We start from the raw sequence: 56,520 nt of genomic DNA, 5'->3' as shown, positions 1-56,520 counted from the left end.
CGCGGATGCGGCGGGCGCGGGCTCCGCGACGCTGCTCGCGAGCGGTCGGGATTCCTTCTTCCACCGTGGCGAGAGGGGCGGGAGTGCCGATGGTGCTCATGCCTGGTTCTCCTTCAGCGCGCGCTGCGCCTGCTTGGCCTGCTGCTTCTGCTGCCGTTTGCTGAGCTCGCGCCTCAGCCCCTCGTCTCGGACAAGGGTCCGGGTGACCACGAGGTTCACCAGACCGATCAGCACGATGATGAGGAAGAGGATCCACGCCATGGCGGCGGCGCGGCCGAAGTTCCACTGCCCCCAGCCCACGTCGTAGAGGTAGAGCGTGATGGTCAGCCACTGCTGCGCCGAGCCGCCACGGCCCGCCTGGTCGAACACGCGCGGCTCATCGAAGATCTGCAGACCGCCGATCGTGGCGGTGATGATGACGAAGATGAGCGTGGGCTTGAGCGAAGGCAGCGTGATCGAGAAGAACTGGCGCACGGGGCCCGCGCCGTCGACAGTGGCGGCCTCGTAGAAGTCGCGGTTCACGGCCTGCATGGCCGCGAGCAGGATGAGGGTGTTGTAGCCCATCCAGCGGTAGTTCACCATCGTCGCGATCGCGACGTGGCTCCAGAACGGCTCGACGTGCCAGGGGACGGCTCCGATGCCGATCGACTGGAGGATGCCGTTGATGAAGCCCGACTGGTCGGCGAACATCGCGTTGAAGATGAGGCCGACGGCGATGGGCGCGACGACGTAGGGGACGAGCACCGCCATGCGCCAGAAGGTCTTGGCGCGGATGTTGCGGTCGAGCACGGCGGCGATGAAGATCGCGAGCACGAGCTGCGGAACGCTCGAGAGCAGGAAGATGCTGAAGGTGTTGCGCAGCGCCGTCCAGAAGTGGGGCTGCGACAGGATCCAGATGTACTGGTCGAATCCGATGAACTCACCCTCGCCGCGGATGAGATCCCAGTCCATGAACGAGATCACCGCGGTGTACGCGATGGGGAAGAGCCCCACGATCGCGAACATGATGAAGAAGGGTGAGATGTAGAGGTACGGCGAGAAGCGGATGTCCCACTTGCTGAGCTTCTGCGAGAACGAGATCACTCGCGGAGGACGACCGCCGTCGTCGTTTCGGGGGGCGCGCGTCGCCGGGCGCTGCTGAGTCGTGGTCACGATCGTCCTTCGGGTGCGAGGGGGGACGCCGGGGCGCACCGGCGATGCGGTGCGCCCCGGCAGGGCGGGTCAGAAGCTTCCGACCTCGTTCACCCAGGTCTTCCAGGAGGTCTCCTTGTCCTCGATGCCGTCGAAGACACGCGTGATCGCGTTGCCGAGGGCGTCGTGGAACTGGAAGTACTTCGGGCCCTTGAAGGTCGTCACGGTGATCGCATTGGCGCGGTCGATACCGATCTCACCCGTGGGCGCGTTGTTGAAGTACTCGCTGACGAACCCGGTCAGGTCGGGGCTCGACTGCGCCTCGGGCTGGCTCGGGAAGGTACCGGCGTTGTTGAAGGCCTTGATCTGCGTCTCGGGCGAGGTCAGCCAGTCGGCGAGCTTCTGCGCGTTGGTGAGGTTCTTGCCGTTCGCGGGAACGACGAGGTACGAACCGCCCCAGTTGCCGCCGCCCTCGGGGAACGCGTTGGCGATGTCCCAGCCGGCGATGTCGGGCGCTTCGCCCTCGATGATGCCGTGCATCCACGGCGGGCACAGCATCGCGGCGAACTTGCCGCTCGCCATGGCGGCGTACCAGTCGTCGGTCCACTGTCCCGGGTAGGCGGAGATCGGGATCGCCTTGTCGACGACGGTGTCGTAGGCCTCGCGGATGTCGGGGTTCTCGGTCGCGATGACCGTGCCGTCCGGCTCTTCGTAGGCGACCTCGAGCTGGTTCACGACGCCCTGGAGGACGGAGTTGGCCGAGTCGATGAAGGGCTGACCGGTCTTGGCGACGTAGTCGCTGCCGACCTGGAAGAACGCGTCCCACGTCGGGAACAGCTGGGCGACCTCTTCGCGGTCGGTGGGCAGGCCGGCGGCCTCGAACAGGTCGGCGCGGTAGCAGATGGCCTGCGGTCCGACATCGGTGCCGTACGCGACGAGGTTGCCCTCGGCATCCGTGGCGGCCTTCTCCTTCCAGTCGAGCCAGCGGCCCGCGAGCTCGTCGGGGACCGGCGCGACGAGGTCGGAGTACTGCATCATCTCGGGGAACCAGTCGACCTCGACGCCCTCGACGTCGGCGAGACCGGTCTTGCCGAGCTTCTGGAAGAAGTTCGTGCGGGCATCGTTCGAGGTCGCCGCCTTGGTGTGGACGACCTTGATGCCGGTCTCCTCGGTGAACTCCGCGAGCAGCTCGTCGGTGTATCCGAAGTCGTTGAACGTCGCGAGGGTGACGGTGTCGGAGTCGCCACCGGATGCGGCCTGGTCACCTCCGCCCGAACATCCGGCGAGGACGATGGCCGAGGTGGTTGCGACGCCGGCCACGAGGCCGATCCGCCGCAGTGCGCGTGAGTTCACGTGTCACTCCTTCGTGATTGCGGGTATCTGGTGCGCGGCGGTTCGCACCCGTCTATGGGAGCGCTCTCACCGATTGACCATGACCATACGGGAGCGCTCCCAGGATCACAAGAGAGCGCTCCCAAAGCCAATGGTCACGATCCGGTCACGAGACCGGCCGGATGCGGCGAACGAGGCGCGCATCCCACCCGTAGACTGGTCGCGCACCCATCCCGCGACCTCCGGAGCGAGCAATGCCCACCATCGTCGTCGACGTCATGCCCAAGGCCGAGCTGCTGGATCCGCAGGGCAAGGCCGTATCGGGCGCGCTGACCCGCCTCGGCGTCGCCGGGTTCTCCGACGTCCGCATCGGCAAGCGCTTCGAGCTCACCGTCGACCGCGCCGACGAGGCGACCCTCGAGACCGCTCGCCGCATCGCCGACGAGATCCTGTCGAACTCGGTCATCGAGGACGTCGTGAACATCGAGGTCGTGGAGTGACCGCGCGCATCGGAGTCATCACCTTCCCCGGCTCGCTCGACGACCGCGACGCTCAGCGCGCCGTCCGCCTCGCCGGTGCCAAGCCCGTCGCGCTCTGGCACGGCTCGCACGACCTCGACGGCGTCGACGCGCTCGTGCTGCCCGGCGGCTTCAGCTACGGCGACTACCTCCGCGCCGGCGCGATCGCCGCGCTCGCGCCGATCATGTCCGAGGTGAAGGATGCCGCAGACAAGGGCATGCCGATCCTCGGCATCTGCAACGGCTTCCAGATGCTCGTCGAGGCGCACCTGCTGCCCGGCGGTCTCATCCGCAACGCCCACCAGCAGTTCATCCGCCGCGACCAGCGGCTCGTGGTCGAGAACGCCGACACCGCCTGGACGAGCGGCTTCGAGGTCGGCCAGGAGATCGTCATCCCGCTGAAGAACGCCGACGGCGGCTTCACCTGCTCGGCCGAGACGCTCGAGCGGATCGAAGGCGAGGGCCTCGTCGCCTTCCGCTACCGCGGCGTCAACCCCAACGGCTCGCTCGACGACATCGCCGGCCTCACGAACGAGCGCGGGAACGTCGTGGGTCTGATGCCCCACCCCGAGCACGCCGTCGAGCCGGGCTTCGGTCCGAACACCACCGATGCGATGCGCTCCGGCACCGACGGGCTCACCTTCTTCACGTCGGCCGTCGCGGCGGTGCTCGCCCGCGTCTGAGCACCGGGTCGGTAGCGTGGGGGCATGAGCGAATCCCCCCGCAGTGTCGTCGTCAGCGTTCCCACCGATGAGCTGGCGGCCGACATCGGCGCCCTGCCCGACGGTGTCGAGCTGGTCGTCTGGGACCTCCGCTCTCCCGCGCCCCGCGATTCGTTCGACCTGGTGGTGCCGCCCTACATGTCGGGCAAGCGACTGCTCCGCGCTCTCGAGGGCGTCCGGGTCGGGCTCCTGCAGAGCCAGTCCATCGGTTACGAGGGGATGGGCGCATACCTGCCCGAGGGCGCCCGTCTCGCGAACGCGTCGAGCGTGCACGAGACCGCCACGGCCGAGATCGCCGTCGGCCTCACGATCGCCGCGCAGCGCGACCTGGCGGACTACGTCCGCAATCAGGAATCGGCCCGCTGGGCGCCGCAGTTCAGCCGCAGCGTCGCCGACCGCACGGTCCTCGTGCTCGGCTACGGCGGTGTGGGCAAAGCCGTGGCATCCCGACTGCTGCCGTTCGAGACGACGATCGTGCCGGTCGCATCCCGGGCCCGCGACAAGGACGGGGTCCACGTCCACGGCATCGACGAGCTCGACGACCTGCTGCCGCGCACCGACATCCTCATCATCACGCTGCCCGGCGGCGAGCCGACGAAGGGCCTCATCGGCGCACGCGAGCTCGCGCTCCTCCCCGACGGAGCGCTCGTCGTCAACGTCGGTCGCGGCACCGTGCTCGACACCGACGCGCTCGTGGCCGAGCTGCAGTCCGAGCGGCTGCGCGCCGCGCTCGACGTCGTCGACCCCGAGCCGCTGCCCGAGGACCACCCGCTGTGGCGTGCTCCCGGAGTGATCGTCGTGCCTCACGTGGGTGGCGCGGCCGACGCCATGCGTCCGCGGATCGCGAAGCTCGTCCGCACGCAGATCGAGCGCCTCGCCGCCGGCGAAGAGCCGGTCAACGTCGTCGACGGCTGACGACGCCCGGCGTCATCCGGCGGGTGCCCGGCCGTCATCCGCCCGTCCGGCATCCGGCACGTGGTCGACGTCGCGGCCGTGCCACAGATCGGAGCACTCCACGCCGACAGCACCGATGCGCCCGAGGTACGCACCCGCCCCCTCATCGCCGGAGACCGCGCGCGCGGCGGCGTCCCAGTGCGCCCGGCCGAGGACGACGGGATGGCCGGGACGTCCGCCGAAGACGGCGCGGTGACGCGCGCGAGCATCACCGGCGGCGGCGGTCAGCAGCCGGGCCACCGCGCGGGCGGGCAGGTCGGGGACGTCGACCGGCACGATGACCGCGACCGCGGCGTCGGTGCCGGACGCCGCCGCGAGCGCCGCGCGCACGGTCGCCGACAGGCCGTCGCGCCAGTCCTCGACCACGCACGCGCGTGCCTCCGCGGGGATAGGCGCCGCCGGCGCGGCACCGAGCATCACGAGGATCGGCTCGCACCCGGCCGCAGCGAGCGCCGCCACCACGCCGTCCAGCCAGGCGCGCCCCCCGGGCGCGACCGCCAGCGCCTTCGGCATGCCGTAGCGCGTGCCGGCTCCGGCAGCGAGAACGATCCCGACGGGCGGAGTGCGACGCCGCGCGACGTCGTCCGTCACGCGAGCAGGTGGTCGACGCGGCATCCCTCCGGCGCCGTGTCTCGATGGATCGGGCCCGATCCGACGCGCAGCGGCGCGCCCGTTCCGCCGCGCCGCGCGGCCACGACCTCGGCCAGGATCGAGAGCGCCACCTCGGCCGCGCTCGTACCGCCCAGGTCGAGCCCGATCGGCGAGCGCAGCCGGTCGACGAGCGCTGCCGGCACCCCGTCTTCGACGAGCCGACGGACGCGGTCCGCGCACGTCGCGCGGCTGCCCATCGCACCGACGTACGCGGCCGGCGACACGAGCGCGGCGGCGAGTGCGGGCACGTCAAACTTCGGGTCGTGGGTGAGCACGCAGACGGCGGTGTGCACGTCGAGGCCGGCGGCTGCGAGATAGCGACCGGGCTGGTCGACGACGACCTCCGCGCCCGGGAAGCGGTCGGGGCGAGCGAAGACGTCGCGCGGGTCGACGACGACGACGTGGAATCCCGTTGCCGTCCCGAGCGCGACCAAGGCCACCGCGACCTCGACGGCGCCCACCACGATGAGCCGCGGCGGTGCGCCGAACTGCAGGTCGACGCTCCCAGCGGGCGCGGGGGCGGGAGCCGTGCCCGCGTCGACGATCGACGCCGATCCGATCCCATCGCCGGCCGTCCGCAGCCGGAGCACGGTGGCGACCCCGCCGTGGTCGCGCGCCGCGAGAAGAGCGAGCGTGGCAGCCTCGGGCGACCCGGGCACGAGCGCGCGCACGAGCACCTCGATCGTGCCGCCGCACGAGAGTCCGACCGCGACGGCGTCGTCATCGGCGATGCCGAAGCGGTCGACCACCGCGTCGTCGCCGGCGAGCACCTCGACGCACCGCTCGTAGACGGCTCCGTCGACGCATCCGGCCGAGACGTTGCCGAACGCCCGCCCGTCGGCCGCGACCAGCATCGAGGCACCGATCTCGCGCGGCGAACTGCCGGAGGCCGCGACGACGGTCGCCACCGCGACGGGTCGGCCGGCGGCCAGCTCGTCGCGGGCGACAGCGAGGATCTCGCGCATCGGGCCTCCTCGGGGCGGGAACAGGACTCCTCCGCACGTTAGGCGTCACGTGTTGCCGGTTCGTTGCGGCTCGTTGCGGCGACGTGAAACACGGGCGAAATGCGGGGCTGATTCACTCATGCGACGTCCGAGCCGAGAGGAACCCCGATGGACATCACGACCGTCACCGGCTTCCGCGCCGCCCGGACGCGCGACGATCTCGTGCTGGCGCCGGGCGAGAGGTTCATCGCCGGAGGCACCTGGCTGATGTCGGAGCCGCAGCCGGAGACGACCGGCTTCGTCGACCTCACGACGATGGGCTGGCCCGAGCTCGAGGTCGATGAGAACGGCCTGCGCATCGCCGCGACGTGCACCATCGCGCGGCTCGTCGCCTTCGCAGCCGGGCGCCTCGAGATGACCGCGCCCGCCGACTGGACCGCGCTCGACCTCGTACCGGCCGCAGCGAACGCCCTCCTCGCGAGCTTCAAGATCTGGAACACCGCCACGGTCGGCGGAAACCTCTGCCGCGCCTTCGCCGCGGGGGCCATGATCAGCCTGTGCGCTGCGCTCGACGGCGTCGCGGTGATCTGGCACGCCGACGGCGGGGAGACGCGGATGCCGGTGGCCGAGCTCGTCGTCGACGATGGCGCGACCTGCCTCGCGCCGGGCGACCTGCTGCGGGCGATCGAGCTGCCCGCCGCGACGCTGCGCTCGCGCGCGGTGCTCCACAAGATCGCCCTCGCCGAGCTCGGCCGGTCGGGGGCCGTCGTCACCGGGCGCCTCGACGACGACGGGTCGGCCACGTTCACGATCACAGCCGCCGTCCGGCGCCCGGTCGTGCTGCGCTTCTCGGGGATCCCGTCCGACGCGGCGCTGGTCGCGGCCGCCGAGGCGGCACCCGGCTACTACAGCGACCCGCTCGGTGCCGCGGACTGGCGCCGCGCCGTCAGCTCCGTGCTCGCTCGTCGAGCCGCCGCCGACCTGCGGCGCGGGACCGACCGGAGGGAGTCCGCATGAGCGCCGACGCCGTCAGGTTCGAGGTCGACGGGGTGGCGGTCGAGGCCGCGCCCCGCGCCGGGCAGTGCCTGCGCACGATGCTCCGCGAGACGGGCCGCCTCGAGGTCAAGAAGGGCTGCGACGCGGGCGACTGCGGTGCCTGCTCGGTGCTGCTCGACGGCGAGCCGGTGCATTCCTGCCTCATCCCGGCGGCGCGGCTCGACGGTCGCAGCGTGACGACCGCGGCCGGTCTCGCGCCCGGCGACGACCTGCATCCGGTGCAGGAGGCCCTCGTCGAGCACTTCGGCTTCCAATGCGGGTTCTGCTCGCCGGGTCTGAGCGTGACCGCCTCGACGCTGTGCGCCGACGATCTCGACGACCTCGACCGGCGACTCAAGGGCAACTTGTGCCGGTGCACCGGCTACCGCCCGATCCGAGAGGCCGTCCGCGCCTCGGTGCTCGGCCCCGTGCGCGAGACCGGCGTGCCCGCCTCGGCCGAAGGCGCTTCCTCGGCCCCGCGCGGAGTCGGCCGTTCGGTCTCGCCCGAGGCCGCGCGACGCGTGGTGCAGGGCCGTGAGCCCTACACGTTCGACATCGCCGACACCCCGGCCGGTCCGCCGCTCGTGCTGCGCGTGGTCGGATCGCCGCACGCGCACGCCCGCATCCTCGCGATCGACACGGATGCGGCGCGGGCCGTGCCCGGCGTCGTCGCCGTCCTCACTCCGGCCGACGTCCCCCGCATCCGCTATTCGACGGGCCGGCACGAGCACCGCGAGGACGACCCCGACGACACCCTCATGCTCGACGAGGTCGTGCGCCACGTGGGACAGCGGGTCGTCGCGGTGGTCGCCGAGACCGCCGAGGCCGCCGACGCCGCCCGGCGTCTCGTACGTGTGGAGTACGAGGTGCTGCCGGCGGTCTTCGACCCCGACGAGGCACGGAGCGCCGGCGCCCCGCTGCTGCATCCCGACCGCACGCCCGCCGACCGCGTCGACGACGCCGGCCGCAACGTGATCGCGGGACTCCACCGCGAGACGGGCGACACCGCGGCCGCTCTGGCGGCGAGCGCCGCCGTCGTCAGCGGTACCTGGTCGACGCAACGCGTCTCGCACGCGCAGCTCGAGACGCACGGCTCCGTGGGATGGCTCGACGACGCGGGACGCCTCGTCATCCGCTCCTCCACCCAGGTGCCGTTCCTCGCCCGCGACGAGATCGCCCGGCTCTTCGACCTGCCCGCCGACCGGGTGCGGGTGTTCACGGCGCGCGTGGGCGGCGGCTTCGGGGGCAAGCAGGAGATCTTCACCGAGGACCTGGTCGCGCTGGCGGTACTGCGCACGGGCCGACCGGTGGCCTACGAGTTCTCGCGGACGGAGCAGTTCCAGCGCGCGTCACTGCGGCATCCGATGCGCGTGTCGGTGACCCTCGGCGCGGATGCCGACGGCCGACTGACCGCGATGACGGTGGATCTGCTGAGCGACACCGGAGCCTACGGGAACCATTCGCGCGGGGTCATGTTCCACTCGCTCGCCGAGTCGGTCGCGCTGTACCGCTGCGACGCCGTGCGCCTCGACGCCGAGGTCGTCTACACGAACAACGTCCCGTCGGGCGCCTTCCGCGGATACGGGCTCGGCCAGGTCATCCTCGGCGTCGAGTCGGCGATGGACATGCTCGCCGAGAAGCTCGGCATCGACCCGTTCGAGCTGCGCCGTCGCAATGCGGTCGGACCGGCGGATGCGACGCACGAGCACGACCTCGTCTGGGGCAGCTACGGCTTCGACCAGTGCCTCGACCTCGCCGAGGCCGCGCTGCGACGCGGCAACGGCTCCACCGCACCCGACGGCTGGCTCGTCGGCGAAGGCATGGCGGCGGCCATGATCGCGACGATGGCACCGTTCGGCCACATCGCCCACACGACCGCGACGCTGCGTCCCGACGGCTCGTACCTCCTGCGCACCGGCACGGTCGAGTTCGGCAACGGCACGAGCACGGTGCACCGGCAGATCGCGTCGTCGGTGCTGGGCAGCGAGCACCTCGAGGTGCGCAGCGCCGACACCGACGCCGTGCGTCACGACACGGGCGCCTTCGCCTCAGCCGGCATCACCGTCGCCGGGAAGGCCCTGCACGCCGCCTGCTTCACGCTGGCCGATCGGATGCGTCGGGCCGCGGCCGCGCTCACAGAGACCTCCCCGGCCGACGCGGTGCTGCAGCCCGACGGCTCGGTGCGCACCCCGGTGCGGCTCGTCGGCCCCGCTGAGCTGATCGCCGCCGCCGATCCGGCGCACCGCGACGAGCACGGGCTCACCGCCGACGGCAGCGAACTCGGCGAACAGCGATCGCTCGCGTTCAACGTCCACGCCGTCCGCGTCGCGGTCGACCCCGAGACCGGATCGGTGCGCATCCTCCAGTCCATCCAGTCGGCGGACGCGGGGGTCGTGCTCAACCCGGCCCAGTGCCGCGGACAGGTCGAGGGCGGAGTCGCGCAGGGCATCGGCAGCGCCCTGTACGAAGAGGTGATGATCGACGACGGCGGGCGCGTGATGAACCCCGTGTTCCGCACCTACCGCGTGCCGCAGTCGGCCGACATCCCCGACACGGAGGTGTTCTTCGCCGAGACCGACGACGCGCTCGGACCGTTCGGCGCGAAGTCGATGAGCGAGTCGCCCTACAACCCCGTCGCGCCCGCGATCGGCAACGCGATCGCCCGTGCCCTCGGCCGACGAGCCTACGAGCAGCCCTTCAGCCGCGATCGGATCTGGCGGCTGGCTCAGCGCGACGCCCGCTGAGCCGCGACGCATCGGAAGCCGTCACAGCATCGAAACACGAGCGCGACGGTGACCGAAATATTCAAGCAATAGCTTCAAGCCAGCACCTCCCCGCAGCGGCATCCGTGCACCCGCGCTGCGTTCCTGCACCCGCACACCCGAAGGAGAACCGATGCCCGCACCGCGCATCCGGAAACACCGCCTCGCCGCGACCCTGGCCACCGCCGCCGTCGCAGCCCTCGCCCTCTCGGCCTGCTCGTCGAGCTCCGCCGAGCCCGGCGCATCGGGCTCCGACGACTCCGCGTCGTTCGGCGAGATCAGCGTGCAGTACTCGTGGATCAAGAACGAGGAGTTCGCCGGCGAGTTCTACGCCTACGAGAACGGCTACTACGACGAGGCCGGCTTCGACGAGGTCATCGGCATCTCCGGGCCCGACACGGGCGTGGCGAAGCTGCTGTCGGGAACCGTGCAGGTCGCGCTCTCGGACGCCGCCTCGGTGGGCGCCGCCGTCGCCGAGGAGGATGCGCCGCTGAAGATCATCGGCGCGACCTTCCAGAAGAACCCGTTCACGATCCTCTCGCTCGCCGACGGCGGCAACATCGCGACCCCGCAGGACCTCATCGGCAAGACGATCGGCGTCCAGGACTCCAACGCCTCGGTGTTCGCCGCCCTGCTGAACGCCAACGACATCGACCCGAGCGAGGTCACCGTCGTTCCGGTCGACTTCGACCCGACCCCGCTCATGGACGGCCAGGTCGACGGCTTCATGGCCTACCTCACCAACGAGGCGCTGACCGTCGAGCTCGCGGGCTACGACATCACCAACCTCTCGTACGCCGAGAACGGCGTGCCCTACGTGGCCGAGACGTTCACCGTCACCGACCAGTACCTCGCCGAGAACAAGGAGCTGCTCAAGGAGTTCCTCATCGCTGAGATCAAGGGCTGGACCCAGGTGTTCCAGCAGCCCGTCGACGACACCGTCAGCCTGGTGCAGAAGTACTACAACCAGGCCGCCGAGGAGTCGGAGGACGGCCTCGAGGCCGTGTTCGGCGCTCTCGACCCCGCGAAGACGACCGCCGGCATCGCCGCCCAGAACCTGCTCATCTCGACCGAGGAGACCGAGGCCAACGGCCTCTTCACGATCTCGGACGACCTGAAGCAGCAGACGGTCGACTCGCTCGCCGCCGCAGGCTGGAAGGTCTCGGTCGACGACCTGTTCGACACCACCATCATCGACGAGATCTACGACGAGAACCCGGAGCTGCTGGACTACCTCCCGTAAGTTCGGACGCTTCCCGCCATCACATGACACACGACGACACCCGGGATGCCGGTGCCCCTCGCGGCACCGGCATCCTGATCGACGGCCTCAGCAAGACCTTCCACACCGGCCGCGGCCGGACAGTGACGGCCCTGCAGGACACCCACCTCCACACCGACAAGGGCTCGTTCCTCGCCCTGCTCGGCCCCTCGGGATGCGGCAAGTCCACCATCCTGCGCATCCTCGCCGACCTCGAGAACCCGACCGCGGGCGAGGTCCGCGTCGACGGCAAGACTCCCCATGAGCTGCGTCGCGACCACGAGCTGGGCATCGCCTTCCAGGACCACGCCCTGCTCCCCTGGCGCAGCGTGCTGGCCAACATCCGGCTGCCCTTCGAGATCGCGGGCCGCACGCCCGACAAGGCCTACATCGACGAGCTCATCGCGCTCGTCGGGCTCACTGGCTTCGAGAAGGCGAAGCCCGCGCAGCTGTCGGGCGGCATGCGGCAGCGCGTCTCGATCGCCCGCGCGCTGGCCCTGAAGCCCTCGGTGCTACTGCTCGACGAGCCGTTCGGCGCCCTCGACGACATGACGCGGCAGAACCTCAACCTCGAGCTCCTGCGCATCTGGACCGAGAAGCCCGCGACGACGCTGCTCGTCACCCACGGCATCTCCGAGGCGATCTTCCTCTCCGACCGTGTCGCGGTCATGTCGCCGCGGCCCGGACGCGTGGTCGAGATCATCGACGTCGACCTGCCGCGCCCGCGGACGCCCGAGATGATGCGGACCCCGGAGTTCCACGCGCTGGTCGACCGCGCGTCCGAGCTGCTCTTCGGCAGCGACGGTCGCGCCGACGCGGAGTCGTGATGCGCCGCGCCGGAATGCCGACCTGGCTCGCGGGCGTCATCGGCGCCGTCGTGCTGATCGCGGCATGGTGGCTGCTGTCGGTCACGGCGTTCTCGCCGCCCGAGGGCACGACCTTCACCCCCGTGCCATCCCCGTTCACCGTGTTCGAGACCATCGTCCGCGACGGCCTCGCGCCGTACTGGACGGTGTTCCAGGTCACGATCGGCGAAGCGATGATCGGCTACGTCTGGGGCAACGCGATCGCGCTCCTCCTCGCGTCGACGGTGCTGCTCCTCCCCCGCCTCGAAGTCGTCGTCACCCAGATCGCCGTCGTCAGCTACTGCCTGCCCGTCGTCGCCGTCGGCGGCATCGCGATCGTCGTGCTCGGCGGGGCCAAGCGCGCGGGCGACCCGAGCGCGACCGCGATCTTCCTCGCGGCGCTCGCGGTCTTCTTCACCACCGTCGTCGGCGCGCTGCTCGGGTTCAAGGCGGCCGACAAGGCGTCGCTCGACGTCGTGCGCGTCTACGGCGGGTCGCGGTGGACGCAGCTGCGCAAAGTGCGCCTGATCGCCGCCACCCCCGCCATCCTGAACGCGCTGCAGATCGCGGTGCCGAGCGCCTTCCTCGGCGCCATCCTCGGTGAGTACATGGGCGCCATCGACCGAGGCGTGGGCATCACCCTCATCAAGCTGCAGGGCGACCTCGACTCGCCCCGCGTATGGGCGGTGTTCCTGCTGTCGGCGATCGTCGCCCTCATCGGATACGCGGCCCTCGGCCTCGTCGCGCGTCTCGTCACGCCGTGGGTCTCGGGAAGGTCGGCCGCATGATCGTCGCCCTCCGCCGCTCCGTCGGCCGCTCGCTGATCAACGCCCTCGCGACCGTGATCATCGTGCTCGCGCTGTGGTGGGCCGTCGTCAACCTCACGGGCATCTCGACCTACGTCGCCAAGGGCCCCGCCGAAGTGTGGGAATTCCTGTTCACCGCCGACGACGCCGCCGAGAACCGCATGGACCTGTGGCCGCTCATCGGTCAGACGGTGCAGGATGCCGCCCTCGGGTTCGGCGTCGGCATGCTCGTCGCGCTCCTGCTCGCCGTGGCGTTCTCGCTGTCGAAGGCGATCGAGGCGGGCGTCATGCCGCTCGCGCTGCTGCTGCGCTCGGTGCCGCTCGTGGCCATCGCGCCGGTCATCATCCTGATCACGGGCCGCGGCACCGCGGCATCCGTCGCCGTCATCGGCTCGATCGTCGTGCTCTTCCCCGCCCTCGCATCGATCCTGTTCGGCCTGAGCCGCGCGACGAAGGAGAGCCTCGACCTCGTGCACGTGTACGGCGGCGGACGCCTCGCGCAGCTGCGCAAGGTCAGCGTGCCGGGCGCGCTGCCCTCGCTCTTCGCCGCCGCCCGCGTCTCGGTGCCGGGCGCCGTCACCGGCGCCCTCCTCGCCGAGTGGCTGTCGACGGGGCAGGGCATCGGCGGCATGATCGTGAAGTTCACCGCGACCGCGCGCTTCGACGACCTGTGGGCGTCAGTGGCGATCATCACCCTGCTGACCCTCGTGCTCTACAACCTCGTGCAGATCGCCGAGACCTTCGTCCTCACCCGCATGGGCATGACGACCTCCGTGGCCTGACGGGTCTGTCGACCCGAGCCGCGAGACGACATATGCAGCTGTCGTCTCGCGGCTCGGGGGCGGGCGGGCCGAGGGTCAGTGAGGGTGGGTGGGGCGGCGACGCGCGACCTCGGCGAGGCTCTCGTGCAGACGCGCAGACGCCTCGGCGGCCAGGGGGTTCGCCGACGTGCCGCGATCGTCGACCAGGACGCCGCCGACGTACACGCGCGTCAGGTTGCGGGGACTCATCGCGAGCACGTAGCTGCGCACCGGATGCCACAGCGGACCCACATCGGGACGCCGGGGGTCGACCACCACGAAGTCGGCCAGCTTGCCCACCTCGAGCGAACCGACCCGGTCGGCGACGCCCATGATCTCGGCCGCGCCGAGAGTGTGCAGCCGCAGCACCTGCTCGGGCATCATCGCGAGCGGATCCTGCAGACGCGCCCGCTGCTGATAGATACCCATGCGCATGTTCTGCCAGGGATCCGAGACATCCGTGCACGCCTGGTCATCGAGTCCGATGCCGACCTTCATCCCCTTCGCCAGCATCTCGGGAACCTGCGCGGTCCCCGACGCGAGCCGCCCGTTCGAGGCGGGCTGCCATGACATCGCGGCACCGCCCGCGACGGCTTCGTCGATGATCTCGGGGGTCGTCTGGATGAAGTGGCCGAAGACGAGACCGAGACCGAGCGCCCCGGCATCCCGATACTGCGCGAACTTCGACCGCTGGTGCTCCACCGCCTCGGGCGACTCCAGGAAGTGCGCCTGGTTGGTCACGCCGTATCGGCGCATCGCCTCGACCTCGAGCCACGCCGCTTCCTCGCGGGGCGACCACTGCACCTGGCCCATGATCGACGCGCCGAGCGCGAAATCGGGGTCCATCGTGCGGGTGTGCGCGACCGACGCGGCGAACCGCGCGAAGATCTCGTCGTCGGAACCGACGGTGACATCCATGCCGATCGAATCGACGAACCGGATGCCGGCGTCGCGCGTCGCGTCGGCCTGACGCGTGTGGTACTCGAGCTCGCGCATCCGGGCGTCGCCCACGCGCTTGCCGTCGACCATCGACTCCCAGGACTGCAGCGGGTCGGTGAAGTTGTAGGCGGTGGTCACGCCGTTCGAGAGGAAGTCCAGGGCGCCGTGGAGCGTCGACCAGTAGACGTCGTCGGCGGTCATGTGGGCGGTGGTCCCGAGCATCGCGTCGCACCAGCCGTAGAGCGTCTCGGCGACCCCGAGTCCGCGCAGACCCGAGGTGAACAGGTGCGAGTGGCTCGAGACGAACCCGGGAGCCACGAACGACCCTCCGGCGTCGAGGGTCTCGTCGGCGGTGGTGCCCGCGGGCGGATCCCCGGCGCCGATGGCGGCGATGCGCCCGTCGTCGCCGACGAGCATCCATCCCTCCTCGATGTAGCCGGGGTCGTCGGTGCCGGCGGGCACCGTGATGAGGCGGGCGTGGGTCACGAGCAGGCGCATACCCGCACGCTACCGAGCCCATGTTTCGCCCTCGGGTCAGGGGTATTGCGCCCGCGCGGTGAGGATCGGGCGGGTCGCAGGTGCGGCGACGCCGGCCATCCCCGATCGGGTCGCGGGTCATGTGCCGTCGACAGGATGAGCGCCCCGGATCCGGCCCCGACGGCCGCTCGAAGCACCCTCAGCCTGTTCGCGGGACCGCGCCGCCCCGCGCCGGTGAGGACGACGACCCGCACCGCCCCGCGCCGGGACCGAGCACCGTCCCGGGAGGGTCGGGCCGACCAGACCTGGCCGCCTACGTGCCGCGCACAGGATGAGGCCGCCGAAACCGCCGTGCCGGACCGGCCACGCGGCTCTCAGCCTGTGGACGGCACGGGGACAGACCGAAGGGCCCGGCACGGGACGACCCCGACGGCCGGGGACAGGGCCGGGCGGGTCAGGCGGCGGCGCGGCGGTCGGCGGCGAGGTGCAGGACGGATTCGGCGAGGGCGCGGATGCCGCGGGCGACATCGGCGGTGGAGACGTCCTCGTCGGGGTGATGGCTGATGCCGTCGGGGTTGCGCAGGAACAGCATCCCGATGTCGGTGAGACCGCCGAGAGCCATGCCGTCGTGCCCCGCCCGGCTGAAGATCGCGGGCGGCTCGTCGGTCACCTCGCCCGCCGTCGCACGGATGCCCTCGCGCACGACGTCCTGCAGGAGGGGCGCGCAGGCGACCGCCGCGGCATTGTGGATCTCGCGGTGCTGCCACCGCAGTCCCCGGCGTCCCATGATCTCGTCGAGCTCGGCCGCAAGATGGCGCCAGACCCGGTCGCGCTCACCGTCGAACTCGCCGCGCAGATCGAGGGAGAACTGCACCTCGCCGGGCACGATGTTCACGCCGCCCGGGAACGCCTCGAACTGGCCGACCGTGCCGATGATGTGGTGCTCGGCCCGGCAGATCCGCTCGACCGCGAGAGCCGCCTCGGACGCGCCGAGCAGTGCGTCGCGTCGCATGTCGTAGGGCGTGCCGCCGGCATGGCGCGCCTCGCCCTCGACCGACAGCAGGAAGCGTCGGGCCGAGGCGATCGACGAGACGACGGCGAGCGATTCGCCGCGCCGGTGCAGCTCCGGACCCTGTTCGATGTGCGCCTCGAGGTACCCGACGAGCTCGTCCGGGCGGCGCGCCGCCTCGCCGATCCGACCGGGGTCGAGCCCGAACTCGCGGAAGGCCTCCACGAGCGTCGTGCCCTCGGCGTCGGCGAGGTCCCACCAGGCGTCGTCCCAGACGCCGCCGACCGCCGACGATCCGAGCAGCGCCTTGCCGAAGCGCGTGCCCTCCTCGTCCCAGAACGCGGCGACCTCGAGGGCGAACGGCAGGGGCGACCGCCACGACGAGCCGTCGTCGTCGGCGGGCTCGCGCAGCATCCGCACGACCTCGATCCCCATGAGGACACCCACGATGCCGTCGTAGCGCCCGGCGTCGGCCACCGTGTCGAGATGCGAGCCGATCATGAGCGCGGGCTCGTCGCCGGCGGTGCCGAGCCGGCCGATCTGGTTGCCGGCGGCATCCTGGCGCGTGGTCATGCCGACCTCCCGCATCCACTCCGCGGCCAAGCGGTTGACGCGGGCGTGCTCGGGCGAGAGGTAGACGCGCTCGATGCGGTCGGGGGCGGCGCTGATGCGCGCGAGGTCGTCGCAACGCGACATCACCCGGCGTGCCGCGTCGGCGATGCGTTCGGGCGACACGGGGAGCAGAGCGGATGCCACGGCTCAACGCCCCCGATAGACGTCTGCCGCCGCCTCGACCCCGCCGGCGACCGGCACCGCGACGCCGTACCGCCGCAGCACCGCTTCGAGCGCGGCGAGCGTGGTGAGCACGGCGTCCTGCCGGGCGTTGTAGCCCATCGTGCCGATGCGCCACACCCGACCGTGGAGCGGGCCGAACGACGTGCCGATCTCGATGCCGAAGTCGGTGAGCAGTGCGGCGCGGGCTTCATCGCCGGGCACCCCGTCGGGGATCTCGACGGCCACGACGTTGTTCATCTTGTGCGCGACGTCGCCGAAGACCGTGAGCCCGAGGCCCTGCACGCCGGCGAGCATGGCGGCGCCGGCGAGGCGGTGGCGCGCGATGACCTCGTCGCGCCCTTCGAGCAGCAGCACGCGGGCGCATTCGCGCGCCCCGTAGAGCATCGACGTCGCCTCGGTGTGGTGGTTGAGCCGGCGCGGCCCCCAGTAGTCGAGGATCATGCCGAGGTCGAAGTAGTTCGACCGCACGAAGTCGCTCGCGTCCGGATCGCCGGGCTCGCGGATGCCGGCTTCGATGCGCGCCCGCGACCGCACGACCTCGACGGCGCGCTCGCTCAGGGTGATGGGCGCCGAGCCGCTGGGACCGCCCAGGCACTTCTGGAGCCCCGCGGTGGCGGCATCCAGGCCCCAGTCGTCGGCGTCGAACTCGTTGCCGCCGAGCGAGGCGGTCGCGTCGGAGTAGAACAGCACCCCGTGCTTCGCGCAGATCGCTCCGATCTCGTCGAGCGGCTGATTCATGGTCGTCGACGTGTCGCCCTGCACGAGCGCGAGCAGCGTGGGCTTGACCCGCACGACGGCCTCTTCGATCGCGGCGGGCGTGAAGACCTGTCCCCACTCGGTCTCGATCGTGTGCACCTCGGCGAGCGCGCGCTCCGCGATCTCGGCGAGAAGGTGCCCGAAGCGTCCGAAGATCGGCACGAGCACGCGGTCGCCGGGCCGGACGAGCGAGACGATCGCCGCCTCGATGCCGGCGCGGCTCGTGCCGTCGACGAGCATCGTGGCGTCGTTGCGCGTGTTCCAGACGGCGCGGTAGAGCTCCTGCGTCTCGGTCATCGTCCGCGTCATGAACGGGTCGTACTGGCCGACGAGTGCGGCCGACATCGCGGTGAGGACGCTGGGGTACGCCGAGATCGGGCCGGGGCCCATGAGCAGGCGGGCGGGCGGGTCGATGGGTCCGGGGATGTGAACGGTCGGGTTCGTCATGGCGTGTCCATCCGGGGGTCGAGGAGCGAGAAGAGGCGGCGGGCGAGCCGCACGAGGGCGAGGTCGGTGCCGGCCCGCGAGACGAGGCTGACGCCGACGGGCGCCGGTCCCAGCGGCGACGGCACAGTGAGCAGCGGCACCGAGATCGCGGGGAGCCCGGCCACGGCGGCCGGCGTCGTCATCCGCAGTGTGTCACGGCGCAGCAGGTCGAGCGCCTCGCCGCCGGCGGTGCGCGCGGGTGCGGCTCCCGGCACGGTCGGCAGCAGCAGCACCGCGTCCTCGACGACGGCACGCAGGCGGTCGGCGAGGGGCGCGAGCGCGGCGCGCGCCCGCTTCTCATCGTCGGGTGTCACGGCGGCGGCGGCGCGGAAGCGGTCGGCGACGGCGGCGCCCACCGCGCCGGGATGCTGCGTGAGCCAGTCGCCGTTGTTGCGCCAGGCCTCCGCGCCCTGCACGGTGCGGAAAGCGTCGAGGTAGGCGTCGAGGTCGCCGATCGACACGCGGCCCACCGAGACCGCGGCTCCCGTGGCCGTGACGCGGTCGAGCAGGTCGGCGAACGCGCGTCGGGTGTCGGGCTCGGCGGCGTCGAGGATCTCATCGGGCACGAGGAGGCGCGTCGGCAGCTCGTCGTCCGGCTCGCCGTGCGCGCTCTCGGTCGATTCCGACCCGGCGTAGCCGAGGCACCATTCGGCGACCCGCTCGAGCGTCGCGCCGTCGCGGGTCAGCCAGCCGACGGTGTCGAAGCTCTGCGCGAGGGGCAGCATGCCCTGCCGGGGCACGAGGTCGTGCGTGGTCCGCAAGCCCCAGAGCCCCTGGTACGAGGCGGGTACCCGCACCGATCCGGCGGTGTCGGTGGCGAGGCCGACGTCGGCGTGCCCGGCGGCGACGGCGGATGCCGGCCCGCTCGACGAGCCGCCGGGAAGCGCCCCGGGCAGCGCGGCGTTCGGCGGGGTGCCGTAGTGGGCGTTGTCTCCGGCGACGGAGTAGGCGAACTCGTCGGTCCGCGCGATCCCGCGCAGCGACGCTCCGCCGCGCAGCAGATCGCCGACCGCGGGCGCCGTGGTCGTCTCGGCGCGAGCGGAGTCGAGATAGGCCGGGTTGCCGGCCCCGATGCGGTAGCCGCGGATCGCGAAGAGGTCCTTGACCGCGACGGCCAGTCCGGCGAGCGGCCCCTCCCAGGCGCCCTGATAGAGCGGGTCGCCCACGGTGCGCCAGATCGACCGGTCGAACGCCTGCGGACGCGGGGTCACGTGCGCCGCGGTGATGAGCCAGCGGCCGTCGACGCGCTGCCAGAGCTGCGTCTGCAGGCCGGTGCCGCCCGCGACGTAGCGCGAGACCGAGATCAGCAGCGCGACGTCGGGGGCGAGCGGCCGGTACTCGATCGTCTCGATCGCGCGGGCCGCGACCCCGCCGCGCGCACCGCGGAAGGCGCTGATCGCGTCATGGCCGACGAGCAGGCCGGCGGCGTCCGCACGCATCGTGTCTGGTCCCGGTGCGAACGCCGCGTCGAGCGCCGCGAGGTCGTTCTCGACGATGGCGCGCTCGTAGTCGGCGAACGCCGCCGCGAGATCGGCGGGGATCACCTCGGCGGGGTCGGTCACGATGCGTCCTCGCCGACGGCGACGAGAGCACCGCTGCGCGCGAGCAGGCGCCCGCCCGGAACGCCGCCGGCATCCGCGGCATCCACGCCGGCCTCGAACACGACCTCGCCCCGCAGCCAGGTGCGGCGCACGCGGCCGGTGAGCACCCGGCCGTCGTAGGCCGAGATCGGGTTGCGGTGACGCAGCTCGCGCGCGTCGACGTGCACGACGTCGTCGGGGGCGAAGACGGCGAGGTGCGCGGGCGCGCCCACGGCGATGCGCCCCACGACGGCGAGGCCCGCGACGGCAGCGGGTCCCGTCGTGAACAGCGGCAGGATCGTCTCGAGGGGGATGCCGCGCTCGCGGGCCTCGGTCCACACCGCCGACAGCCCGACCTGGAGGCCGGAGATGCCACCCCAGGCGAGCCCGAAGTCGCCATCGCCCGCACGCTTGAGATCGACGGTCGAGGGCGAGTGGTCGCTGACGATCGCGTCGATCGTGCCGTCGACGATCCCCTGCCAGAGGAGGTCGCGATTGGATGCCTCGCGGATGGGCGGGCAGCACTTGAACTCGGAGGCGCCGTCGGGGATCTCCTCGGCGATGATCGTCAGGTAGTGCGGACACGTCTCGACCGTGATGTCGACACCGTCGGCACGCGCCGCCCGGATCGCGGGCAGCGACCGCGCGTCGCTCAGGTGGAGGATGTGGGCTCGGGCACCGGTCTCGCGGGCGGCGTCGATGACGGCGTCGATCGCCGACGCCTCGCTCGTGGCCGGGCGCGACGCCAGGAAGGCGTCGTATCCGCGGCCGAGCGCGCCGTCGGCGCCGAGCAGCTCGGGGTCCTCGGCGTGCACGATGAGGCGCGAGTCGAGCGCAGCGATCTCGCCCATGGCCCGGCGCAGCTGAGCACGGTCGAGGTGACCGAACTCCTCGACGCCTGACGGTGCGAGGAAGCACTTGAACCCGTAGACGCCGGCCTCGTGCAGGGCGCCGAGCTCCCCCAGGTTCTCGGGCACAGCCCCTCCCCAGAACCCGACGTCGACATGCGCGGATGCCGCGGCGGCGGCGCGCTTGACCTCCAGGGCTGCGGCGGTCGTGGTCGGCGGGATGGAGTTCAGCGGCATGTCGACGATCGTCGTGACACCGCCCGCCGCCGCGGCCCGCGTCGCCGAGCCGAAGCCCTCCCACTCGGTGCGTCCGGGCTCGTTGACGTGCACGTGCGAGTCGACGAGCCCCGGCAGCAGCACGGCGTCGGGGGCGACGCGCACCTCGGCGGCGTCGGCGACGGCGGCGTCTTCGTCGAGCATCGCGACGACGAGGCCGTTCTCGACGACGACGGCTGCGGGGACGAAGGCCGTGCCGTCGAAGACGCGGCCGGCGCGCACGACGAAGCGGGACGGGGACGATGCGGTCACGAGATCTCCGGACGGGGTCGGGGCGAGGATCGACGGCGGGCGAGCGGTGAGCAGAGCCCGATGTCAATATAAAGCTATGGGTTAACGCAGCCGCGGCGGTTACCCCGATGTAACGCTCTCGTGACGACGCGGCGGGGCGGCGTACTCCTCGCGCTTGCTCGTCCCCACCCGCATCCGCACCATGGCCGACGCGAGCCCGACCGCGGCGCCGACCCCGTCGACCACGGGAACGCCGACGCGCTCTGTCAGGGCGTGGCAGAGATCGGCCATCCCGGCGCAGCCGAGCACGATGACGTCGGCTCCGCCCGCGACCTCGGCGGCGCACAGCGCCGCGATGCGCTCGAAGGCATCCGAGCCGGTGTCCTCGAGATCGAGCACCGGGATGCCGGACGCCACGAGCGAGGCGCAGGACGACGTCATCCCATAGCGGGCGAGCAGGTCGCGCGCCCGGCCGAGGGTGCGGCCCAGCGTCGTGACGACCGCGAATCGGCGCCCCGAGAGGGTCGCGACGTGCATCGCGGCCTCGGCGATCCCGATGACCGGGACGTCGACGAGCTCGCGCACGGCGTCGAGCCCCGGGTCGCCGAAGCACGCGATGACGTACGCGTCGCTTCCGCCGACGGCGAGGTCGGCTTCGACGATGTCGACGACCGAGCGGGCGGCGGCGATCTCGTCGAGATGGCTCTCGATCGCGGCGGCGCCGTCGGTCGGATGCACGGCGACCACCTCGACCCCGGGCCCGGCGACCTCCCGGGCGGCGACGGCGATCTTGTCCGTCATCGCCCGGGAGGTGTTGGGATTGATCAGCGTGATCCTCACGCGGCGCCCTCCGGCGCGGGCTCGGGCAGAGTGCCGTCCGAGATGCCCTCGGTCTCGCCCGCGAACGTCGGGACCTGCGGGTCGAGCCGCTCGAACACCACGAACGCGGCGAACGCGAGGCCGCATCCGATGAACCAGGTGAAGTTCCCGATCCACGAGACGTCGAACAGCCCCATGTCGGCGAACGTCTTCGGCAGGATCGCCAGCAGGATCGTGGGCACACCCGCGACGACGAGCGTCTTCATCGCGTTCGGGTTGTAGCCCTTGCGGTACCAGTACGCCCCCGTCTCGCTCATCGTGAACATGTCGTCGGTGCGGATCCGCTGCTTCGCCGCGATGTAATACCCCGCGATGAGCAGACCGAACAGCGGGCCGATGAGGGCCGCGAGGATGCCGAGCGAGTAGTGGATGGCGGTGGCGTCGGAGTACCAGTTCCACGGCGTGAGGAACACCGAGCCGACGGCGGCGATCATGCCGCCCATCCGCCACGAGATCTTCTGCGGCGCGACGTTCGAGAAGTCGAAGGCGGGCGCGATGAAGTTGGCGACGATGTTGATGCCGACCGTCGCGGTGACGAACGTCAGTCCGCCCAGCAGGATCGCGAACGGCGTGTCGATCGCCTCGACGGTGTGGATGGGGTCGAGCAGCAGCTCGCCGAACACCGGCACGGTCGCCGCCGCGGTGAGCACGGTCAGGATCGAGAAGAACAGGAAGTTCACCGGGAGCCCCCAGAAGTTGCCCTTCTTGACCTGGCTGAACGAACGACCGTAGCGCGCGAAGTCGCCGAAGTTGAGCATCGGACCGGCGAAGTAGGCCACCACGATGCCGATCGCCATGGCCATGAGCCCGAGGGTGCCCCACACGTCGTGCGGTGCCGCGGCGGGGTCGGAGAGGTTCAGGTCGATGTTCTCCCACCCGGCCTGGCTGACGAGGTACACGGCGAGCACGATCATCACGACGTAGACGGCCGGTCCGGCCCAGTCGATGAAGCGTCGGATGACCTCCATGCCGTTCCAGAACAGCGCGACCTGGGCGACCCAGAGGATCGAGAACGAGATCCACCCGAGCGCCGACAGGCCGAGGAAGCTCACGTCGAGCAGTGCCGCCGAGCCGGGGATGAACTTCAGGAAGATGATGTTCAGCGACTGCGCCGCGAGGAAGGTCTGCACGCCGTACCAGGCGATCGCGATGATGCCCCGGATGATGGCGGGGATGTTCGCGCCGCGCACCCCGAAGATGGCGCGGTTGACCACGGGATACGGCACGCCCGTCTTCTGGCTGGGCTTGGCGACCATGTTCGCGAAGACCTGCACGATCACGATGCCGACCACGAGTGCCACGAGCACCTGCCAGGCGGCGATGCCGAGGGCGAAGAGCGACCCCGCCGTGACGTACCCGCCGACGGAGTGAACGTCCGACATCCAGAAGGCGAAGATGTTGTACCAGGTCCACTTCTGCTTGCGGAGCGGGGCGAGGTCCTCGTTCGACAGTCGGGGGTCGTAGCCCCGATCGGGAACCGTCGTCTCGGCGGGCAGGATGTTCGGAGGAGCGGTCATGGCGTCGGAACCTTCCAGGAGGGGATCTGGAAAGTGAAGCTATGGGTTAATCGGCCCCGGCGGGTTTCGCTGATGTAACGACGGTGTGAAGTTGGAGCTTCACACTGGTCGCGCCCGGTCGCCGTTGCCGCCCGTTTAGACTCGGCGGCATGTCAGAGCTCGCGCTGGGTACCGGGACCGAGGTGGGCGTCCGGTTGCGCGAGCTGCGGCGGCAGCGAGGGATGTCGGCACGTGCCGTCGCCGCCGCACTGGGCATCAGCCCCAGCGCGATATCGCAGATCGAGCGCGGCGTGCTGCAGCCGAGCGTCTCGCGGCTGCTCGCCATCACCGACGCGCTCGGGGTTCCCCTCGCCGCCGTCTTCGAGAGCGGTGGCGATGCCCCCGCCGCGGCGCTCGCGGCGGAGATCGACGGGTTCTCGCTGGTCCGCGCCGCCCAGGCCACGACGGTCGAGCTCGGCGACGGAGTGACCTTCCGCCGCCTGTCTCCCGGACCGAGCCCGGGGATCGACTACTTCCAGTCGACCTATCCGCCGGGGTCGTCGGCCCACCGCGACACCGACCTCTTCCGGCACGACGGGTACGAGGTCGGCACCATGCTCTCGGGCGAGCTGACGGTCGATTTCACCGACGAGCGCGTCGTGCTGCGTCCCGGCGACACGATCAGCTACCCGTGCTCGCGACCGCACCGCATCCACAACGACGGCGACGAGATTGCCGTCGCGACCTGGCTGATCGTCCACGGGCCCGCGTGAGCACGGTCGAACGCCGGCGCGTGCGAGGCGCCGCGTCTCAGCGCCCGGTCGCGTCGTCGACCGGGCCTGTCGACCCGACGACCGTGAGCCACGTCGCGACCGCGACGCTGTCGGTACGGTTCGCGACGCGGTGCGGTCGGGATGCCGCGAACGAGAGCGACTCGCCCGGGCCGAGCTCGACCTCGCCGTCGGCGAACTCGAAGGTGAGGGTCCCTGCCACGACGAGTCCGCTCTCGTAGCCCGCGTGGACGAGGAGGCCGCCGTCGGCGCTCGAGCTCGCTCCCGGCGGGTAGGTCGACTCGAAGTGCTCCACGCCGCTGATGGGCACGGGCGTCAGCCGCCGGTAGGTGACGCCGCCGCCGAGGTGCGCCGTGGTCTCGGTGCCGACGCGGGCGACGAAGACGCCGGGGACAGGCTCGTTCAGCTCGCCGGGGGCGTCGGCATCGGGGATCATCGCGACGGCGTGATCGTCGAAGATGACCGACACCGGAGCTCCCAGCACCCCGACGAGCTCGACGAGCCGGTGAACCGACGGCTGCATCGCACCCGTCTCGATCTGCGACAGGGCGCTGGCCGAGATGCCCATCTCCTGCGCGACCGAGGCGAGCGAGCGCCCCGTCCGGGTGCGCAGCGCCCGCAGGCGCCGCCCGATCGACGCGGGAAGGTCGGGCTCAGCGCGCTGCGGTTCCACGGCACGATGATATGTAACGCGGGGGAAACGCGGTGACAGTACCGTGACGCGCATGCACCTCGACGAGTTCCACGCCCTCAGCGCGGACGAAGCCCGACGCGTCGTCGCCGTCTGGGCCCCCATCCCCCGCTGGGTCGAGACCCTGGTCGCAGCACGGCCGTACCGCGACGTCGCGGAGCTGGGCGCCCGGGCGCGGGCCGAGGCGGCGCACTGGAACGAGGACGACCTCGATGCCGCGCTCGCGCACCATCCGCGCATCGGCGCCCGCGTCGACGAGCCGGGCGCCGAGGGCGACGCGTCGCGATCCGAGCAGGCCGCCATGCGGTCGGCATCCGATGACGACGCCGCCGCGATCGCGGCGGGCAATCGGCGCTACGAGGAGCGGTTCGACCGTGTCTTCCTCATCCGGGCGGCCGGCCGGACTCCGGGCGAGATGCGCGCCGAGCTCGAGCGGCGCCTCGGCAACGACGACCGCACCGAGACGGCCGAGGCCCTCGGCCAGCTGGCCGAGATCGCGCTGCTCCGCCTGTCGCAGACCGTCACCGTGGAGGCGCCCGCATGACCCACCTGACCACCCACGTGCTGGACGCCGCGACCGGCACTCCCGCTGTCGGCGTCGCGATCGAGCTCGCCGACGCCCGCGGAACCGTCATCGCGACGGCCTCGACCGATGCCGACGGACGGCTCGCCCTCGGACCCGACCGGCTCGAGCCCGGGATCTACGCGCTGACGTTCGACACGGGCGGGCACTTCGCCCGGTCCGGCACGGCGACCTTCTACCCGTCGGCGACCGTCAGCTTCACCGTCGGCGACGAGACCCACCTGCACGTGCCGCTGCTGCTGAGCCCGTTCGCGTACTCGACCTACCGCGGCAGCTGAACCCCGCGCTCACGCACCTTAAGCGCTGGCTTAACAAGGTCGTTACACGGCCTTCACCTCGCGAGCGATCGGAAACCGTTGAATGACGGCAGTCCCCTGCACCGCCGTCCTCCTCCGATCGGAACCCCATGCGCGCACGTTCACCCCGCGTCGTCCTCCTGGCCGCCGTCTCCCTCGCCGCCCTCGTCCTCGCCGGCTGCAGCTCCGCCGGCGACGACGCCGCGGGCGGTGACGGCGTCGAGACCGTCAAGATCGGCACCCTGCGTGGCCAGCCGCACTTCTACCAGCCGTTCCTCTACGCCGACCACGCTGTCGACGGCGTCGAGTTCGAGGTCGTGACGCTCGACACCACCCCGGCACTTTCCGACGCGCTCGTCTCGGGCAGCATCGACTTCGCGATCACCGGCGTCACCCCGACCATCTCGTCGATCTCGCAGAACCGCGACCTGCGCATCGTCGCGAGCGCCGCCGACGGCGGGTCGGGCTTCATCGGCAACGGCGAGACCTCCCTCGCCGAGCTCGAGGGCTCGCAGATCGGCATCGTCCAGGGCTCGGCGCAGGAGGTCGCGCTGCGGCTGCTGATCGACGAGGCCGGTATGACACCCGACGACTTCGAGCTCACCCCGATCCCCGTCCCCGAGATGGCCTCGGCCTTCGCGAGCGGAGACATCGACGCCTTCATGGGCGTCGAGATCGGCGTCTCGATCGCCAAGGCCGCCGGCGGCACCGAGGTCGTCGACCCCTACTCCACCCCCATCGGGCGCGTGAACATCGGACTCGTCACGACCGGCGAGCTGATCGAGGAGAACCCCGAGCTGGTGCAGCGGGTCGTCGACACCCACGCCGCGACGACGGCCTACATGGCCGACAACATCGACGAGTGGCTGCCCGGCATGGTCGAGGAGTTCGGCGGCGACGAGGAGGTCTTCACCTCGGCGCTCGAGAACTTCTGGCTGCGGTCGGACCTCTCGGACGAGTACGTCGGCCAGCTCGAGGCCCTCGCCGGAGCCATGGCCTCGATCGGGCTGATCACCTCGACGCCCACCGCCGACACGATCGTCGACACGAGCTTCGCCGACTGACCCGAGGGGAGGAGCACCATGACCGACACCGTCCCGTCCGGGCGCACCGACGACGCAGCCGTCGTCGCCGGTGCGCCGGCGAGCGCACCCGTCCGGCGCCGCCCGCCGGCACGCCGACCCAACCAGCGGGCGGCTCTCTACCGGTTCCTGCTCGGCCTGCCGGTGCCGTTCCTCTTCGTCGTCCTGTGGCAGATCGGCCGCGACCAGGAGTGGGAGATCCCGCTCGTCGGCATCCGGATGGCGTTCCTGCCGACGCCCGCCGAGGTCGTGACGTCGCTGTGGGATTACGGGTTCGGCGGCGTGAACGACGACGCCTTCTCGGGGGACCTGTGGGTCAACCTCGGCACGTCGGCGCTGCGCGTGCTGGTCGGCTTCGCGATCGCCGCGGCGATCGCGATCCCCCTCGGTATCGTCATGGGCCGCTCGTACACGATGGACGGCCTCTTCGACCCCTTCATCAACCTCTTCCGCCCCATCCCCGCGACGGCGTGGGTCCCGCTGGTCGGGCTGCTGATCGGCTGGGGCGACCAGGCGACGATCTTCCTCATCGCCCTCTCGGCGTTCTTCCCGATCGTGCTGGGAGCCATCAGCGGGTCGAAGGAGATGCCGCAGCGGCTGGTCGAAGCCGGCCGGATGCTGGGCGCCCGGCGCAGCGAGATCCTGACGCAGGTGGTCGTCCCCGCATCCGCACCGTCGATCATGAACGGCCTGCGGGTCGGCCTCGGCATCGCCTGGGTCGTGCTCGTGCTCGGCGAGTCGGTGGGGGTGAACGTCGGCCTCGGGTCGGCCATCATCCTCGCGCGCGATGTCGTGCGCACCGACATGGTCGTCGTGGGAATGGTGACGATCGGCGCCGCCGGCTTCCTCTCCGACCGCATCCTCGTCGGGGTCTTCCGTCTCGCGACGCGCGGCCGACCCCTCATCAAGTGACTGGAGCGACGATGACCGACATCATCTCCCCCGCGGCGGATCCCGCCGCCGACACCTCGGCCTCGGTCGAGATCGTGGGTCTGGGCAAGCGCTACGGGCCGGAATGGGCGAGCACCCAGGCGGTCGCCGGCGTCGACCTGAGCATCGCCTCGGGCGAGTTCGTCGCGATCGTCGGGGCCTCCGGATGCGGCAAGAGCACGGTGCTGCGCATCCTCGCCGGCTTCGAGGACGCGAGCAGCGGCTCGGTCTCGGTCGGCGGCGCCGCGGTCACGCGTCCCGGGCCGGATCGCGGAGTGGTCTTCCAGGACTACGGGCTGTTCCCGTGGCTCACCGTGCGCGAGAACATCGCGTACGGCCCTCGGCGCCGGCGCCTCCCCCGTGGGCGGGTGACCGAGCTGGTCGATCGCTTCGTCGCAGCCGTCGGGCTGACGCGCTTCGCGGGGAGATACCCGGGGCAGTTGTCGGGCGGGATGCAGCAGCGCGTCGCGATCGCACGTGTGCTGGCCAACGAACCCCGCGTGCTGCTCATGGATGAGCCGTTCGGCGCCCTCGACGCGCTGACGCGTTCCGACCTGCAGGCCGAGCTCAAGCGCATCCACCTCGAGACGCGCACGACCGTCGTCTTCATCACCCACTCGATCGAGGAGGCCGTCTTCCTCGCCGACCGGGTCGTCGTGATGACCGGCGGCGCGTCGCACGGGGTGCCGGGGCACATCAGCCGCATCGTCGAGATCGACCTGCCCCCGCAGCGCGACATCCTCTCGCCGGCGTTCACCGAGTACAAGCGCGTGATCTCCGACCTCGTGCACGAGCCGGTGGCGGCGGCATGAAGGTCATCGTGATCGGCGCCGGGATCGGCGGCACGAGCGCCGGCATCGCCCTGCAGCGGCTCGGGCACGACGTCGTCGTCTACGACCGGATGCGCGAGAACCGCCCGGTCGGCGCGGCGCTGTCGCTCTGGTCGAACGGCGTGAAGGTGCTCAACTGGCTGGGGGTGGGACCGGAGGTCGCAGCACTCGGCGGGGCGCTCGATCACATGGCCTACCGCGACGGCATCACCGGCGAGGAGCTGTGCCGGTTCTCGCTCGCGCCGGTCGAACAGCAGACCGGACAGCGCGCGTACCCCGTCGCTCGTACAGACCTGCAGAACCTGCTGATGGAGCGGTTCGGCACCGACCGGATCCGGCTCGGCATGCAGCTCGTCGGCATCGACGACGACGGCACGACCGTCACCGCGACCTTCGCCGACGGCACCACGGATACCGCCGACATGCTCATCGGTGCCGACGGCGCCCGGTCGTTCACGCGCGGCTACATCACCGGCGCCGACGCGCCGCCGATCGAGCGGACGTACGCCGGGTACACGAACTACAACGGACTCGTCGCGTTCGACGGACGCATCGGGCCCGACGACCAGTGGACCACCTACGTCGCCGAAGGCAAGCGGGCGGCCGTCATGCCGATCGCCGGCGACCGCTTCTACTACTGGTTCGACATCCCGCGCCCCTCCGGCGAGGACGGCGACGCCCTCACCGAGCTGCGCGAGGCGTTCACGCACTGGGCCCCCGGCACGCGGGCGCTGATCGAGGCGATCGAGCGCGAGGGCTCGCTGAACCGCGTCGAGATCTGGGACATCGACCCCTTCGACACCTGGACCCGCGGACGCGTCGCGATCCTCGGCGACGCGGCGCACAACACGACGCCCGACATCGGGCAGGGCGCGTGCTCGGCACTGGAGGATGCCTTCGCCCTCGGCATCGCGGTCGCGACCGACACCGTGTCGGTCGAGGACACCCTGCGGCGCTACGCCGCGTCGCGCGTCGAGCGGGCGGGCGACCTCGTGCTGCGGGCCCGCGCCCGCGCGGCCGAGACGCACGGCGCCGACCCGGAGGTCACCGAGAACTGGTACCGCAGCCTGCGCGGTACCGACGGGGCCGGCATCATCCGCGGCATCGTGGGCAACATCGTGGGCAGCCCGATCAACCTGGGCGCCGGCGTGCTCTGACGGCGCCTCGCCCGCGAAGGCGCGCGCGAGGTCAGACGCGGAAGATCGTGTGGACCGGGCCGCACACGTCCTGGCCGCCGAGCTCGGTGAGCTCCATGAGCACGGCGGTCCCGACCGTCCGGTGGCCGAGGCCTTCGAGCAGGCGCTGAGCGGCACGCAGCGTTCCACCGGTGGCCAGCACATCGTCGACGAGCAGCACGCGGGTGCCTCGCGGCAGGTCGTCCGCCATCTCGATGGTCGCCTGACCGTATTCGAGGTCGTACGACACGGATGCCGCGGGGCGCGGCAGCTTGCCTGCTTTGCGGATCGGCACCATGCCCACACCGCTCGCCGCGGCGACGGCTCCGGCGATGAGGAATCCGCGTGCCTCGACGCCGGCGACGACGTCGAACTCGCGGGCGAAGGGCGCGATGATCGCGTCGATGACGGTACGCAACGCGGTCGCGTCGGCGAGCAGCGGCGAGATGTCGCGGAAGAGGATGCCCGGCTCGGGGAAGTCGGGGATGAGCGCGATGAGCGACTCGGCGTGCTCGAGGGGGTCGGAAGTCACCGAACCACCCTAGGCCCGTTTCACCGGACCGATGACGGAGCGACCACGACTGCAAGCGCTTGCACTAGAGTGAGCGCCATGACCTCCTCCTCCGCGGAAACGGCGGCATCCACCCTCGCCCCGATCGGGATCTCCCGGCCCGGCGCCGAGTGGTGGCGCACCGCTGTCATCTATCAGATCTATCCCCGCTCGTTCGCCGACGCGTCGGGCGACGGCATCGGCGACCTCGCCGGCATCACCTCGCGCCTGGGCGACCTCGCCGACCTCGGCGTCGACGCCGTCTGGCTGAGCCCGTTCTTCCGGTCGCCGCAGAAGGATGCCGGATACGACGTCTCCGACTACTGCGACGTCGACCCCCTCTTCGGCACCCTCGCCGACTTCGACACGATGCTCGACGAGGCGCACGCCCGCGGCATCCGGGTCATCGTCGACCTCGTCCCGAACCACTCCTCCGACCAGCACGCATGGTTCCAGTCCGCGCTCGCGGCCGAGCCCGGCAGCGCCGAGCGCGCGCGATACATCTTCCGCGACGGGAAGGGCGAGAACGGCGACGAGACTCCCAACAACTGGGAGTCGGTCTTCGGCGGTCCCGCCTGGACCCGCACGACCAACCCCGACGGCACGCCGGGCCAGTGGTACCTGCACCTGTTCGACTCGACGCAGCCCGATTTCGACTGGGCCAACCCCGAGGTCGGCGACGAGTTCGAGCGCATCCTGCGGTTCTGGCTCGACCGGGGCGTGGACGGATTCCGCGTCGACGTCGCCCACGGCCTCGTGAAGTCCGACGGCCTGCCCGACTTCGTGCCGGCCGAGGACGCCGGCTCGATGGGCGGCGACAGCCTCGACGTTCCCTACTGGGGCCAGGAGGGCGTGCACGACATCTACCGCCGGTGGAACCGCATCCTCGCCGAGTACGAGGGCGACCGTGCCCTGTGCGCCGAGGCGTGGCTGCCGACGGTCGACGAGACCGCCCTGTGGGTGCGCCAGGACGAGATGCACCAGGCGTTCAACTTCCCCTACCTGCAGACCGAGTGGGACGCCGATCACCTCACCGAGGTGATCTCCGAGTCGCTGCGCGCCTTCCCGGCCGTCGGCGCGCCCGCCACCTGGGTGCTGTCGAACCACGACGTCGTCCGCCACGCATCGCGTCTGGCGCTGACAGCGGAGAACCCGCAGGGTCACGGCCTGGGGCCCGACTCCCCCGGTCAGCCGGACGCCATCGTGGGACTCGCCCGCGCCCGCGCCGCGACGACGCTCATGCTCGCCCTCCCCGGCTCGGCCTACCTCTACCAGGGCGAGGAGCTCGGGCTGCCCGAGGTCGTGCACCTGCCCGACGAGGCCCGGCAGGACCCGACCTGGTTCCGCACGGACGGCGAGCGCTACGGCCGCGACGGATGCCGCGTCCCGATCCCGTGGGAGGCCGACGCGCCCGGCTACGGGTTCAGCCCGACCGGTGCCTCGTGGCTGCCGCAGCCCGAGGAATGGCACGGCCTCGCACGGTCGGTCCAGGACGGCGATCCGGCCTCGACCCTGACGCTGTACCGCGAACTGCTCGACGCCCGTCGCCGGCACGACCTCGGCGCCGGCTCGCTCGAGTGGGTCGACCTGCACCTCGGTGACGACGTCGTCGCGTTCCGCAACGGCGACGTGCTGGTCGTCGCCAACACCGGCACGGCCGCGGTCGCGCTGCCCGCCGGTGAGATCCTGGTGTCGAGCGTCGCCGATCTCGTCGGAAGCGCCGACGGCGGCTCCGAGCTGCCCGTCGACGCGGCGGTCTGGATCCGCACGAGCTGACGAAGGAGCGGGAGATGGTCGGCATCGACGACGTCGCGCGACGCGCGGAGGTCTCGACGGCGACCGTCTCCCGCACCCTCAGCGGCCGGGGCCCGGTGTCGCCGGCGACACGCGAGCGCGTGCTGCGTGCGGCATCCGATCTCGGCTACGTCGTCTCATCGGCCGCGTCGAGCCTCGCATCCGGGCGCACCCGCAACATCGGGGTGCTCGTGCCGATCCTCGACCGCTGGTTCTTCTCGCGCGTCCTCACGGGTATCGCCGCGACCCTCCAGCGCGACGGCTACGACGTCGCGCTCTACGCCCTGACCGCCGAGGCCGACGAGCGCCGACGGGTGTTCGCGACCTCGCTCCGGCGTCAGCGCGTCGACGGGGTCATCGTGGTGTCGATGGCCCTCGCGCACGACGAGATCGCACAGCTCGGCGAGCTCGGCCTGCCCGTCATCGCGATGGGCGGTCAGCTCGCGGGTCTGCGGTCGCTCACCGTCGACGAGATCGAGGTCGCGCGGACGGCGACCGAGCACCTGCTGGGACTCGGTCACCGCGACATCGCCCACATCGGTCTGCATCCGCAGTTCGAGGGCGACTTCCACATCCCGTCGCAGCGCCGTCGCGGTTTCGAGACCGCGCTGGCCGAGGCCGGTGTCGCCCCACACCCCGACCGCTTCGCGGCCGCGGACTTCACGATGGCCGGCGGGCACGATGCCGCGACGCGACTGCTTCACGACGCGGAGGCACGCCCGACGGCGATCTTCGCCGCCTCGGACGAGATGGCGATCGGCGCGATGCTCGCCGCGCGCGAGCTCGGGCTGCGTGTGCCGGAGGACGTGTCGATCATCGGGGTCGACGGCCACGACCTCGGCGCGTTCTTCGGCCTCACGACGGTCGACCAGTTCCCGGGGCGACAGGGCGAGCGCGTGGCCTCGGCGATGATCGCGGCGCTGCGCGGGACGGCATCCGAGCCGCCGGCCGATCTCGACTTCGCCCTCGTCGAGCGCTCGAGCACGGCCCCGCCCGCCTGAGTCGTCAAGCGCCGATACATTCGTCGGACCCGCGGGGCTGGTGGGGCGCCGAGCCGGCGCGCGGACGACACCAGCACCGCCCGTCCTGCAGGTGTATCGCCCGAGCAGTTCGTCATATCCCCGGGCGGCGCGCAGGCGCCCTCCCGTAGGCTCGATGCATGGCCTTGGACCTCGACGCCCTCTACATCGATCTGCACCGACACCCGGAACTGTCGTTCCAGGAGACGCGGACCGCCGCTGTCATCGCGGCCCGGCTGAGCGAGCTCGGCCTCGAGTACGAGGAGGGCGTCGGCCGCACCGGCGTCGCGACCGCGATCCGCAACGGGGACGGCCCCGTCGTGTGGCTGCGCGCCGACATGGACGGACTGCCCGTGCCCGAGCAGACGGGCCTCGACTACGCCTCGACGGCGCGCGGCGTCGACCCGGCCGGCAACGACGTGCCCGTCATGCACGCGTGCGGCCACGACATGCACGTCACGGCACTCCTCGGCGCGCTCGAGCAGCTCATCGCGACACGCGATGAGTGGTCGGGAACCGTGGTCGCCGTCTTCCAGCCCGCCGAGGAGTACGGCGCCGGCTCGCAGGCGATGATCGCCGACGGCGTGCTCGACCGCTTCCCGAAGCCCGACATCGTGCTGGGCCAGCACGTGACCCCTCTGCCCGCCGGTGTCATCGGCGTGCGCCCCGGCACGCAGATGGCCGCATCTGACGGACTCACCGTCGTCATGCACGGCCGCGGCGGACACGGCTCGCGCCCGCACTCCACGATCGATCCTGTCGTGATGGCGGCGGCGACCGTGATGCGCCTGCAGACGATCGTCTCGCGCGAGGTCGACCCCCGCGACGTTGCCGTCGTGACGGTCGGCTCGATCCACGCCGGCCTGAAGAACAACATCATCCCGGCCGAGGCCAAGCTCGAGCTCAGCCTGCGTTACCCCGACGACGAGGCCCGCGAGCGCGTCCTGTCGAAGGTGGAACGCATCGTGCGGGCCGAGGCGGCGGCATCCGGCGCCGAGATCGAGCCGACCATCACCACCGACCACACCCTGCCGCCGACGATCAACGACCACACCGCCACGGCGCGGCTGACGTCCGCGTTCGAGCGTGCCTTCGGCGAGGGCAGCGTCGTGGATCCCGGCATGTTCACGGGCAGCGAGGACGTCTCATGGTTCGCGCGCGAGGCCGGCGTCCCCCTCGTGTTCTGGTTCTGGGGCGGCGTCGACCCGCAGAAGTTCGCGGATGCCGTCGCGGCGGGCACCGTCGAGCGCGACATCCCCACCAACCACTCCCCCTACTTCGCGCCCGTCATGCACCCGACGATCGAGCGCGGTGTCGAGAACCTCGTCGTCGCGGCCCGGGAGTTCCTCGGATGAGCGATCCCAACGACCCGTTCGCCGATTTCGAGCCGTACGAGCCTCCGGCCAAGCCTGAGCGCGCCAAGCGCGAGAAGGCGCCCCGCGAACCCCGCGAACCCCGCGAACCCCGCCAGCCGCGTGAGCCGCGCGAGAAGAAGCCCCGCGCGTCGCGTGAGCCCGGACCCAAGCGCGAGAAGGCGTCGGGGAAGCCCTCCGTCATGGCCGGCTGGCCCGACGAGCCCCTCGCGCCGCGTCCGGCGGAGCGGGGCGACGACGACGGCGGCGGCGGTGACCGTCGCCTGCTCGTCATCCTCTCCAGCATCGCCGGCCTGCTCGTGGTCGCCGTCGTGGTGGTGTTCGTGATCTACCTGACGCAGCAGTCGCAGCGGCAGGAGCCCGCGGCCGACCCGGTGCCGACGGCTCCGGCGACACAGTCGATCCCGCAGCCGTCGGGGACTCCGCAGCCGTCCGAGAGCCCGAGCGCACCGGCCGCGACATCGGGTGTCGCCGTGACCGCGGACGGGTTCACCATCGCCGACGAGAGCGGCACGACCACGTTCACCCACGCGTGGGCGGATGACGCGGCCCCGGCCGTGGCGGCTCTCACCGAGCTCTTCGGCGCGGCGCCGGCGGAGGACTTCCAGAACGGCGACGCCGAGAACTACGCGTACAAGATCTACGCGTGGGAGGGCTTCCGCCTGTACGACGTCTTCCTCAGCGAGGGCAACCGTCCGCGTGCCGAGGTGCCCGCACCGACCTTCATCTCGTTCGACTCCGACATCGACATCCCCGTGACCGACGACTTCGGCGTCGAGCTCGACATGTCGGCGGATGAGGTCGCGGCGCTCGGCCCCGACTCGGGCCAGCGCGGCTCGTTCGTCTTCGGATCCGACCGCAACACCTTCTACCAGGACGGTCAGCGCCGCTTCGGGGCAGCCGTCACGGTCGAGGGCAGCAAGGTCACCGTCACCTACACCTTCCGCGCCGGTCGCTGACCCGGCGCGCCCCGGTTCGGGGATGCAAGGGATCGTCGCCGACACGCCGCGGCGCGGCATCCGTCCCCCGCGCGTCGTGACCGATTCGTTGCATCCGTGCTCGGCGAGCGGATGCAACGGACAACGACGAGACCGCGGTTCGACAACGCTCTGGTGACGCTCGGCGCGGCGAGATTGCGCAGGATGCCGCGCCAGGCGTAATGTCGCCCGCCGTGACCACTGACAGTCGCGAGCCGGGCGAGGATTCGACGCCCATCGCCAAGCGCATCCTCATCGGCGACCCGCTCGATTCCGAGAAGCTCGACGACCAGCTGCTGCCCAAGCGTCGGGCGCTGCCCATCTTCGCGTCCGATGCCCTGTCGTCGGTGGCTTACGCCCCGCAGGAACTGCTGATGATCCTGGCGATCGGCGGCACGGCGATGCTCGCCTTCAGCCCCTGGGTCGCGCTCGCGGTGGTGGCCCTGCTCATCGTCGTCGTGCTGAGCTATCGGCAGCTGATCAAGGCCTACCCCTCGGGCGGCGGCGACTACGAGGTGGCGCGCACGAACCTCGGCGAGCGCGCCGGGGTCGTGGTGGCGGCCGCGCTGCTGGTCGACTACATCCTGACGGTCGCGGTGTCGGTGGCATCCGGCGTCGACAACATCATCTCGGCGCTGCCCGGTCTCGCCCCCTGGCGGGTGGAACTGGCGGTCGGCTTCGTCGTCCTCATCATCATCGTCAACCTCCGCGGGGTGCGCGAGGCCTCGTCGGCGTTCGCCGTGCCGACCTACATCTTCATCGGCTCGGTCGGGGTCATGGTGGTGACGGGACTCGTCCGCACGTTCCTCGGCGACGCCCCCGTGGCATCGAGCGCGCAGTTCGCGATGGAGGCCGAAAACCTGAGCCAGGTCGCGCTCATCCTGCTCATCCTGCGCGCGTTCTCGAGCGGCTGCTCGGCCCTGACCGGTGTCGAGGCGGTCTCGAACGGTGTGCCTGCCTTCCGCGCCCCGAAGATCGCGAACGCGCAGAAGACCCTCGTCATGATGGGCACGATCGCCATCCTGCTGTTCTCGGGCCTGACGGCTCTCGGACTCATCGCGGGCGTCCACTACGCCGAGGACCCCTGCGCCCTCGTCGGCTTCGACTGCGTCAACCAACCGCAGCCGAGCCTCATGGCGCAGATCGCGGCAGCGACGTTCGGCATGGGATCGATCCCGTTCTTCATCATCCAGGCGGCGACCGCGTGCGTCCTGCTGCTCGCCGCGAACACGGCGTTCAACGGGTTCCCCCTGCTGGGCGCCGTGCTCGCCCGCGACGGCTACGCGCCGAAGTCGCTCAACACCCGCGGCGACAGGCTCGTCTTCTCCAACGGCATGATCATCCTCGGGCTCGCGGCGATCCTCGTTCTCGTGGTGTTCCAGGCCGACCTGACGACGCTCATCCAGCTGTACATCATCGGCGTGTTCGTGTCGTTCTCGCTCGGTCAGGTCGGCATGGTCAAGCACTGGCGACGAGAGCTGCGGCTGCTGCATCCGTCGGCATCGGCCGATCGCGCCGAAGCGCGCCGCGGTCTCGTCATCAACGGCATCGGCGCCACCTTCACCGTCGCCGTGCTCGTCATCGTGACCGTGACGAAGTTCACGCACGGCGCGTGGCTCGTGTTCATCGCGATCCCGATCCTGGCGTTCCTCATGGTCGGAGTCAGCCGCTACTACCGCGACGTCGAGCACGAGATCGCGATGGACGACGACGTGCACTTCGGGTCGAGCGGAGACGTCGCGCTCGTGCTGGTCAACCGCCTGCAGAAGCCGGTCGCGAAGGCCGTGGACTACGCCCTGTCGGCCAAGCACGACAAGACGATCGCGGTGCATGTGGCGGTGTCGAAGGAGTCGGCGCAGGACGTGCAGACCGATTGGGAAGTGCACGGGATGCCGGTACCGCTGGTCATCATCGAGTCGCCCTACCGCCAGTACGCCGCTCCCCTCGCGGCGTTCATCCGCAAGTACCGCGAGAAACACGGCTCGTCGGTCGTGACGGTCTACCTGCCGCAGTACATCGTCGGGCACTGGTGGGAGACCTTCCTGCACAACCGGCGCGCCCGCCGCATCGCGCAGCAGCTCATGATGGTGCACGGCGTGCAGATCACCCTCGTGCCGTGGCTGCTCGACTCGTCCGAGATCGTCTACGGCCGCCGCTCCCGCCCGATGCCGGGCGACGACCGCGCCGGCCGCGCCTCCGCGACCTACGGCCTGGTGGCCCACACCGAGCCCGACGAGCGCTGAGCCGGGCCCGGGGCGCTGCCAGCTCCGCGTCGAGTCCACGCCAACTCCTCAGAACCGGCGCCTCCGACTGCCCCTCAGGCCGGATCCGGGGTCGGGCGGCCCGGATATGAGGAGTTGGCGCACCGCAGCCGCGCGATCCCGCCCGCCGGCCCGGGCCCGAGCCGGGCCGGCGGGGGCGGGCGTAGCCTAGAGGGGTGAGCTCTCCCGCCGTTCCCGCCGCTTCGCCGCGCGTCAGTCCGCTCGACGCGGTGACCCTGCGCGCCGACTTCCCGATCCTGTCGGAGCAGGTCAACGGGCACCGGCTCGTGTACCTCGACTCCGCCGCGACGAGCCAGAAGCCGACCGCGGTCCTCGACGCCGAACGCGACTTCCTGACGCACGCCAACTCCGCCGTCCACCGCGGCGCGCACACCCTCGCCGCCGAGGCGACCGATCTGTTCGAAGACGCCCGTGCCGCAGTGGCCGGGTTCGTCGGCGCGCAGCCCGAACACCTAGTCTGGACCAGCGGCGCGACGGCCGGCCTCAACCTCGTCGCCTACGCGATCGGCAACGCCACGCTCGGCCGCGGCGCGCCCGCATCCGCGCCCTACGCGCTGGCCCCCGGCGACGAGATCGTCACGACGGCGATCGAGCACCACGCCAACCTGATCCCCTGGCAGGAGCTCGCCGCGCGCACCGGCGCGGTGCTGCGCCACATCCCGGCGCGTGCGGACGGCACGCTCGATCTGGATGCCGCGGCATCCATCATCGGCGAACGCACGCGGGTCGTCGCCTTCACCCACGTCTCGAACGTGCTCGGCATCGTCAACCCGGTCGCCGAGATCGTCGCGCTCGCGCAGGCGGTGGGAGCCACGACCGTGCTCGACGCGTGCCAGTCGGCCCCGCACCTGCCGCTCGACCTCCCGGCGCTCGGCGTCGACCTCGCCGTCTTCAGCGGCCACAAGATGCTCGGCCCCTACGCGATCGGCGGACTGTACGGCCGCGCCGAGGTGCTCGACGCGCTGCCGCCGTTCCTCACCGGCGGATCGATGATCACCACCGTGACGCTCGACCACGCCGAGTACCTGCCGGCTCCGCAGAAGTTCGAGGCGGGAACGCAGGCCGTCGGACCGGCGATCGGTCTCGCCGCGGCCGTCCGCTACCTGCAGGGGGTCGGACCCGAGAACATCCACGCGCACGAGGTCGCGCTGGCCGAGCGCATGGGCGCGGGCCTCCGCGAGATCCCCGGCGTCCGCCTGCTCGGCGACGCGCCGGGCGCCGACCGCGTCGGCCTGTGGTCGTTCGACGTCACCGGCGTCCACGCGCACGACGCGGGACAGTTCCTCGACGCCCAGGGCATCGCGGTGCGGGTCGGGCACCACTGCGCCGCTCCGCTGCACCGGCAGTTCGGGATGACGGCATCCGTCCGCGCCTCGACGGCGCTGTACAACACCGAGGACGACGTCGACCTGTTCCTCGACGCGGTGCGCGGCATCCGCGGCTTCTTCGGCGTCACCGACGAGGCCGAAGGGGCACACGCATGACCGGGCTCGATTCGCTGTACCAGGAGCTCATCCTCGACCACTCGAAGCACCCGGTCGGCAACCCGCTTCACGATGTCGGCGACGCGGCGCACGCCGACTCGCACCAGAAGAACCCGGTCTGCGGCGACGAGATCACCCTGCGCGTCGCCGTCGACGGCGACCGCATCACCGAAGTCTCGTGGGAGGGCACCGGCTGCTCGATCTCGCAGGCCTCGGCCTCGATGCTCGCCGCGCTGGTCGAGGAAGAGGTCGAGGGCGACGGGATGACGCGGGCCGACGCGGCCGCGCTCATCGAGGGCTTCCGTGTGGCGCTGCGCTCGCGCGGCACCATCCCCCTCGACGAGGAGACCTTCGGCGACGCCGCGGCCCTGTCGGGCGTCTCGAAGTTCTCCGCGCGCGTCAAGTGCGCGATGCTCGCCTGGGTCGCCCTCGAAGACGGTCTCGGCCGGGCCTGAACCGCGTCGCGTCCGGGCAGGCCGAGGGCCGGTCGCCGGTCGCCGGTCAGGCCGAGGGCCAGGCGACGGATGCCGCGGGCCAGTCCGATCGCTGCAACTCGGCGAGCGTCTCGCGCTGGCGCTGCACCGACTCGAGCGAATCCGTGCGGAACGCCGTCGCGATGACGACCTCGCGCCAGTACTCGTCGCGATCGCGGTACGTGGTGAACGCGCGCGTCGCCAGCGGCTCGAGCAGCGCCCACGCTTCGTCGGCGCTCAGGTAGCCGGCGACGTAGGCGTATCGGACGCCGCCGATCGCGCGCTCGATGTCTGCGGCAAGCAGCAGCCGCGGCGCGCTCCCCTCGTCGCCGCGGGCGAGGTCGTGGATGTCGAAGACCGGCAGATCGGTGAGCGCCGCGATGCGCGACATCATGTGCTCCGCCGCGTCGCTCCTCGCGACCTCGGCGAACCGGGTGGACAGCACGCCGCGCGCCAGGGTGTCGGCGACGAGCAGCTCGGCGTCGGAGCGCGAGACGATCTTGAACTGCTCGTCGAGCGCCGCACGGAGCTGCTGCATGCCCGGCAGCGGCATCGCGAACCACGGCGATCCGTCGGCCCCGTCACGATGCTTGGCGCGCAGCTCCTGCGGCAGCTCGGCGAAGGTCGGCGTGAAGGCGAGCGATGAGTTCCAGCCGCGCATCGCGAAGTCGCTTGCGGCGTCGAGCGCCAGGATCTGCTGCCGTCGCGGTGTCAGCGGGCTGCGCGCGGCGAGCGCGAGGTACTGCCGCTGCGCGTCACGCGGCGCGCGGGCGTCACGCGATGCAAGGACGATCGAGGCGACGAGCAGGCCCGCGCACAGACCCAGGAAGAGACCGAACAGATTGTTCCCGAAATCCTCGCCGCCCACCCACACGTACGACAGGACGAAACCCAGGATGGCGATGGGAACCGCGATCGCCGTCACGGGCAGGGCCCGCTTGCGCATCGCCTGGGGGTCGGCCTTGCGCCGCGCGTCCAGCATCCGCGTGTACCGCCGTCGCGGACGGACGGGGAACTCCACGTCGCCGGGATGATTCTGCAGGGCGATCACGGGATCCGTCACCCCATCATTTTGACAGCACCTCCGCCTCGAGGCGGGCGTAGGAGTCCTCCATGCCGTCGGCCATGCCGGTGGCGAGGATCATGTCACGGGTCTCCTTGTCGGGATACTCGATGAGGAGCGTGAGGAGAGTGGCGCCGGCCTCTTCGTACAGCTGCAGATCGTTGACCGTGCCGGGCCCGTCGGCTCCCGTCATCCGTTCGGTCGTCACCTCGCGGCGCGGCTCGTCGAGCTGCAGCAGCTCGCCTTCGAAACCGAACGCCGTCTCGGGGGCGCCGTCCTGCTCCCACGCATAGCGATACGTGCTGCCGACCTGGGCCGCGGGCTCGGCGACCGTCATGGTCCAGCCGTCGGGGCCCAGCATCCACTTCTTCAGCAGCTCGGTCTCGTGGTGCGCACGCCAGACGAGCTCACGCGGACCCTCGATGAAGCGGGTGATGCGCACGTGCGTGTCGTCGAGCAGTTCGACGCGGGTGCCCTGCCCTTGTGCGTAGGCGCGGAGGTCCTGCACGACCGCGTCGAGCTGCCCCATCGCGAGGCGCGAGCCCTCGATAGCGCCCATCGCGATGACCTGCTCGAGGCCCTCGGCGGACGTGAAGTAGGTGACGTTCGTCAGGCGCGAGCCGGTCTCGGTCGGGTCGAAGGTGAACACCATCCGCATCGCCGGGAATTGCTCCATCGGCTCGCCGTTCTCGTCGGCGAACGCGTCGAGCACCTCGAAGCTGCGGCCCTCGTCGATCGCGATGAACTCCCAGGTCCCGCGCGACTTCTCGCCCTGCGGGCTCGCCATGGCGTACTGCGCGCGCCCACCCGGGCTGAAGTCGAACCGCGTGAAGGTCGCAGGCCAGCCGGGAGGGCCCCAGAACCGCTCGAGCTGCGCGGGCTGCGTGAACGCGCGCCAGAGGCGGTCGACGGGTGCGGCGACATCCACCACGAGCGTCATCGTGAGGTTGTCGGCATCGGTGGTGATGTCGGTGACGGGCATCGGATTCTCCTTCGAACGGATGGTGCGCGTGGGGGTGGGTGCGGGCTGCGGGGCTGGGGGGGGTTCAGGCTTCGGGCTCGGCGAGCAGGGCGTCGAGCCGGTCGACGCGGGCACGCCAGAGGTCTTCGTAGCGGGCGAGCAGGGCCCGGGCGTGGGCGATCATGGCAGGGTCGGCGCGGACGAGGCGCTCGCGCCCCTCCGCCCGCTTGACGATGAGGCCGGCCGTCTCGAGGACGCCGACGTGCTTCTGCACCGCGGCGAACGACATGTCGTAGTCGGCAGCGAGCGCCGACACCGACTGCTCGTGCTCGATCGTGCGACGGAGGATGTCGCGACGCGTCGCAGCGGCCAGCGCGTGGAAGAGACGGTCGATGTCGTCATCGCTCAGCTCGTTTCGCTCGCTCGGCCGGGTTTCATTTCGTGCAACCATTTGGTTGTACGTTAGGACTCGGGTTGGCGAGTGTCAATACCCCTCGTCGATCGAACTTCGGAGATCGGCGCGAAACTCGGACCGGGATGCCGCATCCCTCCGGATCTCGCGTGATTCTCCGACATTCGGGCGGATGCGGGCGCGGTCGCACCTACGCGCGCGGCGAGCGCGAAGCGCAGGCGACGCACATCGTCGCGTGGGGGCGCACCTCGAGGCGCTCGGCCGGGATGTCGCGGCCGCAGCTCGCGCAGATGCCATACGTGCCCGCGGCGACGCGGGCGAGGGAGGCCTCGACCTCGGCGAGCTCGGCCCGTGCCGCGCGGCGCAGCGCCTCGACGCGCTGCCATTCCCCCGACAGGGTCGAGCCCTCGGGGTCGTGCTCGTCGTCGGCGGTCGCGTCGGCTCGGTCGTGACGAAGGCTGTCGTCGTCGGCATCCAGCCGGTCGAGCTGCACGATGAGCTCGCGCTTGCGCTCGTGCAGTCGCGCTTCCGGGTCCATCCCGCGACCCTACGCCCGCAGGAGGTCGTCGCGGCGACGCGGCTCGCGCCCTCTGTCTCTCACGACGACACCGGCCAGGATGACGGTGACAGCGAGCGCATGGAGCGCGATGATCGACGGCCCGAAACTCGGCGGTACGAACACCGACTCCCCGGTGGGCGCCGTGTAGCGGCATCCGACGCCGAGGGGGAAGAGCTGCCAGGCACCGTGGGCCGCGACGGACTCGGGCACCACGGACAGGTCGAACACGAGACGGTTGCCCGCGGCCTGCGCACAGGCGCCGCTCGGCCCGTCGTTGATGCCGGCGGGCATCGCTGCCAGCAGGGCTCCCGCCCACAGCACCACGGCCACGAAGGCGAACAACAGTGTCAGCGCGCGGGTGCCGGTCCGGGACGTCATGCGGGAACCCTATCGACGGACCCTCCCGGCACGCTTCAGCCACACGAGCCGCTACGTCAAGCCGGTGACATGGTCGGCCGGATCGGCGCACGCTGGGGGTGGAAGGGAGTACGACATGACCGAACACCACGACAACGAGGCCGAGCACGCCGACGAGCACGCCCACGGGGGCGCCCAGCACGCGCCCGACGAGACGCCCTCGACGGAGGAGCTCGAGGAGCCCAGCGTCGCGAAGGAGCCGGGCGAAGAGCCCAAGGCGCCCGAGACGAAGGACGAGGAGCCGAGCCACCACGCCGTCGGCATCGGGGTCATCGACGACGAGTCCTCGCCGCTCGCACCCTGACCCCACCCCTGATCCGGCCGCTAGGCCCCGCCTGGCCACCCGGCCTGGCGATACATCTGCAGGACCGGTGGTGCTGGTGTCGTCTCGGCGCAGGTGCGAGGCGACACCAGCACCGGCCGTCCGACGGATGTATCGCCACCCGGCGACGAGCCCGGCGCCGAGCTGGCACCAAAACCGTGAGGGCGGCGTGAGGAGCGAGCGCGGGGCCGTATGGATTCCGTGAGGACCGCGGGCGCGGCACCCGACGGGGTGTTGCATCGGATCTCGTGCTCGACCTCATCTATCTCGCCGCGATCCTCGCGCTCTTCGCCGTCGCCGCCCTCATCGCCCGGGGGGTCGAGAAGCTGTGATGGTCTTCTCGCTCCTCGCGGCGGTGCTGGCCGTCGCCGCCATCGTCTACCTCGTCGTCGCCCTCGTGCGGCCCGAACGGTTCTGACGTGGATGCCGCGCAGATCGGGTTCGCGTCGCTGCAGATCGCGACCCTCGTCCTCATCCTCGTTCTGCTGTACCGGCCCGTCGGCGACTACATCGCCCGCGTCTACACGTCGCCGCGCGACCTCGCCGTCGAACGGGGCGTCTATCGCCTGATCGGGGTCGACCCGCGCGCCGAACAGACCTGGCAGGCATACGCCCGCGGCGTGCTCCTGTTCTCGCTGGTAGGGGTCGTGATCGTCTACGGGCTGCAGCGCCTTCAGCCGATCCTGCCGTTCAGCCTCGGCCTGCCCGCACCGAGCGAGCATCTCGCGTTCAACACCGCCATCTCGTTCGTGGCCAACACGAACTGGCAGTCGTACTCGCCCGATACGACGCTCGGCTACACCGTGCAGTTCGCGGGTCTCGCCGTGCAGAACTTCGTCTCGGCCGCGGTCGGCATGGCCGTCGCCATCGCCCTCGTGCGCGGGTTCGCCTATCGCCGCTCGGGCACGATCGGCAACTTCTGGGTCGACCTCGTGCGCGGGCTCGGCCGCATCCTCCTGCCGATGGCGATCGTCGCGGCGGTCGTGCTGCTCGCGGGCGGCGTGATCCAGAACTTCGCGGGCTTCACCGATGTGCAGACGATCGCCGGCGGGGCGCAGTCGATCCCGGGCGGACCGGTCGCCAGTCAGGAGGCCATCAAGCTGCTCGGCACGAACGGCGGCGGGTTCTTCAACGCGAACTCCGCCCACCCGTTCGAGAACCCGACGCCGTGGACCAACCTGTTCGAGATCCTGCTGCTCCTCGTCATCCCGTTCGCCATGCCGCGCGCCTTCGGCCGCATCGTCGGGGACGACCGCCAGGGCTACGCGATCGTCGCGGTCATGGGCGGGATCTTCCTCGCCTCGATCGCCCTCGGCTCGTGGGCCGAGGCATCGGGCGGCGGCACGGCGACGCAGCTCGCGGGCGCCGCGATGGAGGGCAAGGAGACGCGCTTCGGCGTCGCCGCGTCGGCCCTGTTCGGCGGCGCGTCGACGCTCACCTCGACCGGCGCGGTCAACGCGATGCACGACAGCTTCACGCCGCTCGGCGGCATGATGCCGATGCTCAACATGATGCTCGGCGAGATCGCTCCCGGCGGGGTCGGCTCGGGCCTGTACGGGATGCTGGTGCTCGCGATCCTCGCCGTCTTCGTCGGGGGCCTGCTGATCGGACGCACGCCCGAATACCTCGGCAAGAAGATCGGGCCGCGCGAGATCAAGCTCGCGAGCCTGTACATCCTCGTGACGCCGATGCTCGTGCTCGCCGGAACGGCGCTGAGCTTCGCCATCCCGGCGGTGCGCGCCGATGTCGAGGGCACCTCGATCTGGAACCCGGGCGTCCACGGCCTGAGCGAGGTCCTCTACGCGTTCACCTCCGCGGCGAACAACAACGGATCCGCGTTCGCCGGTCTCACGGCCAATACCCCCTGGCTCAACACGACCCTGGGTGTCGCGATGCTGCTCGGCCGGTTCGTCCCGATCGTGCTCGTCCTCGCTCTCGCGGGCTCCCTCGCCGCACAGGACGCGGTCCCCTCCAGCGCCGGCACCCTGCCGACGCATCGGCCGCAGTTCGCGGGCCTGCTCGCGGGCGTGGTCGTCATCATCACCGCGCTCACCTACTTCCCGGTCCTCACTCTGGGCCCCCTCGCCGAAGGACTCTCCTGATGTCTGCCCCTCTGACCGAAACCCGGCCCTCGTCCGACCCGTCGCCCGTCGCGCCGCCGACCACCGGCTCTCCCCGCCGGCGCAGCGCCTTCGGCCTGTCGCAGGTCGGCGCGGCCATGCCCGGCGCCCTCCGCAAGCTCAACCCCGCCGCCCAGTGGCGGAACCCCGTCATGTTCCTCGTCTGGGTCGGCGCGGCCCTCACGACGGCGATCGCGATCGCGGAGCCGTTCCTCGGCGGACCCGAATCCTCGGGCGGCACGACCGTCCCGGCCGGGTTCACGTGGGGGATCGCGGTCTGGCTGTGGCTCACCGTGTTCTTCGCGAACGTGGCGGAGTCGGTCGCCGAGGGCCGCGGCAAGGCGCAGGCGCAGGCGCTGCGCAAGACCCGCACGACGACGACCGCGCGCCGGGTGGTCTCGTACGACGAGCGGACGGATGCCGCGGCCCGCGGCTCCGCGACCGAGGAAGTGCCCTCCGCCGACCTCCGGCTCGGCGATGTCGTGCTGGTCGAGGCCGGCGAGCTGATCCCGGGCGACGGCGACATCGTCGACGGCATCGCGACGGTCGACGAGTCGGCGATCACCGGCGAATCGGCTCCCGTCGTCCGCGAGTCGGGCGGCGACCGGAGCGCCGTCACCGGCGGCACCCGGGTGCTCTCCGACCGCATCGTCGTGCGGATCACGTCGAAGCCCGGCGAGACCTTCGTCGACCGGATGATCGCCCTCGTCGAGGGCGCCGCACGGCAGCGCACCCCGAACGAGATCGCCCTCAACATCCTGCTCGCGAGCCTGTCGATCGTCTTCGTCGTGGTCGTGCTGGCGATGAACCCCATCGCGTCGTACAGCGCATCACCCGTCAGCATCCCGGTGCTCGTTGCGCTGCTGGTCTGCCTGATCCCGACCACGATCGGCGCGCTGCTGTCGGCCATCGGCATCGCGGGGATGGATCGCCTCGTGCAGCGGAACGTCCTGGCCATGTCGGGACGCGCGGTCGAGGCGGCCGGGGATGTGACGACGCTGCTGCTCGACAAGACCGGCACGATCACCTACGGCAACCGTCGCGCATCGGAGTTCGTCGCGATTACCGGGATCGACGGTGTCGAGCTCGCGCGCGCGGCATCCCTCTCTTCGCTGTCCGACCCGACCCCCGAGGGCACCTCGGTCGTCGAGCTCGCGGCCGCGCAGCACGTCGTAGCCGAGCTGCCGCGCGACGCGACGGCGGTGGCCTTCACGGCGCAGACGCGCATGAGCGGCGTCGATCTGCCCGACGGCACGCAGGTGCGCAAGGGCGCATCGGGATCGGTGCTCGCCTGGCTCGACGCCTCGGCGCGGCCGGTGACGGCCGATGCGCGGGCCGAGCTGCTTCACCATGCCGACGCGATCGCGCAGTCCGGCGGCACACCGCTCGCCGTCGCGACCCTCGACACCTCGGGCGCCGGGACGCTGCTCGGCGTCATCCATCTGAAGGACGTCGTCAAGGACGGGCTGCGCGAGCGCTTCGAGGAGCTGCGTTCGATGGGCATCCGCACCGTCATGATCACGGGCGACAACCCGCTGACCGCCGCTGCGATCGCACAGGAGGCGGGCGTCGACGACTTCCTCGCCGAGGCGACGCCCGAAGACAAGCTCGCCCTCATCCGCAAGGAGCAGGAGGGTGGGCACCTCGTCGCGATGACCGGCGACGGCACGAACGACGCGCCCGCCCTCGCGCAGGCCGACGTCGGTGTCGCGATGAACACGGGCACGTCGGCGGCGAAGGAGGCCGGCAACATGGTCGACCTCGACTCGGATCCGACGAAGCTCATCGACATCGTCCGCATCGGCAAGCAGCTGCTCATCACGCGCGGGGCGCTCACGACGTTCTCGCTCGCGAACGACATCGCCAAGTACTTCGCGATCATCCCCGCGATGTTCATGGGTGTGTTCCCGGGGCTCGCGGCGCTCAACATCATGCAGCTGTCGTCACCGGCATCCGCCGTCACGAGCGCGATCGTCTTCAACGCGATCGTCATCATCGTGCTCATCCCGCTCGCGCTGCGCGGCGTGAGATACCGCGCCGCGAGCGCCTCGTCGATCCTGAGCCGGAATCTCGTCGTGTACGGGCTCGGCGGCGTCGTGGCCCCGTTCGTCGGCATCAAGCTGATCGACCTCGTCGTCAGCCTCATCCCGGGCTTCTGAGCCCCCCCCTCCTGGAGACCTGTCATGTCCACCGCTCGCGCCTCGTTGCGCACCTCCGCCGTCGCCGTCCGCGCGATGATCGTCCTCACCCTCGTCCTCGGCGTCGGATACACCCTGCTGATCTCACTGGTCGGGCTCGCGCTGCCGTCGCAGGCGAACGGCTCGCTGCTGCGCGATGCGGAGGGCGAGGTCGTCGGCTCGTCGCTCATCGGGCAGTCCTTCACGGATGCCGACGGCGAAGCGCTGCCGCAGTACTTCCAGTCACGCCCCTCGGCGGCCGGCGACGGCTACGACGCGGCGGCGTCGAGCGGGTCGAACCTCGGCCCGAACAACGCCGACCTCGTGACCGCGATCGAGGAGCGCCGCACGGCGATCGCCGACCGCGAGGGCATCGACGTCGCCGACGTGCCCGCGGATGCCGTCACCGCCTCGGGCTCGGGCCTCGACCCGCACATCTCGCCCGCCTACGCCGCGCTGCAGGTGGCCCGCGTGGCTGCCGAGCGCGGGCTGCCCGAGGCGGAGGTGCGCGACCTCGTCGCCGCGCACACGGCGGGCCGCGACCTCGGGTTCCTGGGCGAGCCGCGTGTCGACGTCGTCGAGCTGAACCTGGCGCTGGACGGTCTCGCGCCGTGAGCTTCCGACCGGGCGCGGATGCAAGGGGTGCGGGGCGGCTCGCCGGGGATCGTGGCCTCTCGGCGGGGTGTCATGCCCGATCCCTTGCATCGCGGCGCACACGAGCGGGGCGAGCGGGGCGAGCGGGCGGGGAGAACTAGGGTGATGCCGTGAAGCGGGGACGGCTGCGGGTGCTGCTGGGCGCGGCGCCGGGCGTGGGCAAGACATACGAGATGCTCGAAGAAGGGCGCCGGTTGCAGGATGCCGGGGTCGACGTCGTCGTCGCGATCGTCGAGACCCATGGCCGGGCTGCGACCGCCGCGATGACCGCCGGCCTGCCGCTCGTGCCGCGCCGTCGCCTCGAGCACCGGGGCGTCACCCTCGATGAGATGGACCTCGAGGCCGTGCTGGCCCGGGCTCCGCGCGTCGCGCTCGTCGACGAGCTCGCCCACACGAACGTCGGCGGCTCGCGCAACGAGAAGCGCTGGCAGGACGTCGAAGAGCTCCGGGATGCCGGCATCGACGTCGTCACGACCGTCAACGTCCAGCACATCGAGTCGCTCGGAGACGTCGTCGAGCAGATCACGGGCGTCGCCCAGCGCGAGACCGTGCCGGATGCCGTCGTGCGCTCGGCCGACCCGATCGAGCTCGTCGACCTCGCACCGCCGTCGCTCCGCGATCGTCTCGCCGCCGGGCTGGTCTATCCCGCCGAGCGCATCGACGCCGCCCTCTCGAACTACTTCCGGCTCGGCAACCTCACCGCCCTGCGCGAGCTCGCGCTGCTGTGGCTCGCCGACGAGGTCGACAGCGCCCTGCAGGATTACCGCGCCGAGCACGGCATCCGGGGCACGTGGCAGGCGCGCGAGCGCGTCGTCGTCGCTCTCACCGGCGGGCCCGAGGGCGAGACGCTCATCCGTCGCGGGGCGCGCATCGTCGACCGGTCGGCGGGCGGCGAGCTGCTCGCCGTGCACGTCTCGGGGCAGGACGGGCTGCGCACCGCCGACCCGGCGGCTCTCGCCGCGCAGCGCGCGCTCGTCGAGTCGCTGGGCGGCAGTTACCACCAGGTCGTCGGCGACGACATCCCCGCCGCCCTCGTCGAGTTCGCCCGCTCGGTCAACGCGTCGCAGCTCGTCGTCGGAGTGAGCCGGCGCGGCCGCCTCGCGGCAGCGCTGAGCGGTCCCGGAATCGGTGCGACCGTCATCCGCGAATCGGGCGACATCGACGTCCACGTCGTGACTCACGCCGCGGCCGGCGGCCGCTTCACCCTGCCCCGCGTCGCAGGCGGGGCGCTCAGCGTGCGGCGCCGCGTGCTCGGTTTCGTAGTGGCGCTGACCGGCGGTCCGCTGCTGACCTGGCTGCTCGTCGCACTGCGCAGCCCCGAATCGATCACGAGCGACGTGCTCGCGTATCAGCTGCTCGTCGTCGTGGTCGCGCTCGTCGGCGGACTGTGGCCGGCCGTCTTCGCGGCGGTGATGTCGGGAGTGACCCTCGACTTCTTCTTCGTCGCGCCGCTCTACACCGTGACCGTCGCCGACCCCCTGCACACGTGGGCGCTCGCGCTCTACGTCGTGATCGCGCTGCTCGTGAGCGTGATCGTCGACCGAGCGGCCCGGGGCACGCGGGCCGCACGGCGAGCGGCCGCGGAGGCCGAGCTGCTCGCGGCGGTCGCCGGAAGCGTCCTGCGGGGCGACGGCTCGATCCCGGCGCTCGTCGCGCGGGCGCGCGAGGCGTTCGGGATGTCGGGTGCCCGCCTCGTCGCGGCGGACGGAACCGTCATCGCCGCCGACGGCGAGCCCGTGCGCGACGAGCGTCATCTGCGGGTCGATGTCGGACGCGAGGCCGTCCTCGAGCTCCACGGCAGCGAGTCGGAGCAGCTCGACGGCTCGGAGCGACGGCTGCTGGATGTCGTCGTCGCGCAGCTCGCCGCCGCGATGGAGCAGGCCGACCTGCAGCGGGCGGCCAGCTCCGCCTCGGTGCTCGCCGAGACCGACCGGGTGCGCAGCGCCCTCCTGTCGGCGGCGAGCCATGACCTGAGGCGCCCCCTCGCCGCCGCCGTCGCCGCGCTCGGCGGGCTCCGGGCGGCGGGTCCCGCACTCGACGACGCAGACCGCGACGAACTCCTCGCCACCGCCGACGAGAGCCTCGGCACCCTGACCTCGCTCGTGACCGACCTGCTCGACGTGAGCCGCATCGAGGCCGGCGCTCTCGCCGTCGCGCTGCAGCCGGTCGACACCGCCGATGCCGTGCTCGCCGCCGTCGACGAGCTCGGCCTCGGTCCGGCCGCGGTCGAGCTGGCCCTCGACGACGCGATCGAGCCGGTGCTCGCAGACCCGGTGCTGCTGCAGCGCGTGATGGTCAACGTGCTGGCCAACGCCCACCGCCATTCACCTTCCGGGACGCCGGCGCGCATCAGCACGAGCTCGCTGGGCGGGCTCGCGCAGATCCGGGTGATCGACCATGGGCCCGGCATCCCGCCCGACCGTCATGCCGACGTCTTCGCGCCGTTCCAACGGCTGGGCGACACCGACAACACGACCGGCCTCGGGCTGGGGCTGGCGCTGTCGAAGGGCTTCACCGAGGGGATGCAGGGTCAGCTCCTGCCCGAGCAGACTCCGGGAGGCGGCCTCACCATGGTGATCGAGCTGCCCATGGCGTCTCCGGCCGCGCAAGAGGGCAGGATCGAGGGGTGAAGGTCCTCCTCGCCGACGACGACCCGCAGCTCGTGCGGGCGCTGCGCATCACGCTCGCGGCGCACGGGTACGACGTCGTCTCGGTGGCCGACGGAGCCGGCGCGGTCGCCGCCGCGGCATCGGAGCATCCCGACGTCATCGTCCTCGACCTGGGGATGCCACGGCTCGACGGTGTCTCCGTGATCGAAGCGGTACGCGGCTGGAGCGGGGTGCCCATCATCGTCGTCTCCGGTCGCACCGGGTCGGCCGACAAGGTCGCGGCCCTCGACGCGGGCGCCGACGACTACGTCACCAAGCCCTTCCAGATCGACGAGCTGCTCGCGCGGCTGCGTGCGCTGACCCGGCGCGCGGGCGGCGCGGCATCCGTCGCCCTCGTGCGGTTCGCCGACGTCGAGATCGATCGGGCGACCAAGACCGTCACCCGCGGCGGCGAGCGCGTGCATCTCACCCCCACGGAATGGCGGATGCTCGACTTCCTGGCGCGGAGCCCGGGAGCCCTCGTGACGCGGCAGGACCTGCTGAAGGAGCTGTGGGGCACCGAGCAGGTGAACGACACCGGTTACCTGCGGCTCTACGTCTCGCAGCTGCGGAAGAAGCTCGAGGCCGACCCGGCGCGTCCCGAGCATCTGCTGACGGAGTCGGGCATGGGCTACCGGCTCGTCATCGACTGACCGCCGCTCGCTACGATCTGGTCGTGCCCATCGACATCCGCCCGCCGAGACCTGACGAGCTGAGCCTCCTCGAAGACATCGAGAACGACGCCGACGCCCTGCTCCGCGACCTTCTCGACCCGCCGACCTGGTGGCCGGCGCCGACCGGCGCGTCGCGTGCCGACGAGGCCGGCTTCCTGCTGGTCGCCGATGTCGGCGAGGGCGGTGCGGGCGGCGCCGGCGTGATCGCCGGTTTCGTCCATGTGCTCGAGGCCGACGGCCACGCTCACCTCGAACAGCTGTCGGTGTCGCCCGAGCATGGGCGCCGAGGGTACGGCGGCAAGCTCGTCGAGGCGGCGATGACGTTCGCCCGCGACCGCGGCCACGACCGGATGTCGCTCCGCACCTTCGCCGACGTGCCCTGGAACGCCCCGTTCTACGAGCGCCTCGGCTTCGTGGTGACCGAACCGCGTTCGGAGTTCGAGCTCATGCTCGTCGAGACCGAGGAGCGCATGGGGCTCGACGCCCTCGGCCCGCGCGTGCAGATGACCGCGGATCTGCGGTCGTAGCGAGCCTCGCCACGACCGGCGGATTTCGACCACCAACCCTGTAGATTAAATATAAGAATTCCAGCCGGAGGAGGATCGGGATGCTGTACAAGCGCGTGTACGAATCGTTGCGTCTGGCGATCACCAACGGCACCTACCCCGTCGGCGAGCGCCTGCCCTCCGAGGCCGAGCTGTCCAAGCAGTTCGACGTGAGCGCCATCACGGTCAAGCGGGCACTCGAGCTGCTGCGCAGCGAGGGGATGATCATGCGTCGTCCGCGCATCGGCACGGTGGTGACGAGCGCGACCGCGACGACCGTCCCGGCCGCGGGGTCGGAGGTCTCGACCCGCCTGCTGGGCTGCGTCCTCACGAGCTTCGACGACACGTTCGGCAACAAGATCATCGAGGGGATCCTCGCCGCGGCGGGCGCCGACACCCACGTCATCTTCAAACGGTCGGGCGGCGACCTGGCCGAGGAGGACGCGTGCATCCGCTCCCTCGTCGACGCCGGCGTCGAGGGGCTCGTGCTGCTCCCGAGCTCGTCGGAGTACATCCCGCCCGCCGCCCTCGAGCTCGTCGCGCGGCGGTTCCCGCTCGTCATCCTCGACCGCCTGTTCGACGGCATCCCGGTCTCGGCCGTCTGCTCCGACAACCTCGGCGGGGGACGCGCGGCGACGGAGCACCTGCTCGAGCTCGGGCACCGCACCGTCGGGTTCGTAGGACCGTCGAGCCACGTGTCGTCGAGCGACGACCGTCGCAACGGGTACATCCACGCCCACGCCATGAACCACCTGCCCCTGGAGAACCGCGCGGAGCTGCAGACGCTCGAGTCGACGGTGCCCGGCAGCACCGACACCGTCGAGGACGACATCGAGCGGCTCATCGCCTTCGTCGGCGAGCATCCCGACATCACCGGCTACGTCGCGGCCGAGTACAACATCGCGCTCATGCTGCGCGAGGCCTGCTCGCGGCTCGGACTCAGCATCCCGGGCGACGTGTCGGTCGTCTGCTTCGACCACCCCGACGCGTTCTTCGACACAGGCCTGTTCCGCTTCACCCACATTCGGCAGGCGCAGACGGAGCTCGGCGGCCGCGGCATCGCCTCGCTGCAGCAGCAGATCGCGCGCCCCCTGGCGGTCGAGAAGGTCGTGCTGCCCACCGAGCTCGTGCTGGGCGCGTCGACGGCGCCCCCTCGCGACTGAGGGGGCGCCGTCGGGCACGGAGCGGATCGCGGCGGCGCGGCTGATCGGGCCTAGGCGCCGACGACGGAGCCGACTGCCGCGGCGGGGCCCGCGGCTACCGTCTCACCCGCGGACTCGGCGCTCTCCCGTCGCGCGCGCTGCTCGATCGCGAAGATCGCGCTGACAGCGGTGGAGTACGGGATCCACTCCCCCGCCGACTCCGACCAGTCGTTGCCGGGACGCAGCCGACCGTCGACGACGCCGGTTCGCCAGAGCTCGTCGGTGCTCGCCCGCAGGAACGCCTCGAGCAGCGCCCGCTCGTCGGCGAAGCCCGGCTCGTCGGCGAGGACCGCGAGCACCTCGCCCAGGTAGCGGTAGTAGACGCCCTTGAACAGGCCCTCGTCGCCGCCGTCGCCCTCGTCGCGGAACACCGAGCCGTCGCTCAGCTCGCGGACGGCGGTGACGGCCGTCCGCACGGCACGCTCGAGGAACGCGCGGTCGCCCGTCAGCCGGAACAGCTCGACCGCCGCTCCCGCGTAGAGCCCCTGGTTGTAGGTGAAGCGCCACTGCGTGTCGACGGCGCCGTCATCGTTGCGATTGACACCGTCCTCGACGAACCCGTCGGGTCCGACGAGGTTCGCCGTGAGCCAGTCGAACGCCCGATGGGCGTAGTCGAGGTGGTCACCGGACGCGTCGAGCGCGTTCAGCCTCGCGCCGAGGATCACGAGCGGCCCGTTGGCCGGCGTGTTCTTGTACGCCAGCTGCTGCTTCCGCCACGCGAGGCTCCACCCGAGCGTCTCATTCCAGCCGTGCTCGATGACGTGGTCCCAGATCGCACGGGCGTCGTCGAGGTGGCGCTGCTCGCCCGTCGCGGCGTGGAGCCGTTCGAGCGCGAGGCCGAACCAGAGCATGTCGTCGAAGTAGTCGTTGAACAGCGAGCCGCCGTTGCGTCCGACGATGTTGTCGCGCGCGGCGACGGCCGCATCAAGCCACTGCTGGTCGCCCGTCCGCAGCCAGGCGTCGAGGCGGGCGTCGATGACATGCGCCAGCCACCAGTAGTTGAACACCTCGGTGTCACCGCGGTCATGCGGGTGGCTGTTGGCGAGGAACTGGATGCCGGGGACGCCGAAGAAGTGGTCGAGGCTCTCCTGGGCGACATCCGCTCGGGACGACCAGACGATCGCTGCGGGACGGGTCATGCGTGCTCTTCTCTCTGGATGGGGATGTCGGCGGCCTCTCGGGCCGAGACGAGGGAGGGTCGCGTCATCGGTTCTTCGCGAGGATCTGATCGCCCTGCTCCCGCGCGTCTTTGAGCGCCTGCTCGGCGGAGATCTCGCCGGACATGAACCGCTCGAGAGCAGGCACCAGCGCCTTGCCCTCGACGTCCGAGAAGCCCTGCACGTTCGGCCGGGCCCCGGCGTAGTTCATGGTCTCGATGAAGGCCGCGTAGTGCTCGTCGTCGGTGAAGTAGGGATCGTTCGCGGCCTCGATGTTCGCGGGGATCCAGCCGGAGATCTCGCCGAAGGCGACGCCGTTCTCCGCCTCGGTCGTCCACCACTTCATGAACTCCCAGGCGCCCTCGGCGTTCTTGGCGCCCTCGGGGATGACGAGCCCGAAGCCGCCCATGTACGCGCCGGAGTCGCCGTCGGGACCGGCGGGCGGCTGCGCGACGCCGTAGGTCAGCCCGTCGACCTTGTCGAGCGTCGAGAGCGCCCAGGGGCCGTCGAGCTTCATCGCGGTGCGCCCCTCGGCGAAGGCGTCACCCGTATCGCCGAATCCCTGTGCGTAGACGCCGTCGTCGAGCAGGCTCTGCCAGAACTCGAGCACCTCGAGGCCCTCCGGGCTGTTGAAGGCGGTCTTCGTCTCGTCGTCGTTGAGCAGCTCACCGCCCGCTTGCGCGAGGTACATGCTGAACAGGCCGGGGTCGCTCAGGTCGAAGCCCGACTGCACGAGCTTGCTGCCGTCGCGCTTGGTCAGCGCCTGGGCTGCCGCCTGGAGCTCGTTCCAGTTCGTCGGCGCCGCGACGCCGGCTTCGTCGAGCAGTGCCCGGTTGTAGACGAGCGAACGGTTGTCGACGAGCAGGGGAAGGCCGTAGAGCTTGTCGTCGACCTCCATCTCGCCGAGTGCCGGCTCGTAGAAGACGCTGGTGTCGACGGAATCCTCGGCGATGAAGTCGTCGATGGGAGCGAGCGCTCCCTTCGGGGCGTAGAGCGAGGTCTGATAGCGGTCCCACAGCACGATGTCCGGCACCTGGCCCCCGGCAAGGGCCGTGAGGAGCTTCTCCTCGACGAGCTCCTGCGGCACGTAACTGACCTCGTAGTCGTCCTGCGCCTCGTTGAAGCGGGCGGCCTGAGCCTCGAGCTGGGCGACCTGATCGCCCGACCACGAGCCCCACATGACGACGGGCTCGGGTCCGTCGCCGCCGTTGCCGGCGTCGGAGCCGCCGCAGGCGGCGAGGGTCATGGTCAGGGTCGCGACGCCCAGCAGGGCGAGCGAGCGCACGGTGTTCTTCATCGGAATCTCCTGTGATCGGATGGTGTGGTTGCGGGTGGGAGAGTGTCGTCTACTTGGTGCCGACGTGCGCGACGCCCTCGATGATGTATCGCTGGGCGAAGAGGAACACGAGCAGCACGGGCAGGCTCGCGACCACGGTGCCGGCCATGAGCGGGCCGAACGCGGTCTCGTAGTTGTTGACGAACGACGCGAGCCCGACCTGGACCGTCATCATGTCCTGGCTGTTCAGGACGATGAGCGGCCACAGGAAGTTGTTCCAACCGGCCTGGAAGCTGATGATGCCGAGCACGGCGAGCCCGGCCTTCGCGAGCGGGAAGTAGATGAGCGCGAAGATGCGGAACTCGCCGGCGCCGTCGATGCGCGCCGCCTCGCCGAGCTCGTCGGGCAGGGTCTCGAAGAACTGCTTCATGAAGAAGACCGCGAACGCGCCCGCGGCGCCCGGGATGATG

54 protein-coding genes (2 of these 54 running past the window's edge) are annotated in these 56,520 nt (G+C 71.2%); 32 read left to right on the top strand and 22 right to left on the bottom strand.

Translation table 11 applies throughout. The features are described from left to right. The 3 genes from AA0Y20_RS03775 to AA0Y20_RS03765 form a co-directional block, all read right to left on the bottom strand. Positions 1-100 carry the beginning of a carbohydrate ABC transporter permease gene (locus tag AA0Y20_RS03775; RefSeq protein ID WP_412937565.1) on the bottom strand. Its footprint begins 818 nt before the window's first position, so only the first 100 of its 918 coding nucleotides appear in the window; its start codon is at positions 98-100; its stop codon lies beyond the left edge, outside the window. Next, a complete protein-coding gene (locus tag AA0Y20_RS03770; RefSeq protein WP_412937563.1) occupies positions 97-1,152 on the bottom strand; it encodes a carbohydrate ABC transporter permease in 1,056 nt (351 codons plus the stop codon). Before AA0Y20_RS03770 ends, AA0Y20_RS03775 begins: the two co-directional genes overlap by 4 nt. 69 nt (positions 1,153-1,221) lie before the next feature. Next, positions 1,222-2,484, bottom strand: a complete 1,263-nt coding sequence (locus AA0Y20_RS03765) for an extracellular solute-binding protein (RefSeq protein WP_412937562.1) — start codon at positions 2,482-2,484, stop codon at positions 1,222-1,224. Positions 2,485-2,717: 233 nt separating this feature from the next. Between AA0Y20_RS03765 and purS the strand changes: the two genes are divergently transcribed. Genes purS through AA0Y20_RS03750 form a run of 3 tightly spaced genes read left to right on the top strand, consistent with a single transcriptional unit; the run spans position 2,718 to position 4,618 of the window. Then, positions 2,718-2,963, top strand: a complete 246-nt coding sequence (purS, locus tag AA0Y20_RS03760; RefSeq protein ID WP_120263805.1) for a phosphoribosylformylglycinamidine synthase subunit PurS — start codon at positions 2,718-2,720, stop codon at positions 2,961-2,963. Beyond that, positions 2,960-3,664: a phosphoribosylformylglycinamidine synthase subunit PurQ gene (gene purQ, locus AA0Y20_RS03755; protein ID WP_412937561.1), complete on the top strand. Its 705-nt coding sequence runs from the start codon at positions 2,960-2,962 to the stop codon at positions 3,662-3,664. The genes purS and purQ overlap by 4 nt, the downstream gene beginning before the upstream one ends. A 24-nt stretch (positions 3,665-3,688) precedes the next feature. Then, complete coding sequence (locus AA0Y20_RS03750) at positions 3,689-4,618, top strand: 2-hydroxyacid dehydrogenase (RefSeq protein ID WP_413332002.1); 930 nt, start codon at positions 3,689-3,691, stop codon at positions 4,616-4,618. A gap of 12 nt (positions 4,619-4,630) precedes the next feature. Here AA0Y20_RS03750 and AA0Y20_RS03745 read toward each other — a convergent pair whose 3' ends face one another. Together AA0Y20_RS03745 and AA0Y20_RS03740 are read right to left on the bottom strand one after the other, a co-directional pair. Beyond that, positions 4,631-5,248 carry a nucleotidyltransferase family protein gene (locus AA0Y20_RS03745; protein WP_412937559.1) on the bottom strand — a complete coding sequence of 206 codons (618 nt, stop codon included), beginning with the start codon at positions 5,246-5,248 and terminating at the stop codon, positions 4,631-4,633. Next, positions 5,245-6,273 (bottom strand): XdhC family protein, encoded by a 1,029-nt coding sequence (locus AA0Y20_RS03740; RefSeq protein WP_412937558.1) that lies wholly within the window; start codon positions 6,271-6,273, stop codon positions 5,245-5,247. Before AA0Y20_RS03740 ends, AA0Y20_RS03745 begins: the two co-directional genes overlap by 4 nt. Positions 6,274-6,420: 147 nt before the next feature. Between AA0Y20_RS03740 and AA0Y20_RS03735 the strand changes: the two genes are divergently transcribed. The 6 genes from AA0Y20_RS03735 (at position 6,421) to AA0Y20_RS03710 (ending at position 13,743) form a co-directional block, all read left to right on the top strand. Continuing rightward, positions 6,421-7,269, top strand: coding sequence for an FAD binding domain-containing protein (locus tag AA0Y20_RS03735; RefSeq protein ID WP_412937557.1), 849 nt, complete (start codon positions 6,421-6,423; stop codon positions 7,267-7,269). After that, positions 7,266-10,031, top strand: a complete 2,766-nt coding sequence (locus AA0Y20_RS03730; protein ID WP_412937556.1) for a molybdopterin-dependent oxidoreductase — start codon at positions 7,266-7,268, stop codon at positions 10,029-10,031. Before AA0Y20_RS03735 ends, AA0Y20_RS03730 begins: the two co-directional genes overlap by 4 nt. A 151-nt stretch (positions 10,032-10,182) precedes the next feature. Then, positions 10,183-11,292, top strand: a complete 1,110-nt coding sequence (locus AA0Y20_RS03725) for an ABC transporter substrate-binding protein (protein ID WP_412937555.1) — start codon at positions 10,183-10,185, stop codon at positions 11,290-11,292. 23 nt (positions 11,293-11,315) lie between these two features. Beyond that, positions 11,316-12,137, top strand: coding sequence for an ABC transporter ATP-binding protein (locus AA0Y20_RS03720; RefSeq protein ID WP_412937554.1), 822 nt, complete (start codon positions 11,316-11,318; stop codon positions 12,135-12,137). Further along, complete coding sequence (locus AA0Y20_RS03715; RefSeq protein WP_103841665.1) at positions 12,137-12,943, top strand: ABC transporter permease; 807 nt, start codon at positions 12,137-12,139, stop codon at positions 12,941-12,943. Before AA0Y20_RS03720 ends, AA0Y20_RS03715 begins: the two co-directional genes overlap by 1 nt. Next, complete coding sequence (locus tag AA0Y20_RS03710; RefSeq protein WP_412937553.1) at positions 12,940-13,743, top strand: ABC transporter permease; 804 nt, start codon at positions 12,940-12,942, stop codon at positions 13,741-13,743. Before AA0Y20_RS03715 ends, AA0Y20_RS03710 begins: the two co-directional genes overlap by 4 nt. Positions 13,744-13,818: 75 nt before the next feature. On the opposite strand, the gene AA0Y20_RS03705 is transcribed toward AA0Y20_RS03710, so the two are convergent. The 7 genes from AA0Y20_RS03705 to AA0Y20_RS03675 form a co-directional block, all read right to left on the bottom strand. Further along, on the bottom strand, positions 13,819-15,198 hold the full coding sequence (locus AA0Y20_RS03705; protein ID WP_412937552.1) for an amidohydrolase family protein: 1,380 nt from the start codon (positions 15,196-15,198) through the stop codon (positions 13,819-13,821). 433 nt (positions 15,199-15,631) lie between these two features. Then, entirely contained in the window at positions 15,632-16,882 is a 1,251-nt protein-coding gene (locus AA0Y20_RS03700; protein ID WP_412939696.1) for a M20 family metallo-hydrolase, read from the bottom strand. A 63-nt stretch (positions 16,883-16,945) separates the two neighbouring features. Then, complete coding sequence (locus tag AA0Y20_RS03695; protein ID WP_412937551.1) at positions 16,946-18,184, bottom strand: pyridoxal-phosphate-dependent aminotransferase family protein; 1,239 nt, start codon at positions 18,182-18,184, stop codon at positions 16,946-16,948. Then, positions 18,181-19,785, bottom strand: a complete 1,605-nt coding sequence (locus AA0Y20_RS03690) for an AtzH-like domain-containing protein (RefSeq protein ID WP_412937550.1) — start codon at positions 19,783-19,785, stop codon at positions 18,181-18,183. Before AA0Y20_RS03690 ends, AA0Y20_RS03695 begins: the two co-directional genes overlap by 4 nt. Beyond that, positions 19,782-21,179: an allantoinase AllB gene (allB, locus tag AA0Y20_RS03685; protein WP_412937549.1), complete on the bottom strand. Its 1,398-nt coding sequence runs from the start codon at positions 21,177-21,179 to the stop codon at positions 19,782-19,784. Before allB ends, AA0Y20_RS03690 begins: the two co-directional genes overlap by 4 nt. Before the next feature lie 99 nt (positions 21,180-21,278). Beyond that, positions 21,279-21,998 carry an aspartate/glutamate racemase family protein gene (locus AA0Y20_RS03680; protein WP_412937548.1) on the bottom strand — a complete coding sequence of 240 codons (720 nt, stop codon included), beginning with the start codon at positions 21,996-21,998 and terminating at the stop codon, positions 21,279-21,281. Then, positions 21,995-23,554 (bottom strand): NCS1 family nucleobase:cation symporter-1, encoded by a 1,560-nt coding sequence (locus AA0Y20_RS03675; protein ID WP_412937547.1) that lies wholly within the window; start codon positions 23,552-23,554, stop codon positions 21,995-21,997. The genes AA0Y20_RS03680 and AA0Y20_RS03675 overlap by 4 nt, the downstream gene beginning before the upstream one ends. Before the next feature lie 149 nt (positions 23,555-23,703). On the opposite strand from AA0Y20_RS03675, the gene AA0Y20_RS03670 reads away from it, so the two are divergent. Further along, entirely contained in the window at positions 23,704-24,306 is a 603-nt protein-coding gene (locus tag AA0Y20_RS03670; RefSeq protein ID WP_412937546.1) for a helix-turn-helix domain-containing protein, read from the top strand. A gap of 37 nt (positions 24,307-24,343) precedes the next feature. On the opposite strand, the gene AA0Y20_RS03665 is transcribed toward AA0Y20_RS03670, so the two are convergent. Beyond that, complete coding sequence (locus tag AA0Y20_RS03665; RefSeq protein ID WP_412937545.1) at positions 24,344-24,997, bottom strand: helix-turn-helix domain-containing protein; 654 nt, start codon at positions 24,995-24,997, stop codon at positions 24,344-24,346. Positions 24,998-25,049: 52 nt separating this feature from the next. Here AA0Y20_RS03665 and uraD point away from each other — a divergent pair, with 52 nt between their 5' ends. The 6 genes from uraD (at position 25,050) to hpxO (ending at position 29,893) form a co-directional block, all read left to right on the top strand. Continuing rightward, positions 25,050-25,559, top strand: coding sequence for a 2-oxo-4-hydroxy-4-carboxy-5-ureidoimidazoline decarboxylase (uraD, locus tag AA0Y20_RS03660; RefSeq protein WP_412937544.1), 510 nt, complete (start codon positions 25,050-25,052; stop codon positions 25,557-25,559). After that, positions 25,556-25,876, top strand: coding sequence for a hydroxyisourate hydrolase (uraH, locus tag AA0Y20_RS03655; RefSeq protein ID WP_412937543.1), 321 nt, complete (start codon positions 25,556-25,558; stop codon positions 25,874-25,876). The genes uraD and uraH overlap by 4 nt, the downstream gene beginning before the upstream one ends. 128 nt (positions 25,877-26,004) lie before the next feature. Then, the gene (locus AA0Y20_RS03650) at positions 26,005-26,958 is read left to right on the top strand and encodes an ABC transporter substrate-binding protein (protein ID WP_412937542.1); all 954 of its coding nucleotides are present in this window, start codon (positions 26,005-26,007) and stop codon (positions 26,956-26,958) included. 18 nt (positions 26,959-26,976) lie between these two features. Continuing rightward, positions 26,977-27,888, top strand: a complete 912-nt coding sequence (locus AA0Y20_RS03645; RefSeq protein WP_412937541.1) for an ABC transporter permease — start codon at positions 26,977-26,979, stop codon at positions 27,886-27,888. Positions 27,889-27,899: 11 nt separating this feature from the next. Next, positions 27,900-28,718, top strand: coding sequence for an ABC transporter ATP-binding protein (locus AA0Y20_RS03640; RefSeq protein WP_412937540.1), 819 nt, complete (start codon positions 27,900-27,902; stop codon positions 28,716-28,718). Beyond that, positions 28,715-29,893 carry an FAD-dependent urate hydroxylase HpxO gene (gene hpxO, locus AA0Y20_RS03635; RefSeq protein WP_412937539.1) on the top strand — a complete coding sequence of 393 codons (1,179 nt, stop codon included), beginning with the start codon at positions 28,715-28,717 and terminating at the stop codon, positions 29,891-29,893. Before AA0Y20_RS03640 ends, hpxO begins: the two co-directional genes overlap by 4 nt. 31 nt (positions 29,894-29,924) lie before the next feature. On the opposite strand, the gene AA0Y20_RS03630 is transcribed toward hpxO, so the two are convergent. Beyond that, positions 29,925-30,443 (bottom strand): adenine phosphoribosyltransferase, encoded by a 519-nt coding sequence (locus AA0Y20_RS03630; protein WP_412937538.1) that lies wholly within the window; start codon positions 30,441-30,443, stop codon positions 29,925-29,927. 78 nt (positions 30,444-30,521) lie between these two features. On the opposite strand from AA0Y20_RS03630, the gene AA0Y20_RS03625 reads away from it, so the two are divergent. The 7 genes from AA0Y20_RS03625 to sufU all read left to right on the top strand — a co-directional run bounded on the left by AA0Y20_RS03625 (position 30,522) and on the right by sufU (position 39,845). Next, positions 30,522-32,237 (top strand): glycoside hydrolase family 13 protein, encoded by a 1,716-nt coding sequence (locus AA0Y20_RS03625; RefSeq protein WP_412937537.1) that lies wholly within the window; start codon positions 30,522-30,524, stop codon positions 32,235-32,237. A gap of 14 nt (positions 32,238-32,251) precedes the next feature. Continuing rightward, positions 32,252-33,256 carry a LacI family DNA-binding transcriptional regulator gene (locus AA0Y20_RS03620; RefSeq protein WP_412937536.1) on the top strand — a complete coding sequence of 335 codons (1,005 nt, stop codon included), beginning with the start codon at positions 32,252-32,254 and terminating at the stop codon, positions 33,254-33,256. 158 nt (positions 33,257-33,414) lie between these two features. Beyond that, positions 33,415-34,629 (top strand): amidohydrolase, encoded by a 1,215-nt coding sequence (locus AA0Y20_RS03615; protein ID WP_412937535.1) that lies wholly within the window; start codon positions 33,415-33,417, stop codon positions 34,627-34,629. Further along, complete coding sequence (locus tag AA0Y20_RS03610) at positions 34,626-35,606, top strand: hypothetical protein (protein WP_412937533.1); 981 nt, start codon at positions 34,626-34,628, stop codon at positions 35,604-35,606. The genes AA0Y20_RS03615 and AA0Y20_RS03610 overlap by 4 nt, the downstream gene beginning before the upstream one ends. A gap of 200 nt (positions 35,607-35,806) precedes the next feature. Next, a complete protein-coding gene (locus tag AA0Y20_RS03605; protein WP_412937532.1) occupies positions 35,807-37,867 on the top strand; it encodes an APC family permease in 2,061 nt (686 codons plus the stop codon). Between the two features lie 194 nt (positions 37,868-38,061). Continuing rightward, positions 38,062-39,390, top strand: coding sequence for a SufS family cysteine desulfurase (locus tag AA0Y20_RS03600; protein ID WP_412937531.1), 1,329 nt, complete (start codon positions 38,062-38,064; stop codon positions 39,388-39,390). Continuing rightward, positions 39,387-39,845, top strand: coding sequence for a Fe-S cluster assembly sulfur transfer protein SufU (sufU, locus tag AA0Y20_RS03595; RefSeq protein WP_412937529.1), 459 nt, complete (start codon positions 39,387-39,389; stop codon positions 39,843-39,845). The genes AA0Y20_RS03600 and sufU overlap by 4 nt, the downstream gene beginning before the upstream one ends. A 46-nt stretch (positions 39,846-39,891) precedes the next feature. Here the strand turns inward: sufU and AA0Y20_RS03590 are convergent, their stop codons facing one another. From AA0Y20_RS03590 to AA0Y20_RS03570, 5 genes are all read right to left on the bottom strand, one after another. Beyond that, complete coding sequence (locus AA0Y20_RS03590) at positions 39,892-40,926, bottom strand: DUF1266 domain-containing protein (RefSeq protein ID WP_412937528.1); 1,035 nt, start codon at positions 40,924-40,926, stop codon at positions 39,892-39,894. A 4-nt stretch (positions 40,927-40,930) separates the two neighbouring features. Next, entirely contained in the window at positions 40,931-41,908 is a 978-nt protein-coding gene (locus tag AA0Y20_RS03585) for an SRPBCC family protein (RefSeq protein WP_412937526.1), read from the bottom strand. A 64-nt stretch (positions 41,909-41,972) separates the two neighbouring features. Further along, positions 41,973-42,338, bottom strand: a complete 366-nt coding sequence (locus AA0Y20_RS03580; RefSeq protein WP_412937524.1) for an ArsR/SmtB family transcription factor — start codon at positions 42,336-42,338, stop codon at positions 41,973-41,975. A 151-nt stretch (positions 42,339-42,489) separates the two neighbouring features. Continuing rightward, positions 42,490-42,837, bottom strand: a complete 348-nt coding sequence (locus tag AA0Y20_RS03575; protein WP_412937523.1) for a TraR/DksA family transcriptional regulator — start codon at positions 42,835-42,837, stop codon at positions 42,490-42,492. Positions 42,838-42,846: 9 nt separating this feature from the next. Further along, positions 42,847-43,236, bottom strand: coding sequence for a hypothetical protein (locus tag AA0Y20_RS03570; protein WP_412937522.1), 390 nt, complete (start codon positions 43,234-43,236; stop codon positions 42,847-42,849). 115 nt (positions 43,237-43,351) lie between these two features. On the opposite strand from AA0Y20_RS03570, the gene AA0Y20_RS03565 reads away from it, so the two are divergent. From AA0Y20_RS03565 to AA0Y20_RS03525, 9 genes are all read left to right on the top strand, one after another. Continuing rightward, complete coding sequence (locus AA0Y20_RS03565) at positions 43,352-43,579, top strand: hypothetical protein (RefSeq protein ID WP_412937520.1); 228 nt, start codon at positions 43,352-43,354, stop codon at positions 43,577-43,579. A 349-nt stretch (positions 43,580-43,928) separates the two neighbouring features. Further along, positions 43,929-44,015, top strand: coding sequence for a K(+)-transporting ATPase subunit F (kdpF, locus tag AA0Y20_RS03560; protein ID WP_064955215.1), 87 nt, complete (start codon positions 43,929-43,931; stop codon positions 44,013-44,015). Position 44,016: 1 nt separating this feature from the next. After that, a complete protein-coding gene (kdpA, locus tag AA0Y20_RS03555; protein WP_412937518.1) occupies positions 44,017-45,699 on the top strand; it encodes a potassium-transporting ATPase subunit KdpA in 1,683 nt (560 codons plus the stop codon). Then, positions 45,699-47,876: a potassium-transporting ATPase subunit KdpB gene (gene kdpB / locus AA0Y20_RS03550; RefSeq protein ID WP_412937517.1), complete on the top strand. Its 2,178-nt coding sequence runs from the start codon at positions 45,699-45,701 to the stop codon at positions 47,874-47,876. The genes kdpA and kdpB overlap by 1 nt, the downstream gene beginning before the upstream one ends. 24 nt (positions 47,877-47,900) lie before the next feature. Next, entirely contained in the window at positions 47,901-48,509 is a 609-nt protein-coding gene (kdpC, locus tag AA0Y20_RS03545; RefSeq protein WP_412937515.1) for a potassium-transporting ATPase subunit KdpC, read from the top strand. A 149-nt stretch (positions 48,510-48,658) separates the two neighbouring features. Beyond that, positions 48,659-51,178, top strand: coding sequence for a DUF4118 domain-containing protein (locus AA0Y20_RS03540; RefSeq protein ID WP_412937513.1), 2,520 nt, complete (start codon positions 48,659-48,661; stop codon positions 51,176-51,178). Further along, positions 51,175-51,849 carry a response regulator gene (locus AA0Y20_RS03535; RefSeq protein ID WP_412937511.1) on the top strand — a complete coding sequence of 225 codons (675 nt, stop codon included), beginning with the start codon at positions 51,175-51,177 and terminating at the stop codon, positions 51,847-51,849. The genes AA0Y20_RS03540 and AA0Y20_RS03535 overlap by 4 nt, the downstream gene beginning before the upstream one ends. A 23-nt stretch (positions 51,850-51,872) precedes the next feature. Continuing rightward, positions 51,873-52,397, top strand: coding sequence for a GNAT family N-acetyltransferase (locus tag AA0Y20_RS03530; protein ID WP_412937510.1), 525 nt, complete (start codon positions 51,873-51,875; stop codon positions 52,395-52,397). 80 nt (positions 52,398-52,477) lie between these two features. Continuing rightward, positions 52,478-53,578: a GntR family transcriptional regulator gene (locus tag AA0Y20_RS03525; RefSeq protein ID WP_412937508.1), complete on the top strand. Its 1,101-nt coding sequence runs from the start codon at positions 52,478-52,480 to the stop codon at positions 53,576-53,578. Positions 53,579-53,628: 50 nt separating this feature from the next. On the opposite strand, the gene AA0Y20_RS03520 is transcribed toward AA0Y20_RS03525, so the two are convergent. From AA0Y20_RS03520 to AA0Y20_RS03510, 3 genes are all read right to left on the bottom strand, one after another. Continuing rightward, a complete protein-coding gene (locus AA0Y20_RS03520; RefSeq protein WP_412937507.1) occupies positions 53,629-54,756 on the bottom strand; it encodes a glycoside hydrolase family 76 protein in 1,128 nt (375 codons plus the stop codon). Positions 54,757-54,820: 64 nt separating this feature from the next. Further along, positions 54,821-56,071, bottom strand: a complete 1,251-nt coding sequence (locus AA0Y20_RS03515) for an ABC transporter substrate-binding protein (protein ID WP_412937506.1) — start codon at positions 56,069-56,071, stop codon at positions 54,821-54,823. Between the two features lie 49 nt (positions 56,072-56,120). Further along, positions 56,121-56,520, bottom strand: the end of a protein-coding gene (locus AA0Y20_RS03510; RefSeq protein WP_412937505.1) for a carbohydrate ABC transporter permease. 566 nt of this gene lie beyond the right edge of the window; the window shows 400 of its 966 coding nt (coding positions 567-966); its start codon lies off the right edge, out of view; its stop codon occupies positions 56,121-56,123.

Origin of the sequence: Microbacterium pratiae (genome assembly GCF_047302165.1) — a bacterium.
In the GTDB taxonomy this organism is placed as follows: Bacteria; Actinomycetota; Actinomycetes; order Actinomycetales; family Microbacteriaceae; genus Microbacterium.
Note: the sequence above shows the minus strand (reverse complement) of the source record. Positions and strands in the feature narration are given on the sequence as shown.

What these genes read in the sequence shown, in the direction of transcription:
- purS (WP_120263805.1), top strand. Translation starts at nt 2,718, where the DNA reads ATGCCCACCATCGTCGTCGACGTCATGCCCAAGGCCGAGCTGCTGGAT.
- AA0Y20_RS03750 (WP_413332002.1), top strand. Translation starts at nt 3,689, where the DNA reads ATGAGCGAATCCCCCCGCAGTGTCGTCGTCAGCGTTCCCACCGATGAG.
- AA0Y20_RS03740 (WP_412937558.1), bottom strand. Translation starts at nt 6,273, where the DNA reads ATGCGCGAGATCCTCGCTGTCGCCCGCGACGAGCTGGCCGCCGGCCGA.
- AA0Y20_RS03735 (WP_412937557.1), top strand. Translation starts at nt 6,421, where the DNA reads ATGGACATCACGACCGTCACCGGCTTCCGCGCCGCCCGGACGCGCGAC.
- AA0Y20_RS03730 (WP_412937556.1), top strand. Translation starts at nt 7,266, where the DNA reads ATGAGCGCCGACGCCGTCAGGTTCGAGGTCGACGGGGTGGCGGTCGAG.
- AA0Y20_RS03725 (WP_412937555.1), top strand. Translation starts at nt 10,183, where the DNA reads ATGCCCGCACCGCGCATCCGGAAACACCGCCTCGCCGCGACCCTGGCC.
- AA0Y20_RS03720 (WP_412937554.1), top strand. Translation starts at nt 11,316, where the DNA reads ATGACACACGACGACACCCGGGATGCCGGTGCCCCTCGCGGCACCGGC.
- AA0Y20_RS03715 (WP_103841665.1), top strand. Translation starts at nt 12,137, where the DNA reads ATGCGCCGCGCCGGAATGCCGACCTGGCTCGCGGGCGTCATCGGCGCC.
- AA0Y20_RS03710 (WP_412937553.1), top strand. Translation starts at nt 12,940, where the DNA reads ATGATCGTCGCCCTCCGCCGCTCCGTCGGCCGCTCGCTGATCAACGCC.
- AA0Y20_RS03705 (WP_412937552.1), bottom strand. Translation starts at nt 15,198, where the DNA reads ATGCGCCTGCTCGTGACCCACGCCCGCCTCATCACGGTGCCCGCCGGC.
- AA0Y20_RS03700 (WP_412939696.1), bottom strand. Translation starts at nt 16,882, where the DNA reads ATGTCGCGTTGCGACGACCTCGCGCGCATCAGCGCCGCCCCCGACCGC.
- AA0Y20_RS03695 (WP_412937551.1), bottom strand. Translation starts at nt 18,184, where the DNA reads ATGACGAACCCGACCGTTCACATCCCCGGACCCATCGACCCGCCCGCC.
- AA0Y20_RS03675 (WP_412937547.1), bottom strand. Translation starts at nt 23,554, where the DNA reads ATGACCGCTCCTCCGAACATCCTGCCCGCCGAGACGACGGTTCCCGAT.
- AA0Y20_RS03670 (WP_412937546.1), top strand. Translation starts at nt 23,704, where the DNA reads ATGTCAGAGCTCGCGCTGGGTACCGGGACCGAGGTGGGCGTCCGGTTG.
- uraD (WP_412937544.1), top strand. Translation starts at nt 25,050, where the DNA reads ATGCACCTCGACGAGTTCCACGCCCTCAGCGCGGACGAAGCCCGACGC.
- uraH (WP_412937543.1), top strand. Translation starts at nt 25,556, where the DNA reads ATGACCCACCTGACCACCCACGTGCTGGACGCCGCGACCGGCACTCCC.
- AA0Y20_RS03650 (WP_412937542.1), top strand. Translation starts at nt 26,005, where the DNA reads ATGCGCGCACGTTCACCCCGCGTCGTCCTCCTGGCCGCCGTCTCCCTC.
- AA0Y20_RS03645 (WP_412937541.1), top strand. Translation starts at nt 26,977, where the DNA reads ATGACCGACACCGTCCCGTCCGGGCGCACCGACGACGCAGCCGTCGTC.
- AA0Y20_RS03640 (WP_412937540.1), top strand. Translation starts at nt 27,900, where the DNA reads ATGACCGACATCATCTCCCCCGCGGCGGATCCCGCCGCCGACACCTCG.
- hpxO (WP_412937539.1), top strand. Translation starts at nt 28,715, where the DNA reads ATGAAGGTCATCGTGATCGGCGCCGGGATCGGCGGCACGAGCGCCGGC.
- AA0Y20_RS03625 (WP_412937537.1), top strand. Translation starts at nt 30,522, where the DNA reads ATGACCTCCTCCTCCGCGGAAACGGCGGCATCCACCCTCGCCCCGATC.
- AA0Y20_RS03620 (WP_412937536.1), top strand. Translation starts at nt 32,252, where the DNA reads ATGGTCGGCATCGACGACGTCGCGCGACGCGCGGAGGTCTCGACGGCG.
- AA0Y20_RS03615 (WP_412937535.1), top strand. Translation starts at nt 33,415, where the DNA reads ATGGCCTTGGACCTCGACGCCCTCTACATCGATCTGCACCGACACCCG.
- AA0Y20_RS03610 (WP_412937533.1), top strand. Translation starts at nt 34,626, where the DNA reads ATGAGCGATCCCAACGACCCGTTCGCCGATTTCGAGCCGTACGAGCCT.
- AA0Y20_RS03605 (WP_412937532.1), top strand. Translation starts at nt 35,807, where the DNA reads ATGTCGCCCGCCGTGACCACTGACAGTCGCGAGCCGGGCGAGGATTCG.
- sufU (WP_412937529.1), top strand. Translation starts at nt 39,387, where the DNA reads ATGACCGGGCTCGATTCGCTGTACCAGGAGCTCATCCTCGACCACTCG.
- AA0Y20_RS03585 (WP_412937526.1), bottom strand. Translation starts at nt 41,908, where the DNA reads ATGCCCGTCACCGACATCACCACCGATGCCGACAACCTCACGATGACG.
- AA0Y20_RS03580 (WP_412937524.1), bottom strand. Translation starts at nt 42,338, where the DNA reads ATGGTTGCACGAAATGAAACCCGGCCGAGCGAGCGAAACGAGCTGAGC.
- AA0Y20_RS03575 (WP_412937523.1), bottom strand. Translation starts at nt 42,837, where the DNA reads ATGGACCCGGAAGCGCGACTGCACGAGCGCAAGCGCGAGCTCATCGTG.
- AA0Y20_RS03570 (WP_412937522.1), bottom strand. Translation starts at nt 43,236, where the DNA reads ATGACGTCCCGGACCGGCACCCGCGCGCTGACACTGTTGTTCGCCTTC.
- AA0Y20_RS03565 (WP_412937520.1), top strand. Translation starts at nt 43,352, where the DNA reads ATGACCGAACACCACGACAACGAGGCCGAGCACGCCGACGAGCACGCC.
- kdpF (WP_064955215.1), top strand. Translation starts at nt 43,929, where the DNA reads ATGGTCTTCTCGCTCCTCGCGGCGGTGCTGGCCGTCGCCGCCATCGTC.
- kdpB (WP_412937517.1), top strand. Translation starts at nt 45,699, where the DNA reads ATGTCTGCCCCTCTGACCGAAACCCGGCCCTCGTCCGACCCGTCGCCC.
- kdpC (WP_412937515.1), top strand. Translation starts at nt 47,901, where the DNA reads ATGTCCACCGCTCGCGCCTCGTTGCGCACCTCCGCCGTCGCCGTCCGC.
- AA0Y20_RS03525 (WP_412937508.1), top strand. Translation starts at nt 52,478, where the DNA reads ATGCTGTACAAGCGCGTGTACGAATCGTTGCGTCTGGCGATCACCAAC.
- AA0Y20_RS03520 (WP_412937507.1), bottom strand. Translation starts at nt 54,756, where the DNA reads ATGACCCGTCCCGCAGCGATCGTCTGGTCGTCCCGAGCGGATGTCGCC.
- AA0Y20_RS03515 (WP_412937506.1), bottom strand. Translation starts at nt 56,071, where the DNA reads ATGAAGAACACCGTGCGCTCGCTCGCCCTGCTGGGCGTCGCGACCCTG.